40 protein-coding genes and 1 pseudogene (1 of these 41 running past the window's edge) are annotated in these 42967 nt (G+C 58.9%); 25 read left to right on the top strand and 16 right to left on the bottom strand.

Going from position 1 to position 42967, the window contains the following annotated elements; genetic code table 11:
- Positions 1-128 (top strand): annotated as a pseudogene (locus HBN79_RS20325) (IS5/IS1182 family transposase); the annotation flags it as partial.
- On the opposite strand, the gene HBN79_RS20320 reads toward HBN79_RS20325, so the two are convergent.
- Positions 75-698 carry a polyphenol oxidase family protein gene (locus HBN79_RS20320; RefSeq protein ID WP_169917106.1) on the bottom strand — a complete coding sequence of 208 codons (624 nt, stop codon included), beginning with the start codon at positions 696-698 and terminating at the stop codon, positions 75-77. The pseudogene HBN79_RS20325 and the gene HBN79_RS20320 sit on opposite strands and share 54 nt — an antisense overlap.
- 449 nt (positions 699-1147) lie before the next feature.
- On the opposite strand from HBN79_RS20320, the gene codB reads away from it, so the two are divergent.
- From codB to codA, 3 genes are read left to right on the top strand one after another with little or no spacing between them, the layout of a single operon-like run.
- The gene (gene codB / locus HBN79_RS20315) at positions 1148-2413 is read left to right on the top strand and encodes a cytosine permease (RefSeq protein WP_095032402.1); all 1266 of its coding nucleotides are present in this window, start codon (positions 1148-1150) and stop codon (positions 2411-2413) included.
- Positions 2410-3633 carry a PucR family transcriptional regulator gene (locus HBN79_RS20310; RefSeq protein ID WP_153400057.1) on the top strand — a complete coding sequence of 408 codons (1224 nt, stop codon included), beginning with the start codon at positions 2410-2412 and terminating at the stop codon, positions 3631-3633. Before codB ends, HBN79_RS20310 begins: the two co-directional genes overlap by 4 nt.
- Positions 3630-4865 carry a cytosine deaminase gene (gene codA, locus HBN79_RS20305; protein ID WP_095019237.1) on the top strand — a complete coding sequence of 412 codons (1236 nt, stop codon included), beginning with the start codon at positions 3630-3632 and terminating at the stop codon, positions 4863-4865. The genes HBN79_RS20310 and codA overlap by 4 nt, the downstream gene beginning before the upstream one ends.
- Positions 4866-5021: 156 nt before the next feature.
- Here codA and flgE read toward each other — a convergent pair whose 3' ends face one another.
- From flgE to HBN79_RS20275, 6 genes are all read right to left on the bottom strand, one after another.
- Positions 5022-6350, bottom strand: a complete 1329-nt coding sequence (flgE, locus tag HBN79_RS20300; RefSeq protein ID WP_095001821.1) for a flagellar hook protein FlgE — start codon at positions 6348-6350, stop codon at positions 5022-5024.
- Between the two features lie 29 nt (positions 6351-6379).
- Positions 6380-7105, bottom strand: coding sequence for a flagellar hook assembly protein FlgD (flgD, locus tag HBN79_RS20295; protein WP_095001822.1), 726 nt, complete (start codon positions 7103-7105; stop codon positions 6380-6382).
- A gap of 15 nt (positions 7106-7120) precedes the next feature.
- Positions 7121-7567 carry a flagellar basal body rod protein FlgC gene (gene flgC / locus HBN79_RS20290; RefSeq protein WP_095021373.1) on the bottom strand — a complete coding sequence of 149 codons (447 nt, stop codon included), beginning with the start codon at positions 7565-7567 and terminating at the stop codon, positions 7121-7123.
- 3 nt (positions 7568-7570) lie between these two features.
- Positions 7571-7978, bottom strand: coding sequence for a flagellar basal body rod protein FlgB (gene flgB / locus HBN79_RS20285; RefSeq protein WP_016782175.1), 408 nt, complete (start codon positions 7976-7978; stop codon positions 7571-7573).
- Positions 7979-8424: 446 nt separating this feature from the next.
- Positions 8425-9252, bottom strand: coding sequence for a protein-glutamate O-methyltransferase CheR (cheR, locus tag HBN79_RS20280; RefSeq protein ID WP_095001824.1), 828 nt, complete (start codon positions 9250-9252; stop codon positions 8425-8427).
- Between the two features lie 45 nt (positions 9253-9297).
- Positions 9298-10230, bottom strand: a complete 933-nt coding sequence (locus HBN79_RS20275; protein WP_095001825.1) for a chemotaxis protein CheV — start codon at positions 10228-10230, stop codon at positions 9298-9300.
- Between the two features lie 76 nt (positions 10231-10306).
- On the opposite strand from HBN79_RS20275, the gene flgA reads away from it, so the two are divergent.
- The 4 genes from flgA to HBN79_RS20255 all read left to right on the top strand — a co-directional run bounded on the left by flgA (position 10307) and on the right by HBN79_RS20255 (position 12909).
- Complete coding sequence (flgA, locus tag HBN79_RS20270) at positions 10307-11077, top strand: flagellar basal body P-ring formation chaperone FlgA (RefSeq protein ID WP_095001826.1); 771 nt, start codon at positions 10307-10309, stop codon at positions 11075-11077.
- A 151-nt stretch (positions 11078-11228) separates the two neighbouring features.
- Complete coding sequence (gene flgM / locus HBN79_RS20265; protein WP_095001827.1) at positions 11229-11555, top strand: flagellar biosynthesis anti-sigma factor FlgM; 327 nt, start codon at positions 11229-11231, stop codon at positions 11553-11555.
- A 49-nt stretch (positions 11556-11604) separates the two neighbouring features.
- Positions 11605-12072, top strand: a complete 468-nt coding sequence (locus tag HBN79_RS20260) for a flagellar protein FlgN (protein WP_095001828.1) — start codon at positions 11605-11607, stop codon at positions 12070-12072.
- Between the two features lie 96 nt (positions 12073-12168).
- Positions 12169-12909: a flagellar brake protein gene (locus HBN79_RS20255; protein ID WP_169917105.1), complete on the top strand. Its 741-nt coding sequence runs from the start codon at positions 12169-12171 to the stop codon at positions 12907-12909.
- A gap of 100 nt (positions 12910-13009) precedes the next feature.
- On the opposite strand, the gene HBN79_RS20250 is transcribed toward HBN79_RS20255, so the two are convergent.
- Positions 13010-14323 carry an MFS transporter gene (locus HBN79_RS20250; protein ID WP_095001830.1) on the bottom strand — a complete coding sequence of 438 codons (1314 nt, stop codon included), beginning with the start codon at positions 14321-14323 and terminating at the stop codon, positions 13010-13012.
- Positions 14324-14388: 65 nt separating this feature from the next.
- Positions 14389-15630 carry a glutamine synthetase family protein gene (locus HBN79_RS20245; RefSeq protein ID WP_165484567.1) on the bottom strand — a complete coding sequence of 414 codons (1242 nt, stop codon included), beginning with the start codon at positions 15628-15630 and terminating at the stop codon, positions 14389-14391.
- Between the two features lie 305 nt (positions 15631-15935).
- On the opposite strand from HBN79_RS20245, the gene HBN79_RS20240 reads away from it, so the two are divergent.
- Entirely contained in the window at positions 15936-17234 is a 1299-nt protein-coding gene (locus HBN79_RS20240; protein ID WP_095022997.1) for a histidine-type phosphatase, read from the top strand.
- Here HBN79_RS20240 and HBN79_RS20235 read toward each other — a convergent pair.
- Both HBN79_RS20235 and HBN79_RS20230 read right to left on the bottom strand, forming a co-directional pair.
- Positions 17227-18444, bottom strand: coding sequence for an EAL domain-containing response regulator (locus tag HBN79_RS20235; RefSeq protein ID WP_095001833.1), 1218 nt, complete (start codon positions 18442-18444; stop codon positions 17227-17229). The genes HBN79_RS20240 and HBN79_RS20235 overlap by 8 nt on opposite strands.
- A 120-nt stretch (positions 18445-18564) precedes the next feature.
- Positions 18565-19326: a FadR/GntR family transcriptional regulator gene (locus tag HBN79_RS20230; RefSeq protein ID WP_095001834.1), complete on the bottom strand. Its 762-nt coding sequence runs from the start codon at positions 19324-19326 to the stop codon at positions 18565-18567.
- Positions 19327-19564: 238 nt separating this feature from the next.
- On the opposite strand from HBN79_RS20230, the gene HBN79_RS20225 reads away from it, so the two are divergent.
- The 9 genes from HBN79_RS20225 to HBN79_RS20185 all read left to right on the top strand — a co-directional run bounded on the left by HBN79_RS20225 (position 19565) and on the right by HBN79_RS20185 (position 27638).
- Entirely contained in the window at positions 19565-20305 is a 741-nt protein-coding gene (locus HBN79_RS20225; protein ID WP_095019233.1) for an SDR family oxidoreductase, read from the top strand.
- Between the two features lie 153 nt (positions 20306-20458).
- A complete protein-coding gene (locus HBN79_RS20220) occupies positions 20459-21307 on the top strand; it encodes a fumarylacetoacetate hydrolase family protein (RefSeq protein ID WP_095019232.1) in 849 nt (282 codons plus the stop codon).
- 14 nt (positions 21308-21321) lie between these two features.
- The gene (locus HBN79_RS20215; protein ID WP_169917104.1) at positions 21322-22599 is read left to right on the top strand and encodes an L-fuconate dehydratase; all 1278 of its coding nucleotides are present in this window, start codon (positions 21322-21324) and stop codon (positions 22597-22599) included.
- Positions 22600-22623: 24 nt separating this feature from the next.
- Positions 22624-23469 carry an amidohydrolase family protein gene (locus HBN79_RS20210; protein WP_153400054.1) on the top strand — a complete coding sequence of 282 codons (846 nt, stop codon included), beginning with the start codon at positions 22624-22626 and terminating at the stop codon, positions 23467-23469.
- On the top strand, positions 23466-24242 hold the full coding sequence (locus HBN79_RS20205; RefSeq protein WP_095001839.1) for an SDR family oxidoreductase: 777 nt from the start codon (positions 23466-23468) through the stop codon (positions 24240-24242). The genes HBN79_RS20210 and HBN79_RS20205 overlap by 4 nt, the downstream gene beginning before the upstream one ends.
- Positions 24239-24580, top strand: a complete 342-nt coding sequence (locus HBN79_RS20200; protein ID WP_153400052.1) for an L-rhamnose mutarotase — start codon at positions 24239-24241, stop codon at positions 24578-24580. The genes HBN79_RS20205 and HBN79_RS20200 overlap by 4 nt, the downstream gene beginning before the upstream one ends.
- Before the next feature lie 148 nt (positions 24581-24728).
- Entirely contained in the window at positions 24729-25955 is a 1227-nt protein-coding gene (gene fucP, locus HBN79_RS20195) for an L-fucose:H+ symporter permease (protein WP_095001841.1), read from the top strand.
- Positions 25956-25991: 36 nt separating this feature from the next.
- Positions 25992-27302, top strand: a complete 1311-nt coding sequence (locus tag HBN79_RS20190) for an MFS transporter (protein ID WP_095001842.1) — start codon at positions 25992-25994, stop codon at positions 27300-27302.
- Positions 27303-27386: 84 nt separating this feature from the next.
- Complete coding sequence (locus tag HBN79_RS20185; RefSeq protein ID WP_095001843.1) at positions 27387-27638, top strand: hypothetical protein; 252 nt, start codon at positions 27387-27389, stop codon at positions 27636-27638.
- Between the two features lie 26 nt (positions 27639-27664).
- On the opposite strand, the gene HBN79_RS20180 is transcribed toward HBN79_RS20185, so the two are convergent.
- From HBN79_RS20180 to HBN79_RS20170, 3 genes are all read right to left on the bottom strand, one after another.
- Positions 27665-28123 carry a transposase gene (locus HBN79_RS20180; protein WP_169917103.1) on the bottom strand — a complete coding sequence of 153 codons (459 nt, stop codon included), beginning with the start codon at positions 28121-28123 and terminating at the stop codon, positions 27665-27667.
- A gap of 468 nt (positions 28124-28591) precedes the next feature.
- Positions 28592-29860 carry an MFS transporter gene (locus tag HBN79_RS20175; RefSeq protein ID WP_169917102.1) on the bottom strand — a complete coding sequence of 423 codons (1269 nt, stop codon included), beginning with the start codon at positions 29858-29860 and terminating at the stop codon, positions 28592-28594.
- Between the two features lie 116 nt (positions 29861-29976).
- A complete protein-coding gene (locus HBN79_RS20170; RefSeq protein WP_169917101.1) occupies positions 29977-30933 on the bottom strand; it encodes a LysR family transcriptional regulator in 957 nt (318 codons plus the stop codon).
- Between the two features lie 106 nt (positions 30934-31039).
- On the opposite strand from HBN79_RS20170, the gene HBN79_RS20165 reads away from it, so the two are divergent.
- From HBN79_RS20165 to HBN79_RS20135, 7 genes are all read left to right on the top strand, one after another.
- Complete coding sequence (locus HBN79_RS20165) at positions 31040-31780, top strand: SDR family oxidoreductase (protein ID WP_138738492.1); 741 nt, start codon at positions 31040-31042, stop codon at positions 31778-31780.
- Positions 31781-31918: 138 nt separating this feature from the next.
- On the top strand, positions 31919-32767 hold the full coding sequence (locus HBN79_RS20160; RefSeq protein WP_153400583.1) for an ureidoglycolate lyase: 849 nt from the start codon (positions 31919-31921) through the stop codon (positions 32765-32767).
- A 37-nt stretch (positions 32768-32804) separates the two neighbouring features.
- Positions 32805-33779 (top strand): D-erythronate dehydrogenase, encoded by a 975-nt coding sequence (gene denD / locus HBN79_RS20155; protein WP_169917100.1) that lies wholly within the window; start codon positions 32805-32807, stop codon positions 33777-33779.
- Between the two features lie 171 nt (positions 33780-33950).
- Positions 33951-35318 carry an MFS transporter gene (locus tag HBN79_RS20150; RefSeq protein ID WP_130872050.1) on the top strand — a complete coding sequence of 456 codons (1368 nt, stop codon included), beginning with the start codon at positions 33951-33953 and terminating at the stop codon, positions 35316-35318.
- Positions 35315-36199 (top strand): NAD(P)-dependent oxidoreductase, encoded by an 885-nt coding sequence (locus HBN79_RS20145; protein ID WP_169917099.1) that lies wholly within the window; start codon positions 35315-35317, stop codon positions 36197-36199. The genes HBN79_RS20150 and HBN79_RS20145 overlap by 4 nt, the downstream gene beginning before the upstream one ends.
- 21 nt (positions 36200-36220) lie before the next feature.
- Complete coding sequence (locus HBN79_RS20140) at positions 36221-38005, top strand: IlvD/Edd family dehydratase (RefSeq protein WP_095003372.1); 1785 nt, start codon at positions 36221-36223, stop codon at positions 38003-38005.
- A gap of 132 nt (positions 38006-38137) precedes the next feature.
- Positions 38138-39325 carry a fumarylacetoacetate hydrolase family protein gene (locus HBN79_RS20135; protein ID WP_153400363.1) on the top strand — a complete coding sequence of 396 codons (1188 nt, stop codon included), beginning with the start codon at positions 38138-38140 and terminating at the stop codon, positions 39323-39325.
- A gap of 586 nt (positions 39326-39911) precedes the next feature.
- Here the strand turns inward: HBN79_RS20135 and HBN79_RS20130 are convergent.
- Positions 39912-40574, bottom strand: a complete 663-nt coding sequence (locus tag HBN79_RS20130) for a hypothetical protein (protein WP_169917098.1) — start codon at positions 40572-40574, stop codon at positions 39912-39914.
- On the bottom strand, positions 40555-42967 hold the 3' portion of the coding sequence (locus HBN79_RS20125) for a hypothetical protein (protein WP_169917097.1). The gene runs 926 nt beyond the window's last position; the window shows 2413 of its 3339 coding nt (coding positions 927-3339); its start codon lies off the right edge, out of view; the stop codon is at positions 40555-40557. The genes HBN79_RS20130 and HBN79_RS20125 overlap by 20 nt, the downstream gene beginning before the upstream one ends.

The following is a 42967-nucleotide window of genomic DNA, read 5'->3' as shown; positions in this document are numbered from 1 at the left end:
TTGGCTGGCTGAAGGAGAACCGTCGCATCGTGACGCGCTTCGACAAGCTCGCAACAAGTTTTGCGGCGATGGTCTCATTGGCCTGCGCTATGCGGTGCTTGCGACAATACTTTACGTACAGAGCCTAGCAAATAAAGACAATAGAGCGTGAGATCAACCCAGGCCTCGTTATGGCTTACAGGTGCTCTACGAGAATTGACGTCAAGCCCTTGCTCTTTACGAGCAGTTGACCATGGCGCCTGACGGTTATGCCAAAGGTGCCCATGTGCATGTTCTATTTTTTCGACAAGATCCTTTCCAACTTCATAGCAACATGACTGTATGGCAGGGCCTATTGCGACCTGCAAGCTATCTAAACAAATACCTGCCTGTCGGAATGCAAGAATTGAATTTTCTATTACTCCTGCCGCCAATCCTTGCCAGCCTCCATGAATGGCTGCAACAAACCTGTCCTTTTCAGACCCTATAAGAATAGGCAGACAGTCTGCTGTCACGATCCCTATGGGCCGGGTTGTACGTGTGAAAATCGCATCCCCTGCGATGATGCCAGACTCATCTTCATCGCCTGCTTCAATGACCTTGGCACCATGCTCCTGAGCACAACAAAAAAGAGTCATGGGCTTGCGAATATCGTTGACCGTACAGAATGCATGCTCCAGCGTCGGTAGAGCATCCAGGTTGTCGGAAAAATAGGACATTTAAACCTCACCCAAAAGTAACAGCTGCTACCTGCTACATATTAAAACTCATTAACGAACTATCGCTACCACTGCCAACCAACTGGTTATATCCCATCAATTGACGTGACGATTACCACTGGTTCCACCATTAATGGCTTGAGCCAAAACCGGCGATCCACAAGGCGAAAGAACGGCAAAGAATAACGTCTGAATTCAACCGCGTATTGAAGAGTATCGAGGGGTAACAACCGCGAGCACAAACAGTGCGTCAGCGCCTCACAATGAATCACTCTGCACATTCAACTTCAGTAATAACCTACCAAAACATGCATATTGCACACCCTAAAGCATGAGGTCTGCCCGCTTTTCTCGTATTTCCCCGCCCTGGTAAAACAGGCCCGCTTATTGCTCTAGCCCCGAGGTGGCACCGATATCGGCGCACCCCATTCGAGGCGGAGAAATAGACCATGAGTTCACCCGGCGATTTTCCTTTGAGCGAAGCCCCGCGTTCAGCGCGCAAGGGGCTGTTGTCGATTTCGATGGTGCTGTTCAGCTTTACCTTCTTTACCGGCACCATGTTCGCCGGTGGCAAGCTGGGCATGGCCTTCAACTTTGTCGATATGCTGTGGATTGCGGCCATCGGCAATACCCTGCTGGCGCTGTATGCCGCCGCCCTGGCCCTGATCGCTTCGCGCAGCGGCCTGAACACGGTGCTGATGGGACGCTTCTGCTTTGGTGAGGCCGGTAGCCGCCTCTCGGACTTCCTGCTCGGTTTTGCCGAACTCGGCTGGTACGCCTGGGGCACGGCAACCGTGGCCATCGTGCTGGTGAAGATGCTCGGCCTGGCCGAAGGCTTCACCCTGCCCTTGATGGTGTTTTTCGGCATGGGCTTCAGCATCACGGCGATCATCGGCTACAAAGGCCTGGATGTGCTGTCGCGGGTTTCGGTGCCGCTGATGTTTGTCCTGCTGATCGTCTCCATGTATATCGCCACGCAGCATGTCGGCGGGTTTTCCGGGCTGGCAGCGGTGATCCCGCAGCAGACCATGACCGTCTCGGCAGCCATTACCATGGTCTTTGGCACCTTCGCCAGCGGTGCCACCCAGGCCACCAACTGGACGCGACTGTCGCGCAGCGGACGCATCGCCGTGACCGCCAGCGTGGTCAGTTTTCTGCTGGGCAATGGCCTGATGATCGTGGCCGGCGCCTGGTGCGCCATGGTTTATCAACAGGCCGACATCGTCGAAGTGATGATGCTGCAAGGCCTGTCGTTTGCCGCCGTAGTCATGCTGTGCCTGAACCTGTGGACGATCCAGGGCCCGACCATCTACAACGTGGCCGCTGCCACCTGCCATCTGGTGCGCAGCGAACGCCGACGCACCATGACCCTGCTCGCCGCCGCCGTGGGCGTGCTGCTGGCGATGGGCGGCATGTATGAAATGCTGATCCCGTTTCTGGTGCTGCTGGGTTCGGTCATCCCGCCCATTGGCGGCGTGATCATGGCCGACTTCTGGTTTCGCCATCGCGGCAAATACCCGGCCCTGGCCAGCGTCCAGTTACCTCGCTACAACCTGGCAGGGCTGACCGCCTATGCCGTGGGCGCCTTGCTGGCCTATTTGTCGCCATGGATTGCGCCTCTGGTAGGCATTGGCGCATCGGCCATCGTCTATATCGTGCTGCTGAAACTCAGCCGTCAACCGGCGGTGCTGCCCACCGTCCAGGAGCCCCTTTGAGCCTGACCGTTGAAGAGATCCTGGCCCTGCCCGGCCTCGAAGAGATGACCCTGCGGGCCGGCGCACGCAACCGCCAGCGCAGCGTGCGCTGGTCCTATGTGGCCGAGAACGAAGGCATCGCCGGCTGGGTCATGGGCGGTGAGCTGGTGTTTGTCACCGGGATCAACCACCCCCGTGACGAGGCCAACTTGCTGCGCCTGATCGACGAAGGCAGTGACTGTGCGATTGCCGGACTGGTGGTCCTGACCGGCGAGACCTTCATCCACAGCATTCCCCCATCGGTGATTGCACTGGCCGAAGCCCGCGGCGTGCCCCTGATCGAGCAACCGTACTTGCTGAGAATGGTCATCGTCACCCATTTGATTGGTACTGCACTGGTACAAATGGCCCAGACCAAACGCTCGCGCCACGACATTCTGGCGCAACTGCTCAGTGGCGATTACCCCAGCCTGGCCACCCTCCGCCAGCGCGCAACGCACTTGCAGCTGGCGCTGGACCAACCGTGCCGCCTGGTTGCGCTACGCTTGTCAGCAGTCAGTGTACTGTTTGCCAGTCACGCACCCGAGGAGGCAGAACGCCTGTTGCAACACACCCGCCAGACCGTACAGGATCACCTCGACGTGTGGAGCCGTGCCCTGCCCCGCGCGTTGCCGGTGATCGTGCAGGGTGATCTGTTCATCCTGTTGCTCGCTGAAGGCAACAACCTGCGCACAGAACTGGCGAGCCTGTATCGAGACTTGCAGGCCATCATCGGTAATCTGGCGCTGTTTATGGGGCTGGCAGGCAAGGTCGAGGATTGCGCCCATTATCACCGGGCCCTGAACGAGGCACGCCAGGCGCTGGATGTTGCAGAAAACCTGCGCCCGGCCACCGGCCTCTGCGATTTCAGCGAACTGGGCGTGTTGCGTCTGCTGCAGGCCGTGGGCGAACGCTCGGTGATCGAGGCTTTCGTACAGCAAACCCTGGGGCCGCTGATCGAACCCAACCGCAAGCAACCCCATACCTTGATCGATACCCTGGATGCCCTGCTCCAGGAGAACGGTAACGCACTCAAGGCCGCGCAACGCCTGAGCATCCATCGAAATACCATCAATCAACGCATGCAACGCATCGAGCAAAACAGCGCCCAGTCGCTCGATGATCCCCTATTCAGAATGAATGCTTCGGTGGCCCTGCTGGTGTGGCGCATGTCCGAAGCTCAACGACAGGAACGACCATGAAGATCATCAATGCCACACTGCGTAAAACCTCGGGTCTGCACACGGTCACCTGTGAAGGTGCGCTGATCAGTGCCATCACCCTGCAGGCAGGCAGCGTGCCGGCGCAAGCCGGCGATATCGACGCCCGCGGTCAGTTGCTGATTGCGCCTTTTGTAGAACCGCATATCCATCTGGACGCGGCCCTGACCGCCGGCCAGCCCGAGTGGAACCTCAGCGGCACCCTGTTCGAAGGCATCGAACGCTGGGCGCAGCGCAAGGAAACCATCACCCATGAAGACACCAAGCAGCGTGCCCACGCCACTGTCCGCATGCTGGCCGAACACGGCATCCAGCATGTGCGCACCCATGTCGACGTCACCGATCCAACCCTAGCTGCCTTGCGGGCGATGATTGAAGTGCGCGATGAAACCCGCCACCTGATCGACCTGCAAATCGTGGCATTCCCCCAGGAAGGCATCGAGTCCTATGCCGGTGGCCGTGAGCTGATGACCCTGGCCGTGGAGCTGGGCGCCGATGTGGTGGGTGGCATCCCGCACTTTGAAAACACCCGCGAGCAGGGAGTCAGTTCGATCAAGTTCCTGATGGATCTGGCCGAGCGCACGGGGTGCCTGGTGGACGTGCATTGCGACGAAACCGACGACCCCCACTCGCGTTTTCTTGAAGTGCTGGCCGAAGAGGCCCGGGTACGCGGCATGGGCAGCCGGGTGACCGCCAGTCACACCACAGCGATGGGTTCGTATGACAATGCCTACTGCTCCAAACTGTTCCGCTTGCTCAAGGCATCAAAGATCAACTTTGTCTCGTGCCCGACCGAAAGCATCCATTTGCAGGGTCGTTTTGATACCTTCCCGAAACGCCGTGGCGTGACCCGGGTGGCCGAAATCGACCGTGCCGGCATGAACGTGTGCTTTGGTCAGGACTCGATCAAGGACCCGTGGTATCCGCTGGGTAATGGCAATATTTTGCGGGTGCTGGATGCAGGGCTGCATATCTGCCACATGATGGGTTTTGAAGACCTGGCGCGCAGCCTGGACCTGGTCACCGACAACAGTGCACGGACGCTGAATCTGGGTGAGGGATACGGTATCGCAGTGGGCCGCCCGGCGAACCTGGTGGTGCTGGATGCCGACAGTGATTACGAAGCGGTGCGCCGCCAGGCCAAGGCGCGGGTATCGATCCGCGCTGGCAAGGTGCTGATGACGCGGGTACCGGAGCAGGTGGAGTTCAGCTGAGACCCGCGACGAACATGGTGGGAGCGGGCTTGCTCGCGATGGCATCAGCCCGGTTTGCCTGACATGCCGCAGCGTCTGCATCGCAGGCAAACCAGCTCCCGCAGGTTATATATTGCTCACGCACCCGATGCCCGCAGGATCATGATCGCAGCGCTATCACGTCATCTGAATGATGGTCTGCATGATGGTGCTTTGGGTCGAGATGGTTTTGGCGTTGGCCTGGTAGTTGCTCTGGGCCTTGATCAGGTCCACCAGCTCACTGGTCAGGTTAACGTTGGAGTCTTCCAGCGAGTTGGACTGGATGGCGCCCAGGCTGCCGACCTTCGGTGCGTCGTAGCCCGCCACGCCCGAGGCGTAGGTCTCTTTCCAGGCCGTGCCGCCCACTGGTTGCAGACCCTGCTCATTGGTAAAGCTGGCCAGGGAAATCTGGCCAATGGCACGGCTCTGGTTGTTGCTGAAGTTGGCGAACATCACACCCGAACCGTCGATGGTCAGGTTGTTGATCTGGCCGGTAGCGTAGCCGTCCTGGGTCGGCGGGTTGCGCGAGGTGTCGGTGTTGTACTGAGTGGTTTTGGCCATGTCGATGGCAATCCCGGTGTCCTTGGCTGCCGCACCGTTGGACGCCCACTTGCCATTGACCATGGCGCCCGGCATCCAGGTGCTGACGGTCAGGGTGTTGCTGACGATATCGGGTTCGCCGGCCACCGGGTTGGGCGTCGTCACACTGGTCAGCCCGCCGGCTGAGTCGAATTGCATGATCGAAGCCACCGGCGCCTTCGCGCCGTCTCCGCTCACTGCGCTGCCATCGGGGTTGCGACCGTCAATCAGGGTGTAGGCCTTCCAGGTATTGGCACCGGTCTTGACCATGTACTGGTCCATCGGGTGTGGATTGCCCTGGGTATCGTAGACCGTAGTACTGAAGCTTTTCGTATAGGATTCGGCTTTGCTCGGATCGAACGGGTTGGCGGTCTGATCAATCACCGCAGCGTTGGAGTTGAGGTTGATCGTCGAGTCCACCGAGCCCGTCGCCTTGGGCGCCAGGTTGGAAGTATCGATGCGCAGGTCGGTCAATACGCCATTAACGATATTGCCATTGGCATCCACGCCATAGCCCTGCAAGCGCGCAGTGCCATCAGAGCTGGTGACAAAGCCGTCTTTGTCGGCCTTGAACGTACCGGCGCGGGTATAGCTCAGGGAGCCGTTGTCACTGAGCACGAAAAAGCCGCTGCCCTGGATGCCCATATCCAGCAGGTTGCCGGTGTTGTTAACCGCACCTTGACCAAAGTTTTGCGAGACCGCTGCCAGGTTCACGCCACTGCCGATGGTCTTGCTGCCGGTACCCAGCTTGCTGGCCGAGTAGATATCGGCGAATTCCGCACGCGAGGCCTTGAAGCCGGTGGTCGCAGAGTTGGCGATGTTGTTGCCGGTCACGTCCAGCTGCTTGTTCGCCGCATAGAGGCCGCTAAGGCCGATATTGAATGACATGTTTCTCTCCTTGAGGCGTATGAGTCGGCTTACAAGCCAATGGTCTGGACTTTGGACATGCCAATGCTGCCCAGGCCTGCGAGGTTGAGCATGATTTCACCGCCGGTCTTGCTCAGAGTCACGCTGTTGACCGTGGCTGGCAGATAGGTGGTGAGCGCCGTGGTACCGGCGTCGGTTTTGCTGGATGCAGTGAAGGTGTAGGAGCCCTTTTCCAGCAGCACACCCTCGTCGTCCTTGCCATCCCAGGTGAACTCCGCGTTGCCGGCTTTCTGGGTACCCATGTCGATGGTGCGAACCACCTCACCGTCGGCATTGGTGATGGTGATAACGGGTTTGGAGTCAGCATCCTTGACCACCACGGTGCCGTTGAAAGGCTTGTCACTGGCCGGATCCACATAGGCTTCGCCGGTCTGCACGATCACCGAACGCCCCACCAGCGACGAGGCCTGCAACGCCTGCGAAGACTGGAAGTTGCCGGAGATCGAATTGACCGTATCGTTGAGCGTGGTGATGCCTTCCAGGCTGCTGAACTGCGCCAGTTGCGCAACGAACGCCGTGTTGTCCTGCGGGTCCAGAGGGTTCTGGTTTTTCAGCTGGGTAACCAGCAGTTGCAGGAACGCATCCTTGCCCAGCGCCGTGTTGCCGGATACCGCCTTGGAGGCCGCCGCCAGGCTGGTGTCAGTGGTCTTGGCCTGGGCGGAGTTGGCGAGTACCTGGTTAAGGGTCAAGCCGCTGGTGGAATCGGTCACACTCATTTGCGTCGCCCCTTATCACTGACCGAGGGTCAGGACCTTCTGCATCATGGTTTTGGCGGTATTCATCAGCTCGGCGTTGGTCTGGAACGAACGACTGGCGGAAATCATGTCGGCCATTTCTTCAACCACATTGACGTTGGGGTAATACACATAGCCCTTGGCGTCGGCAGAAGGATGGTTGGGCTCGTAGCGGGCCTGCAACTCGCTCTGGTCTTCAACCACACCCAACACCTGCACGCCCTGGCCGGCGGCGTCCTGGTTCTGGAACAGCGAGTCGCCGCCGCTGCTGCCTTGCGCACCTTGAAACATAGTGGCAAACACCGGGTGGCGGGCGCGGTAGGTCTGGTCGATGCTCGACGACACCGTATCGGCGTTGGCGATGTTGCTGGCCACGGTGTTCAGGCGCGTGGTCTGGGCGCTCATGCCGCTACCGGCAATATTGAAGACACTGGATAGAGACATGGATCACTCCCCGCGCAGGGCCGACATCAGCCCTTTGAATTTGCTGTTGAGCAGGGTGAAGCTGGCCTGGAAGTTGACCGCATTCTCTGCATAGTTCGACTGCTCAAGCTGAGCGTCCACGGTGTTCTGATCGATCGACGGCTGCATCGGCGTGCGGTACAGCAGCGACTCGTCGCCGCTGCTCAGGCCCTGGGCTTCGATATGGCGGGTGTTGGTCTTGTTCAACGCAAATGTGCCGTTCTGGTTTTTGTCGTTCTGGGCGGCGAGCACAGAGGCGAAATCCAGATCCCGAGCCTTGTAGTTCGGGGTATCGGCGTTGGCGATGTTGTTGGCCAGTACTTCAGCGCGCTGGGCACGAAAGCCCAGGGCCTGTTCATGGATACCAAGCGCTTTATCGAAGCTGATGCTCATCTCGAAAAACCTTTGTGGGCTGACCTGAGAGTGTGGTTCAGGTTTTACATGACAGGGATAGAGCAAACCCCGTGCCAGTTTTTACAGCCCCGTAACACAAGGGTTTGCCGGGAGGCGGGAGATGGCAATGGCAAAAAAGCGGCAATGCTTGACCGCTGACTGCCGGTTTTCTGCCGCTTTGCTTTGGATTCGTCGTAGCAGTTGCCGGAGGAACGAGGCTGCGTTCGGCGGCACAGCCGTCGTAAACCTGAGGACTCAATGTTACTGACACACCGCAGCCCCTGATTTTGCGACTGCTTCGCAGCCGAACGCAGCCTCGTTCCTTCGGCAGCTACAGGAACACTGCAACTGTGGGAGCGAGCCTGCTCGCGAAGGTCGTTCGCGAGCAGGCTCGCTCCCACAATAGGGCTTGACCTGCAACAGAGTATCTACGGGGTTTTCTCAGCCTATTTGGCTTGGTAAATGATCCCCGGGCTGCATTGCACCATCTGGTAATGGTCCGGCAACCCGTTTAGCGCTTCAGAAGCGCCCAGGAACAAATAACCGCCCGGCTTCAAGGTGCTGTGAATGCGCAGCAGGATGTCTTTTTTCACTTCGGCCGAGAAGTAGATCAGCACGTTGCGGCAAAATACGATGTCGAACTTGCCGAAGCTGGCGTAGCTGTCCAGCAGGTTGAACGGGCGAAACTCCACGCGGTTTTTGATCGGCGCCTTGATCACCCAACGCCCCGGTCCCTTGGGATCGAAATAACGTTGCAGGCGCTCCGGTGACAGGCCCCGGCCAATGGCCAGGTTGTCGTACTCGCCGGTGCGGCAGGTGTTGAGCATCTGCGCTGACAGATCGGTGGCAAAAATCTGCACGCCCGCTTTGAGCTGCCCAAGGTTGCTGCGCTCGAATTCGTCAATCGCCATCGACAGCGAGAACGGCTCCTGCCCCGAAGAGCAGGCCGCCGACCAGATACGCAGGCGCTGGCCGGGGCTGGCCTTGATTTGCTCCGGCAACACCTTGTTTTTCAGCACTTCAAAGGGATAGGTATCGCGAAACCACAGGGTTTCGTTGGTGGTCATGGCATCGACCACCTGCTCGCGCAACCCGCTGCGCGGCTGAGCCTGGATGCGTTGAATCAGCTCGCCCAACGACTTGATGCCCTGCTGCTCCATCAATTTGTTGAGGCGGCTGGAGACGAGGTACTGCTTGTTCTCACCCAGCAAAATGCCACAGGCTTTTTCCAGGAATACCCGGAACTGTTCAAAATCCAAATTAGCCGTCGACAAATGATCCTGCCTCTTAAATCGTTTTGACCGCCAAGGGCTGCGCCCCTAGCTGTGGTCTGCTGCTTTGATCCGGTCAACTACCCGGGTTGCCAGGTCATCAGGGCGGAACTTGGCCAAAAAGTCATCGGCACCGACTTTTTTGACCATCGCCTGATTGAATACCCCGGACAACGAAGTATGCAGAATGATGTGCAAGTTTTGCATCCGCGGGTCGTTGCGGATTTCAGCTGTCAGGGTGTAGCCGTCCATTTCCGGCATCTCGATATCCGAGATCATCATCAGAAACTCTTCAGACGGGTTCTTGCCCTCGTCCACCAGCTTGCGCAGGTAGTCGAGCGCCTGGCGCCCGTCGTTCAACGACACCACTTCAACACCCACCGATTGCAGGCAACGGGCAACCTGCTTGCGCGCCACCGACGAATCGTCAACGGTCAGCACCCGCAATGACAGCGCCTTGCTTTGGGTTTCAACATCCACCACGCCCTGGCTGATGGTTTCAGACGATGGCGAGACTTCTGCCAGCACCTTTTCCACGTCGATGATTTCGACCAGTTGCTCGTCCATACGGGTCACGGCCGTCAGGTAATGGTCGTGACCGGTGCCCTTGGGCGGCGGATGAATGTCTTCCCAGTTCATATTGACGATACGCTCCACTGAACGCACCAGAAAGCCCTGGGTCTTGGTGTTGTACTCGGTGATGATCACAAACGGGTTACTTTGATCCTTCAAGGCTCCCGCACCGGTGGCCATCGCCAGGTCGAGAATCGGTATGGTCGCGCCGCGAATGCTCGCCACACCGCATACCACGGGGTGGGACTTGGGGATCAGGGTCAGCTTGGGGCATTGCAGCACCTCGCGGACCTTGAACACATTGATCCCGTAAAGCTGTGGCCCATCCAGGCGAAACAGCAACAGCTCCAGGCGGTTTTGCCCCACCAGTTGAGTGCGCTGGTTAACCGCATCCATCACTCCGGCCATACTCAGCTCCTCTTAAAAACTTCAAGTTTCAACCCGCATATTCCGAAAACGGCACGGGGCTTGCTTTTTATCGGTCATGAACGCAAAAACGACAAAATCCTGCCACCGACCTTTCCTGCCGAGTCTGCGCCGCTGTGGTCTGAGCGCGCTGGCGGCGGGCACCTTGCTTGCACTCAGCACTTATAGCAGGGCTGACGCGTTTACATCGCCTGAACAGCTTATCGGCGTGACCCAGGGCTTTCTTGAATTCACGGTTGAAGACTACCTGGCCACCAGCCAGACCGAGGGTCGATATCAGATCCAGGTCAACAATCTTGACCCGCGCCTGCGCCTGGCCCAGTGCGACAAGGATTTGACAGCTTCCCTCGAAAGCCCGGCGCAACCCATGGGCCGGGTAATCGTGCGCGTACGCTGCGAAGGGCTGTCGCCGTGGACCATCTTTGTGCCGGCCCAGGTCAAACTGTTCCGCGACGTAGTCACCGTCAATCACCCGCTCAAGCGCGGCATGGTTATCGACTACCCCGACGTGACCCTGCGCGAGCGCGATGTCAGCCTGATCAGCCAGGGCTACCTGACCGCCACCGAGCTGGCCGTGGGGCAAAAATTGCTCAGGCCCATGGTCACCGACCAGGTGCTGACCCTCACCCACCTGGAGCAGGCCGCAGCCGTGCGCAAGGGCGATCATGTGGTGATCAGCGCCCGCAGCGGCACATTAAGTGTCAAGATGCCCGGCGAAGCCCTGTCAGACGGTGGCCTTAGCGAGCAAATACGGGTAAAAAACCTGAATTCCAAGCGTGTTATCCGCGCCAGGGTGACAGCACCCGGGCAAGTAGAAGTGGCATTATAGGAAAGTTGGCATCAGTCTCGCGACTTTCCTACACTGTCATTTGACGCAGATCAGTACAGCTCTGTGTGAAGCCATGATTAATCGAGCCTAAAGTTTTTCCGGGTATGGCCGAAAACATGGCAAGCGTCCAAATACCCCGAGGTTTAACGTTATGGTCATCGACTTCAGTCGTCTCAACAGCGCCCCGCCCCTGACCGGCAGTACACGCAGTAACGCCAGCCAGGAAACCGGCAGCGCCACGCAAGCGGCCCCGGCAATAAACCCTGAGCAAAACGGCGTCAGCGCCCCAAGCGGGGAATCTGTTCACCTCAGCCAAGAGGCTCAACAGTTGCAGAAGATCAGCGACTCGTTGCGTGACCAACCTGTAGTCGACAAAAATCGGGTGGCAGAGCTTAAACAAGCCATCGCGGACGGCAGCTACAAAGTCGACAGCGACCGGATCGCCAGCAAACTGCTTGACATGGAAGCCCAGCGCTAGGCCAACGGCCAGTGCCGCGCTTTTGGACGCTTAACTCCCAGAGCCCGCCATGCACGACGAAAATTTACTGCAACTGATCAACGATGACCTCGCTCCTGCCGAGCAATTGCTCGGCCTGTTACAGGACGAATCCATCGCCCTCAAAGGCCGCGACATGCAGGTGCTGGAAAACATTCTGGCGCGCAAACAGTCGCTGATCATTTTGCTTGAGCAACATGGCCGCAGACGCAGCGAAATTCTCGCCAGCCTTGGCCTGGCCACCAACCGCAGCGGCCTCGAAAGCCTGGCCAGCCATTCCAGCGTGGGAACACAACTGCTCGCCCAGAGCGATGCACTGAACCAGCTGCTAGCGAAATGCCAGGCCGCCAACCTGCTCAATGGTCAGTCGATCCAGACCCAGCAGGCGATCACCGCCAACCAGTTGCGCATCCTCCATGGCGGCGAAGCCCCGTCTCTGTATGACGCACGCGGCACCACCTCGATGCTCAACAAGCACCGCGCCTACAGCCAGGCTTGAGCCCGCGCAACCACCGCATGTAGCGAGACACACAACATGATGGCAGAATGCCCATCTTTTGCGTGTCGCTGTATTTTGTCTGGAGATTGATCAAACGTGTTCGACGCCCAAGATGCTCCGCAACCGCCAAAGGTGCTTACCACGCCGTTGGAAATTGCCTCCAACTTGCGGATGCTGCAAGAGAGCCATGACCCGCTGATCATTACTTTCCAGGACCGCACCCAGCGCTTCCAGAGCTATGTGGTGGATGTTAATCGCGAGAGCAACACTATGGCCCTGGACGAAATGATCCCCCGTGACGGTGAGCGCTTTCTTGAAGCGGGGGTGCCGTTCAAGGTTGAGGGCTTCCATGATGGCGTGCGTATCGCCTGGGAGTGCACCACGGCGCTGACCATTGATGACCGTCATGAGCACCGCTGTTATCGCGGCGCGATGCCCTACGAAGTGGTGTACCACCAGCGCCGCAATGCATTCCGTGCGGCCCTGCGGCTGGCCAATCTGGTCAATGTGCAAGTGGCGGGTGACAAGCTCAAGGCGCCGATCAAGGGCAAGTTGCTGGACGTTTCGGCAACCGGCTGCAAATTGCGTTTTGAGGGGGATATCAGCCAGGGCATGCAACTGGGTCAGGTGTATGAGCGCTTCAGCGCCGACCTGCCGTTTGGCCTGATGTCGACACCGGTGGAGTTGCGCTACCTGCATTTTGAAGAGCGGCTGAACATCACCTTTGCCGGGATGCGCTTTCACAACATCAGCGGCGCGGTGCAGCGCCAGGTCGAGCGGTTTGTCTATCAACTGCAGCGCGAGGCGCGCCAGTTTGATAAAGACGATGATTATTGAAACAGTGGTCGCTGGCTTGCCTGCGATGCACAGGGCGCGGTCTGGCTGAAAAACCGCGCTGAAGCCATCGCGAGCAAGCCCGCTCCCACAGGGGTATTGCCTATGTCTTGGACTCTGGTTCCGGTTCTGGCTCCTGCTCCTCCACCACCGGTTCCTGCACCATCTGTTCCTGCACCACCTGCTCATCCACCCGCGGGTCAAGGGCGGCGACCAGCGGCGAGCTGGACATGCTGTCGGGCATGGCCACGTGATGCAGCGGCGCATCATCGACCTGGTGCAGGTTGGTCACCGCATTCGGGCGAATCCGCCATACCAGGATCAACCCCGCCACGCTGAAAAACCCATAGAGCATCTGGCTGCCAAACAGTTTCATCAGCACCCCCGCCACCAACGGCCCCACGCTTGCGCCCACGCCATAAGTCACCAGCAGCATGGCCGTCAGCGACACACGACGCTCCGGCTCGATATGGTCGTTGGCAAAGGCCACGGCCAGCGGATAGATGCAAAATTGCAGCAAAGCCGCCAGGCAACCGGCAATAAACAGTACCTGCATGGGCACCGCCGGCAAGATCGCCAATGGCAACGCAGCCACCGCCAGCAAGCCGGCGAAAATACGGATCAGCAACGGCCGGTCATAACGGTCGGACAACCAGCCCAACGGCCACTGCACCAGCAAGCCGGCAAAAATGCAGCTACCCATATACAAGCCAACCAGTTCGGTAGACAGCCCTTGCTGCGATGCGTAGAGCGGTGCCAGACCGTAAAACGAGCCCACCAGCAAACCCGCGCCCATCACCGCAATCAACGACTGCGGCACACGCTTGATAAAAAATTTCGGGTCCATCGGCGCCGGGTGCAAAGGCGCCGGGTGAATACGCCGGGTCATGGCTACAGGCACCAGGCACAAGGCAAAACACAAGGCCACCACCATCAACAACTCGAGACCGAGCTGCGGGTGAACCGCCAGGATCAATTGCCCAAGCACCAGGCCCAGATAGGAGGCGATCATGTAGAGGCTGAACACCACGCCGCGCTGCCTGGCCTCGGCCTGCTCGTTAAGCCAGCTTTCGATGACCATGTACTGGCACATCATGCCCAGACCGACAATCACCCGCAGCAACAGCCAGATCGGCAGCCAGTCCGTGAGCCCGTGGCACAGCACCGCCGCACCGACAATACCGGCGCACGTGGCGTAGGCACGAATATGCCCGACCCTGGCAATCAGCCGGTGGCCGATCTTGCCACCCAGCACCAGGCCAAAATAGTTGGCCGCCATCAGCGCGCCGATCCACAGGCCGTCGACATTGTCCGCTGCCAGGCGCAGCGCCAGATAAGTACTCAACAGGCCGGAGCCGATCAACATCATCAGCGAGGCAAAATACAACGCTCTAAAGGACTTCCAGATCTGGTGCATTGGCTTTCCCTACGGCTCCTTGTGTCTGCCACCGGGAACAGGCCCGGCGCCACAGATTTAAACGGTCAAGCCTGAGCCGCAAGAACGCGACGTTCCCAGGGCGTGATTTCGTCATGGAAGCTGGTCAGTTCCAGCGTCTTGGACGCAACGTAACCTTCGATGAACTCAGTGCCGAACAGTTCAATCGCCATTTCACTACGGGCAAGGCGTGCCAGTGCCGCGTGCAAGGTGCAGGGCAATGTCAGCGCCTCGGGCACCTGGAACTCACCCTGGATCGCAGCACTCGGTTCAAGCCCACGCTCGATGCCATATAACCCTGCCGCGAGGCTGGCGGCAATTGCCAGGTACGGGTTGGCGTCCGCCCCCGGCAAACGGTTTTCAACCCGCCGCGCCGCAGGTGAGCTGGCCGGAATGCGTAAACCCGCACTCCGGTTGTCATGGGACCAGCACGCGTTGTTCGGCGACGCATAGGGGTGGAACAAGCGCTGATAGGAATTTACGTTCGGCGCAAACAACGCGGTAAAGTCCGCCATGCCCGCCTGCTGCCCGCCGATAAAATGGCGGAAGGTGGCTGTCGGCTGCCCCGCTTCGTCGCTGAACACGTTTCGCCCGCTGGCCGCCTCGACCACGCTCTGGTGAATATGCATCGAACTGCCGGCCGTGTGCGCCAGCGGCTTGGCCATGCACACCACGTTAAGGCCATGCTTGAGGGCAACTTCCTTGAGCAGGTGCTTGAACAGAAAAGTCTGGTCGGCCAACAGCATCGGATCACCGTGCAGCAGGTTGATCTCGAACTGGCTGACGCCCATCTCGTGCATAAAGGTGTCACGGGGCAAGCCCAGTGCCGCCATGCACAGGTACACCTCATTGAAAAAAGGCCGCAAGCCGTTGTTGGAGCTGATGCTGAACGCCGAAAATCCGTCTTCACGGCGCCCGTCCAGGCCCACGGGCGGGCGGAACGGCTGGGCCGGATCGGGGTTGTGCGCAAACACAAAAAACTCCAGCTCGGTCGCTACCACCGGCGCCAGCCCCCGCGCCGCGTAGCGGGCGATCACCGCCTTCAACTGGCCACGGGTCGACAGCCGCGAGCTTTCACCGCTGAGCTCATCGGCATCGCAAATGGCCAGGGCACGGGATGGCTGGCTCCAGGGCAGGCGATGAAGCTGGGTGAGGTCTGGCACCAGGGCAAGATCACCGTCCTCGCCGCCATAAAAGCGCGACTCAGGGTAGCCACCCATGATGCATTGCAACAGCACGCCACGGGCCATCTGCAAGCGCCGCCCTTCTATAAACCCCGCAGCAGTCATCACCTTGCCACGGGGCACGCCATTGAGGTCGGGGGTGACGCATTCAATCTCATCAATACCCGCCAATCGCTGTGCGAGCAAACCCTGGCCATCGCTATTCATGCCACTATCCTTGTTGTTAAGCAGGCCGCGCTGGGCAATGGCTACAAAATACGCACTGCCTGTTCGGAATTTCAAGCGAGCACCGCACAAATCTCGCGAAAACAGTGAACCTTCCTTCGGCAGCTGCTACGGAGCTCGGCATTTGTCTTATTTGCCGACTAGACTCTTCGCCCACTGTGTCAGGAAGACCCAAAGGAAGATCGATGAAGACGCTGCCCCCGCTTTATACCGGCCTGTTGCTGGCCAGCCTGTTCAGCCCCGCAGCCTTGGCCCAGATACCCAGCAGCGATGGCTATGTGCTGGATAAAGTCGTGCAGGTCAGCCGCCACGGAGTGCGCCCGCCTACCGAATCCAATGAAAAACTGCTGACCTCGGTCACCCAGCGCAAATGGCCAACCTGGCTGGTGCCCTTCGGTAACCTGACCGGCCACGGCTATACCGGCGCGGTGGAAATGGGCCGCTACCGTGGTGAAGTGCTGCGGGCCGCCGGGCTGATCCCCCGGGGCTGCCCGGATGCCAGCCAGTTGCTGGTACACGCCAGCCCCCTGCAACGCACCAAGGCCACGGCCCAGGCCTTGCTCGATGGCATGTTCCCCGGCTGCGGCCTGCAACCAGGCTATGTCCACGGCAAGCAGGATGCCCTGTTCCAGGCCAATGAAATGCCCTTTGCCGCGCTCGATCCGGCCAAGGCCAAAGCCGAAATTCTCAAGGCTCTGGGCGGCAGCGTCGAAGCCGCACAGGCACGCTACAAACCCTTTGAAGAAAAACTCAGGGAGGTCGTCTGCCTGCCTGCCACCGATTGCCCGTATGGCAAACAGGACTGGACACTGGAACAAAACGCCAAGGGCCGTTTCGCGATAAAGGGCCTGAGCGCAGGTGCCAATATGGGCGAAGTGTTCCGTCTGGAATATAGCCAGGGCCTGCCACTGGACAAGGTCGCCTTCGGCAACGGCCGCACCGCCGCCGAGGTATCCAGCCTGATGGTGCTGACCAAGGCCAAGTACGACTACCTCAACGACATCCCCTATATCGCCAGCCGCGGCGCTTCCGAGCTGATGAACCAGATTGCCCTGGAACTCAAGCAGGGCACCCCGCTGGAGCAGAAAGACGCGCCGGATAGCCCGCCCGATGTACCGCTGATGCTGCTGGTGGCTCACGACACCAATATCTCTTACCTGCGCACCATGCTCGGCTTCGGCTGGAAGCAGGGAGATTACATCGCCAACAACATCCCGCCCGTGGGTACGTTGCAGTTCGAACGTTACAAGGAAGTCAAAACCGGCGAGTACTTTTTGCGCATCGCCTTTGAGGCCCAGTCAATGGACCAGATTCGTAACCTGACCCAACTGACCGCCACGCAAAAACCCCTCAGGAGCGATTTCCAAAGCGCCGGGGACTGCCGCAAAACCAGCGCAGGCCTGCTCTGCCCGCTCAAGGATGCGATGGTCAAAGTCGAGCAGAACATCGACCCCACCGCGCTAACGCCCTATACCTTCAACTAGCGGTGGTTAAGGCAGGGCTTGCTTCACGTTGCTGCAACCAGCACAGCAAATCCTGCCCGCTCATGGGCCGCGCAAACCAGTAACCCTGCCCTTCAACACAGCCCATGGCCAGCAAACGCAGGGACTGTGCCTCGGTTTCAATCCCTTCAATAACCACCGACATACCCAAGGCTTTACCCAGGGCCAGGGTGCTGGCGATCACGGCGGCGCAACGCGGTTCATGCTCCAGGTTGCCCACAAATTCACCGTCCAGCTTGATTTCGTTGAATGGCAACTGGCACAGCCGCTGCAATGACGAAAAACCGGCACCAAAATCGTCAATTGATAACCGGCAGCCCATCATGCGCAGGCGCACCAGATTCTCCAGGCTGGCGACCGGAGCTTGCAGCAAACCGGTTTCAGTCAATTCGAAGGTCAACCTGGAGCCCGGCGTGACATGACGGGTCAGAACCCCCTTGAGGGTATAAGTCAGCTGACTGTTAGCCAGTTGCGACGCTTGCAGGTTGAACGCCATGTTCAAGGGATAACCCCGGCTCCGTGCTTGCTCTTGCAGGCTCAACGCCTGATCGAGTTGGGCAAACAGCAACTCGTCCATCAAGCCGCAGCGCTCCAGCACCGGGATAAATACCGCCGGCGGTAGCACGCCCTTATCGGGGTGCAGCCAACGGCAAAGCACTTCGACACCGGTCACATCGCCGGTTTGCAGATTGAACTTGGGTTGATACCAGGCCTGCAATTGCTGCAGGGCCAGAGCCTGACGTACTTCGTCCTCGCAAGCCAGTGACAGCGTGCTGCCCGGTACAGGTTCGAGCGTGCAGATAGTGCTTTGATACTTGAGTAACAGAGGTTGCAGCACAGCGGCATACAACGGTTTGCCGGCATCGCCAAGCAACTCGAGCCCCAACAGGGCAATGAGCTGATGCGCGGCACAACGCAAATCGGCCGACAGCGCACTGCTGACAATAATCGACCGGACTTGCCCCGTCCTGCCCACGCGACGCAAAAACGCCAGGCCGTCCATGCCATCCATCTGCAAATCGCACACGGCGATATCAACCGGCCCCACTTGCTGAAGAACCGTCAACGCCTGGCTGCCGTCACTGGCCTCAAACACGTCATGGCAACCCAGGGAGCGAAACATGCTTACCGCAACGGCACGCTGGAAACTGTCATCTTCCAGGATCAGGACACGCAGGGGATTTCCAGGCATTAAGATGAACCATCGAGAAACGGTGTAGGTTAATTATCTCGAATGCTGAAAGATTTTTACCTAGGAAAAGTCCCAATAAATGTAGGACTAATGCCAACCCTCCCGACCGGCGATTGAATGTCAGCGCGCGCTGCGACTGAATATACGGATCACTTCATCCAGGTGCTCGGCCATTGCCTGCCGTGCGGCGGGCGCATCGTGCTGCTCGAGCGCCAGCAGGATACGGCGGTGCTCATCTTCCGAGCGATGGGTCATATCCTGTGGGGTGTAGTGGTTTTGCAGGCGCTGGAACATGCTGCCGTAACGATGGCCCAATAGATGCTGGATCATCAGGGCATAGGCCGGGTTGTCCGAGGCCTGGGCAATGCGGATATGGAACAGACGATCGCCGGGGTGGGTGTGGGACCCTTCGCGGTTGTCCTGAACGTTGCGTTCAAAAGCTTCGCGGATACCCGCCAACTCCTCGTCACTGGCATTGATCGCCGCCAGCGCCGCCGCTTCGGGCTCAATCAGGCGACGGGCCTGCAACAGCGCGAACGGTGGAATTTCGGCATTGAAGTCGATTTCAAGGTTCAGCTCGGGGTCCAGTTCTTTCCACTGGTTGCGCGTAGCCTGGGCCATAACCGGTTCATCTGACACCGCCTGCACCGGCGGCTCACAGACCAGTACCCCGTTACCGACGCGTACATCCACCAGCCCTATCACTTCAAGCGCAATCATCGCCTCACGTACCGAGGCACGACTTACACCCAGCAACTTGGCCAGTTCACGCTCGGCTGGCAAACGGCTGCCCGGCGGAAATTCACCGCTGTCGATCAAGGCGCGTAGCTGATCAGCGATTTGCCGATAAAGCCGTTGGTTATCAATAACTTGAAATGGCATCAGGAAATAAGCTCTGGTTTGGACAGCATTCGACAAGCACTTGGAGCTGAAAAAGACGCTTGTTGAAGCTTGAGGTGCATGCTACAAAAGGCCCAATGGCCTGACCATTGGATGGATATCGTAAAGCGATCATAGCAAACCTTATCCTTGTACTTGTGTCGTTTTGCCATTTGCTACGCCCCCAATGGCCTGACCATTGGGCCAACTATAAAAACAATGACATCGTAACGGAGCACCCATGGATCTTTCCGGCAAACGTGTGCTGATCACTGCCGCTGCGCAGGGGATTGGCCAGGCCACCGTCCAGGCATACCTCGCCGCCGGTGCCGAAGTCTTCGCCGCCGATATCAATGCCGGCGCCCTCGACGCCCTTGAGGGCGCGCACAAACATGTTCTGGACGTCACCGATGCTGCTGCCATCGAGCGCCTGGCCAAACAGCTGGGCCCACTGGATGTGCTGTTCAACTGCGCGGGCGTGGTGCACAGCGGCACTATCCTGGAATGCGAAGAAAAGGACTGGAACTTCGCCCTGGACCTCAACGTGACAGCCATGTACCGCATGATCCGCGCTTTTTTGCCGGGCATGCTGGGCAGCGGCGGAGGCTCGATCATCAACATGGCCTCGGTCGCCTCCAGCGTCAAAGGCGTGCCCAACCGTTTTGCCTACTGCGCCAGCAAAGGCGCGGTGATTGGCCTGACCCGTTCTGTAGCGGCTGACTTTGTGAGCCAGAACATCCGCTGCAACGCCATCTGCCCCGGCACCGTCGACTCCCCTTCCCTGCGCCAGCGTATTCGCGAACAGGCCGAGCGCGAAGGCCGCAGCGTGGACGAGGTGTATGCCGCCTTTGCCGCGCGCCAGCCCATGGGCCGCATTGGCACCGCCGAGGAAATCGCCCAGTTGGCGCTGTACCTGGGCTCAAGTGCCAGCGGCTTTACCACCGGCACGGCACAAATCATTGATGGCGGCTGGAGTAACTAGCCGCAAGCTTTTGACCTTGTGGGAGCGGGCTTGCTCGCGATTGGATCGCTGCGCTGTATCAGGCAAATCGCGCTGATGCCATCGCCAGCAAGCCCGCTCCCGCAACAAGCCTGCTCCCACTGGGCCCTGCCCCTCCCCCAAAAAGGATTGTTTATGAAACTGCTGCGTTACGGTGAAAAAGGCCAGGAGCGTCCCGCCCTGCTCGACAACGACGGCCAACTGCGCGATTTGTCGGCAGTGGTCGCGGATATCGCAGGCCAGACCCTGAGCCCCGAAAGCATTGCCCGCCTGCAAGATATCGACCCGTCCACCCTGCCACTGGTTGAGGGCTCCCCCCGTATCGGCGCCTGCGTCGGCCAGGTCGGAAAATTTATCTGCATCGGCCTGAACTACGCCGACCATGCTGCCGAAACCGGTGCCGCAATCCCCGCCGAACCGGTGGTGTTCAGCAAATGGACCAGCGCCATCGTCGGCCCCAACGACAACGTCGAAATCCCGCGCAATTCGCGCAAAACCGACTGGGAAGTCGAGCTGGGTGTGGTGATCGGTAAAGGCGGTCGCTATATCAGCGAAAACCAGGCCATGGAACACGTGGCCGGTTACTGCGTGATCAACGACATCTCCGAGCGCGAGTTCCAGCTGGAGCTGGGCGGTACCTGGGACAAAGGCAAAGGCTGCGACACTTTCGGCCCGCTGGGCCCGTGGCTGGTGACCCGCGACGAAATCGCCGATCCGCACCAGCTCGACCTGTGGCTGGAAGTGGATGGCCACCGCTACCAGAACGGCAACACCCGCACGATGATCTTCCAGATCCCGAAAATCATCAGCTACCTCAGCCAGTTCATGAGCCTGCAACCGGGGGATGTGATTTCCACCGGCACCCCGCCAGGCGTCGGCCTGGGTATCAAACCCGAGCCTGTCTACCTGCGTGCCGGCCAGACCATGCGCCTGGGCATCAGCGGGCTGGGCGAACAACAGCAACGCACCGTGAACGCCGACTGACAGGGAGCCATACCATGACCACAATTACTGCCGTACGGGTTGAAGACATCCGCTTCCCCACCTCGCAATCCCTCGACGGTTCTGACGCGATGAACCCGGACCCTGACTACTCGGCGGCCTATGTCATCCTCGAAACCGACACCCCCGGCCTTGAAGGCCATGGCCTGACCTTCACCATCGGCCGCGGCAACGAAATCTGCTGTGCCTCGATCAAGGCCCTGGCCAGCCTGCTGGTGGGTTTGAAGCTGGAGTGGATCGCCGAAGACATGGGCCGTTTCTGGCACCACGTGACCAGCGACAGCCAGTTGCGCTGGATCGGCCCGGACAAGGGCGCCATCCACCTGGCCACCGGTGCGGTGGTCAACGCCGCCTGGGACCTGTGGGCCAAGGCCGAAGGCAAGCCGGTGTGGCGTCTGGTGGCAGACATGAGCCCCGAAGAACTGGTGCGCTGTATCGACTTTCGTTATATCACCGACTGCATCACCCCGGCAGAAGCTCTGACCCTGCTGCGCGAGCGCGCCAATGGCAAGGCCGAGCGACTGGCCTTGCTCGAGGCTGAGGGCTACCCCTGCTACACCACCTCCGCCGGCTGGCTGGGCTATGCCGACGACAAGCTGCGCAGACTGTGTCAGGAAGCGGTGGATGCGGGCTTCTCTCACGTCAAATTGAAAGTCGGCCACGACCTGCAGGACGATATCCGCCGCGTGCGCATCGCCCGGGAAGTACTGGGCCCGGATCGCAAGCTGATGATCGACGCCAATCAGGTATGGGAAGTGGACGCGGCCATCGACTGGGTGCGCGAACTGTCATTCGCCAACCCGTGGTTTATCGAAGAGCCAACCAGCCCGGACGACGTCGAAGGTCATCGAAAAATCCGCCTGGGTGTCAGCCCGGTCAAGGTAGCGACCGGCGAAATGTGCCAGAACCGTATCGTGTTCAAGCAACTGATCATGCGTGAAGCCATTGACGTGGTGCAGATCGACGCCTGCCGCCTGGGCGGGGTCAATGAAGTGCTGGCCGTGATGCTGATGGCCGCCAAGTACAACCTGCCGGTATGTCCGCACGCAGGCGGCGTTGGTCTGTGCGAGTACGTGCAGCACCTGTCGATGATCGACTACCTGTGCATCGCCGGGACTCACGAAGGCCGGGTGGTGGAATTTGTCGACCATCTGCACGAGCACTTCGAAGACCCCTGCGTGATCCGCAACGCGGCCTATATGCCACCACAGGCTCCGGGCTTCTCGATCCAGATGAAGGCCACCTCCCGCGAGCAGTACCGCTACCGGGGCTAAGCAAACGGACGGAGTACAACAATAATGTCGTCCCCACACTCACTACGACTGGATGCACACCAGCACTTCTGGCGCTATGACGCCGCGGCCTATCCGTGGATAGGTCGCGACATGAGCGGTTTGCGCCAGGACTTTACCCCCGATGATCTGCGGCCCTTGCTCGATGCTGGCGGATTCGACGGTTGCATCGCCGTGCAGGCCCGCGCCTGTGCCAGTGAAACCGATCAACTGTTGCAACTGGCGCAGCGCTACCCGTGGATTCGCGCCGTGGTGGGCTGGGTCGACCTGTGTGCCCGCGACCTTGAGCAATCGCTTGAACGCTGGGCGCAAGCGCCGGTTTTGCGTGGCTTTCGTCATCAGTTGCAGGACGAACCCTCGCTCGCCCAGTTTATCCAAAATCCGGGGTTCAGCCGTGGCTTGCATACCTTGCAACGCCAGGGACTGGTCTACGAAGTGCTGGTCAAGGCCCGGGATCTGCGCACGTTTACCGAACTGTGCCAGCAGCATGACCAGCACCATCTGGTACTCGACCACCTGGGCAAACCCGATATCCAGGCCGGGGACTTGAAAACCTGGGCCAGCCAACTGGCACCGTTGGCGGCCCTGCCCCACGTCAGCTGCAAGTTGTCAGGGCTGATCACCGAAGCCCATTGGCAGGACTGGTCCAGCGCACAACTGACGCCCTATTTGCACATGGCACTGGAACTGTTTGGCCCCGAGCGCCTGATGTTCGGTTCCGACTGGCCGGTGTGCCTGTTGGCCAGCGACTACGAGGCCACTCACACCCTGGTCGCCAGCGTGTCAGAGCACGCGGCCATCTGGGGTGGTACGGCGTGCCGCGTCTACAACATAGAGGGAGTGACGCAATGAATCTGCATCTGCAAGACAAGGTGTTTATCGTGACCGGCGGCGGCTCGGGGATCGGCGCAGCCATCACCCTGGGGCTGGCTGACGAAGGTGCGATCCCGGTGATTTTCGGCCACAGCCCGCTGTCCGATGAGCTGGCCCGGCAATTGGATCAGCGCGGGGCGCAGAGCCTGTTTGTGCAGGTCGAACTGCGCGACGAAGACGCCTGCCGCGCGGCAGTCGCCAGCGTGCTGCAACGCTTCGGCCGCATCGACGGGCTGGTCAATAACGCCGGGGTCAACGATGGCGTTGGCCTTGAAGCCGGGCGCTCGGCCTTTGTCGAGTCACTGGAAAAAAACCTCATCCATTATTATCTCATGACCCATCTGTGCGTCGATGCGCTCAAGGCCAGCCGCGGTGCCATCGTCAATATCAGCTCCAAGACGGCCCTCACCGGGCAAGGCGGGACCAGCGGCTACACCGCCGCCAAGGGCGCGCAACTGTCGTTGACCCGCGAATGGGCCACTTCATTGCTGGCTGACGGGATCCGGGTCAATGCGGTGATCCCGGCCGAAGTCATGACCCCCTTGTACGAGCGCTGGATCGACACCTTCGCCGACCCGCAAGCCAAGCTGGCGAGCATTGTTGAAAAAATTCCCCTGGGCCGGCGCATGACCACGGCCGCAGAAATCGCCGACAGCGTGCTGTTTTTGCTCTCCCCGCGCGCCTCCCACACCACCGGGCAATGGCTGGTGGTGGACGGTGGCTACACCCACCTGGACCGGGCGCTGACATGAACCGCCAATGCCTGGCGCTGGACCTTAAGGACGACCCGGCGCTGATTGCCGAGTATGAGCGCTTGCACCAGAACATCTGGCCGCAGATCAGCGCCCATTTGCGCGGGTATGGCGTGCTCGACATGCAGATATGGCGCCTGGGCACGCGGCTGTTCATGGTCATGGACACAGCCCCCGAGTTCAGTGCCGAAGCTTTTGCCCTGGCTGGCGCCAGCGACCCCAAGGTGCAGGAATGGGAAGCGCTGATGTGGCGTTTTCAGCAGCCTACACCCTGGACAAAGCCCGGTGAAAAATGGGCGCCAATGGCACAGATTTTTAGCCTGAAAGATTCTCCCTGACCCTGTGGGAGCGAGCCTGCTCGCGATGGCATCACCGCGGTGGTCAGGCAAACCGAGCCGCCTGCATCGCGAGCAGGCTCGCTCCCACAGGGTGTAGATCCACGCAAACCACAACGCCGAACTCACAACAATAAAAAGGAGATGCGTCATGTCACTCAAGCACCCGAACGTCGCAGCGCCGTCCTTTACCCGGGCGGTCACGTCCTATCGCCGGGCACTGATCCTGGTCACCTGCCTGTTCTTTCTCTGGGGCCTGTCCTATGGCTTGCTCGATGTGCTCAACAAGCACTTCCAGGAAACCCTGCACGTCAGCAAGGCGCAGTCGGGCCTGCTGCAAAGCGCCTACTTTGGCGCGTATTTTCTGATAGCCCTGCCCGCCGGTTTGCTGATGGACAGGTACGGCTACAAGGCCGGCATCCTGCTGGGCCTGTGCCTCTACGCCACTGGCGCCCTGCTGTTTATGCCCGCCGCTGCGGCGCAGAGTTTTCAGTTTTTCCTGTTCGCGCTGTTTGTGATTGCCTGCGGCCTGGGCTGCCTGGAAACCGCCGCCAACCCCTACGCCACGGTGCTGGGTGAACCCGCCGGTGCCGAGCGCCGCCTGAACCTGGCGCAGTCGTTCAACGGCCTGGGGCAGTTTTTCGGCCCCTTGATTGGCGGCGCACTGTTCTTCAGCGGTGCCAACAGCACCGACACCACACAATCGCTGCAAATGACCTATCTGGTGATTGCCGCACTGGTGTTGCTGGTGGCCATCCTTATCGCCCGCACTGCGCTGCCCGACCTGCGCGAGCAGGAAGTGCAAGTTGCGCAGCACGACCACAAAGGCCTGTGGCAACACCGCGAATTCGTCACGGGGGTTATCACCCAGTTCTTTTATGTGGGAGCACAAGTTGGCGTGGGGGCGTTTTTTATCAACTACGTCACCGAGCACTGGGCGCAGATGAGCAGCCAGCAAGCCGCGTATCTGCTTTCGGTGGCCATGCTCAGCTTTATGTTCGGACGCTTTTTCAGCACCTGGCTGATGGGCAGGGTCAATGCCCAGCGCCTGCTGCTGATCTATGCGCTGATCAACGTGGCGCTGTGTGCGGTGGTGGTGCTGGGGTTTGAAGGTGTATCGGTGGTCGCGCTGGTGGCGACGTTCTTCTTTATGTCGATCATGTTCCCCACCCTGTTTGCCATGGGCGTGAAAAACCTCGGCCCACATACCAAGCGCGGCAGCTCGTTCATGATCATGGCCATTGTTGGCGGCGCGCTGCTGCCCTATGTGATGGGTCTGGTGGCCGACCACTCCTCCACGGCCGTGGCCTATCTGTTGCCAATGGGCTGTTTTGTAATCGTCGCTGCCTATGCCCGTGCTGCCCTGAAAAAAATCTGATTGCTGTACTCCACAAAAACAATAACGGAGCACCCCATGACCAACCCCGCACTGCAACAGGCGCTGAGCAAGATCCGCTGGCGCATCCTGCCCTTTGTCGCCCTGATGTTCGCCATGGCGATCATCGATCGTTCCAATATCGGCTTTGCCAAACACGCCCTGCAGGCGGACACCGGCCTGAGCAACGCGGCATTTGCCCTGGGTGCGGGGATTTTCTTTATCGGCTATGCCGTGTTCGAAGTACCGAGCAACCTGATGCTGCACAAGATCGGCGCACGCATCTGGCTGAGCCGGATCATGGTGACCTGGGGCCTGGTCTCAGCGGCGATGATGTTTGCCCACGACGAAACCAGCTTCTATATCCTGCGGTTTCTGCTGGGCGTAGCCGAAGCCGGGCTATCGCCGGGGGTGGTGTTGTACCTGACCTACTGGTTCCCGCAGAACCAGCGTGGCTCGGCCTATGGCATTTACTATTTTGGCGTGCCGGTGTCGTTGATGGTGGGCGGCCCGGTATCGGGCTGGTTGCTGGAAAGCGCGCAGTTCGGCCTTACCGGCTGGCAATGGATGTTTGTCACCGAAGGCCTGGCGGCCTCGATCATCGGCGTATTCGCGTTCTTCTACCTGACCGACAAACCCCGGGATGCCAAGTGGCTGAACACCGAAGAAAAGGCCGCGATCGAACACGAGCTGGAAAAAGAGCAACTGCAAAAAGCCAACAAAGGCCCGTCGTCGTGGCGTGCAGCAATGTTCAACCCGGTGGTGCTGTACTTCACCCTGATCTACTTCACCATTCAGGTCAGCGTGTATGGCGTGCTGTTCTACCTGCCAACGCGGATCGCCGAGTTGCTGGGTACCGGCATTGGCCTTAAGGTCGGCGCCCTGACCTCCATTCCGTGGATTGCCACCGTATGCATGCTGTACCTGGTGACACGCCATGCTGACCGCAAGGGCCAACAAACCCGCTATGCCGCATTGATGCTGGCAATGGCCGCAGTGGGCATGATCGGCTCGACCTTGAGTGGCAACCTGGTGCTGGTGATTATGGCGTTCTGCGTGGCTGCCGCCGGTTTTATCACCGTGCAACCGTTGTTCTGGACACTGCCTACCCGCTTTCTGGGTGGTGCAGCGGCGGCCAGCGGGATTGCCGTGATCGGTGCCCTGGGCAACCTGGGCGGTTTTCTTGCACCCACGGTCAAAACCTGGGCCGAGGGCTACTTCAACAACCCGCACGCGGGCATGTACTTTCTGGCCGGCACGGCGCTGCTGGGCGCATTGATGCTGATTCGCTCAGCGAGGGCGAGCGGCAATCCGGGCAAACTCCCGGCCCCGGCAGCCACACCACACTGAGGGGCACTGCGGGTATTAACACGGGTCACATGTGAGCTACATTGGGTAACAAACAACAGCCCGTAAACTCACAAAGGGTGACCCGTGAATACCAATCAAAAACTGCGCACCTTCGACCTGATCCGTGAAGCGGTACTGCCCGAGTACCGCGACCGCGTAAACGAATACCTGAGCCTCTACGAAGAGACGCTGCACAGCGCAAACACTCCGACTGCCGACATCCAGGCCAGTGCCCAACAGCTGCGCGGCTACCTGCGCGGCCTCAACACCACCCGGGTGCTGGGCATGGCTGACTGGGAAGAACTGGACCGGCGCATTACCGAGTCGTGGTTGTAACGGTAAACACCTATCCCCCTGTGGGATCAAACCCAGATTGCGTACCACAAGGGGTAGTCCCCCACCCGCTGGACCAGCCCGGCGCGCAGCGGGTTGGCAATCACATAACGGGCCATCTGCTTGATATCTTCATCACGCCGCAAGGCATGGTCGTGGTAGCCCTGCTGCCAACGGCAGCCTGTTTGCCCAGTGGACTGGTTGATTGCGCGGGTGCTCAACGATTTTGTGCGACACATCAACTCATCCAGCGAGCCTTTATCAAGGCTGATCAGCCAATGAAAGTGATCCGGCATCACCACCCATGCCAGCGAAGTGGCCAGCCCCTGCTCTTGTGCCCGCTTGAACTGTTCGACCACCCGTCGGCCTACACGCCAGTTCAGGAAAATCGGTTGGCGTTCAAGCGTATTGGCGGTCAGAAGATAAATGCGATTTTGCTCGCTGTAACGACCACGGCGCAGGCGGTGGGAGGCAGAAAAAGAAGGCATGGCCTGACTCTATGAGTTGATGAATTTCAAAGGCTAGTCAGTAGCGGGCCAGCCACAACGGGCATCGTTTGACGGGATATGTCGTGGGACTTTTTTGTGATCACCGCAAACCTGTGGGAGTTGGATTGCCTGCGATGCAAACAACGCGGTCTGGCTGGAGCACTCCGGGGATGCCATCGCGAGCAAGCCCGCTCCCACAGAGGTACGCGGCTGACCCCGGATTTTGTGAGCACCGCAAAACCTGTGGGAGCTGGCTTGCCTGCGATGCACACAACGCGGTTTGGCTGGCGCACCCCGGGGATGCCATCGCGAGCAAGCCCGCTCCCACAGAGGTACGCGGCTGACCCCGGATTTTGTGAGCACCGCAAAACCTGTGGGAGCTGGCTTGCCTGCGATGCACACAACGCGGTCTGGCTGGCGCACCCCGGGGATGCCATCGCGAGCAAGCCCGCCCCCATAAGGGCTCAGTCAGGCGGGAGCAAGGGTGGCCAAGGGCGCTTCCGGTGCCTGCGGCTCCTTGAGCAACGCAAAGTAGGCAAAGGCCGAACACGCCGCCACCACCGCACTGATCACAAATGCCGAGGAAAACGAACCGCTCTGCTGCACGCTGAATCCAGTCAGGATCGGCGCTATGGAACCTGCCAGGTAACCGCCAAAGTTCTGGATCGAGCCAAACGAAGCCACACGCTCCGACGGCACAATGGTGTTGACGATCATCCACGCCGTGGCACTGGAGATGTTGATAAAGAACATGGTCAGGCACAGCAGGATCACGCACGCCACCACGTTGGTGGTAAAGGCCACAATCAGGGTAAACAGCGCCCCGCCCAGCAGCCCCAGAATCACCATCAGCTTGCGGCTGGCCAATACCCGCATGCCTCGCGCCACCAGTCGATCACAGCATTTACCGGCCACAATGGTGCCCAACGCGCCAAACAAATAAGCCAGCGATACCACCCAGGCCGTGCGATACAGATCCAGACCGTGCTCACGCTCAAAATAACCGGGCAACCAGGTGAGATTGAGCCAGATCATGTAAATCACACCTATAAACCCGAGGAACGCCCCCCAGGTGTTGCGATCCCTGAACAACGAGGTCCAGCGCACTTTCGCCGCCTTGACCTGTTGCACCGGCACCGGTTCCGCACGACCTGTCTCGGCCATGTATTGCGCCTTCCTCTTGTAGAACTTGAACCAGCACAGTGCCAATACCAGTCCCATGACGCCGGTAAGGATAAACATCCCGCGCCAGCCCAGATGCACCATGAAAACAGTCAACAACGGCGGGGCCAGGCACGGGCCGATACAGGTCGAAGACCACACCCAGCCGGTCGCCGTGCCGCGCTCCTGGGTATCGAACCACTCCGACAATGCCTTGGCCGCCGAAGGAAACACCGGCGCCTCACCTATCCCCAGCAACACCCGCAAGCCGACCAGATGGCCATAGCTGCTGAACAGGCCGAAGGCCGCCTGCGCAACCGACCACACCACCAGCGATCCACCCAGTGCCAGCTTGCTGCCCAACTTGTCGATCAAGGCACCAAGAGGCAGTTGTGAAAAGGCGTAGGCAATGGAGAACGCCGAGAGCATCACCCCCATTTGCATCGGGCTGATGGCCAGGTCTTTCTGGATGGTGGTGTTGGCGATGGATAAGGCGCTGCGGTCAAGGTAGTTGACCACGCCAATCAGGAACAGGAAGAAGATCGTCAGCGTCTTGTAGCTTTTTATTGTTCTCATACGCGCCTCTCATGAGCGGTTGCGCCCCTACCCGACAGGTGGGGCGACGCTCACTTTAGAGGGCGGTTTGGCCTGTGCCCAATTACATCATTCCATCAGTTAATAACCGCGCGTTATCAAGGTGTCTGGCGAGCACCGCGCAGGGCATCGGGACCACTTAACAAGGCGTCGATAAAGGCTTTTGCCGACCACTGCGGGACATCGTTGCGCCGGGTAATCACCCCGTAGTCAGCCAGCACCAGCGGAAACGGCAAGGCCAGGCGGGTCAGGCGCCCGGCCTGGATTTCCGGTTCGACCATCGACTCGGCCAGCATCGCCACCGACGGCGTGGTTTGCAGCAGTTGCATGGTGGTCTGCAAGGACACGGTTTCGACGGTGTTTTCCGGGGTCTGCATGCCTGCTTCGACGAAGGCTTTTTCCACCCGCGCGCGCATCGGCGTGCCCGTCGGGTAAATCACCCACGGCCAACTGCCCAAATCCGCCAGTGGCACTTCACTGGCCCCGGCCAGCGGGTGCTGGCTGCCCGTAACCAGGCACAATGGCTCCGGCGCCAGCGCCTGGAATTCAAACAACTCACGATGACGATCGAGGGTAAAACGGGCCACCACCAGGTCCAGTTCCTTGTGTTCGAGCAAGGTCAGCATATTGGCACTGGTGCCCTCAAGCACTTGCACGGTGAGCAACGGCCAGTCCTGCTTGACCCGCACAATGGCAGCAGGCACGGCCAGGGCTGTGGCCGCATAAATGGTGCCGACCTTGATCAGGCCATGCCCACCCTTGCGCAGATGGTTGATCTGGCTGACAAACTGACCGGTGTCGTTCAACGCGATCTGGGCAAAACGGGCCACATGGCTGCCCAGATCGGTAAGGGTCATGCTGCGCGGCAAACGGGCAAATACTTCGAAGCCAAGCTGGTGCTCGATTTCGCGCAACATCTTGCTCACAGCTGGCTGGCTGATGCTCATTTCCTGCGCAGTCGCATGCATGTTTTGCGTGCGCGCCAGGGTGTCGATCAGCACCAAATGGCGAAACCGCAGCCAGTTGCACAACTGGTTAAATCCGACATCCGCCATCCGATAACCCCCGGTTATTAAGACCTGAGAATATCTCATTGGCGATTATCGCAAAGCAATATTAGTGTGCAGCTGTTGGGCCAAATAATAACAACGGACTTTCGTCATGAACCTAGCCAACAAACGTGTGCTGATAACTGCTGCGGCGCAAGGCATAGGCCGCGCTTCGGTACTGGCCTTTCGCGATGCGGGCGCGCAGGTCATCGCCACCGACCTGCATGTCGAAGCCCTGCAAGATATCCCCGGTATTCAAGTCCTGCCCCTGGACGTGACCCAAGCTTGCGCCATCGATGCCATCTGCCAGCAACTGGGCGCTATCGACGTGCTGTTCAACTGCGCCGGCTATGTGCACAGCGGTGCCCTGCTGGAGTGCGACGAGCAGGCCTGGCAATTTTCTTTCGACCTCAATGTCACCGCCATGTACCGCATGATCCGCGGCTTCCTCCCCGGCATGCTGGAAAACGGCGGCGGCTCGATCATCAACATGGCTTCGGTGGCCTCCAGCGTCAAAGGCGTGCCCAACCGCTTTGCCTACACCGCCAGCAAGGCTGCGGTGATCGGCCTGAGCAAATCGGTCGCCGCCGACTACGTGCGCCAGGGCATTCGCTGCAACGCCATTTGCCCCGGCACGGTGGACTCCCCTTCGCTACGCCAGCGCATCGCCGAACAGGCCCTTGAGCAAGGGCGCTCCGAAGCTGAGGTCTATCAGGCCTTTGTTGACCGCCAGCCCATGGGCCGCATCGGCAGCGCTGAAGAAATCGCACAACTGGCGCTGTACCTGGCCAGCGATGCCAGCAGCTATACCACCGGCACCGTCCAGGTGATCGATGGCGGGATGAGTAATTAAGCATTTTGTGGGAAACCCTGTGGGAGCGAGCCTGCTCGCGATGCAGGCACCTCGGTGTTTAAGTGGCACCGCATTGATGCATTCGCGAGCAGGCTCGCTCCCACACTAGATTTATTTCCATGCACCAAAGGAGCTTTTATGAAACTGCTGCGCTACGGCGATAAAGGTCAGGAAAAACCCGGCCTGCTCGATGCCCAAGGCAATATCCGCGATTTGTCGGCGCATATCGCCGACGTTGCAGGCGCTGCGCTGTCAGCCGCAAGCCTGGAAACACTGAGCAAAATCGACCCCGCCAGTTTGCCCCTCGTCAGCGGTACGCCACGTATCGGCGCCTGCGTCGGCCAGGTCGGCAAGTTTATCTGCATCGGCCTGAACTACGCCGACCACGCTGCCGAGTCGGGCCTGGCGGTGCCGTCGGAACCGGTGGTATTCAGCAAATGGACCAGCGCCATCTGCGGTCCCAACGACAACGTGGAAATCCCCCGCGACTCGACCAAAACCGACTGGGAAGTCGAGCTGGGCGTGGTGATCGGCAAGGGTGGACGCAATATCGATGAACATAACGCCCTGGAGCACGTGGCCGGATACTGCGTGATCAACGATGTGTCGGAGCGCGAATGGCAGATCGAACGTGGCGGCACCTGGGACAAGGGCAAGGGCTTTGACACCTTTGGCCCCCTCGGACCATGGCTGGTGACCCGCGATGAGATCAGCGACCCGCACCAGCTCGACCTTTGGCTTGAAGTCGACGGACAGCGCTACCAGAACGGCAACACCCGCACCATGGTCTTTCAGATCCCGGCCCTGATTGCTTACCTGAGCCGCTGCATGTCGCTGCAACCGGGCGACGTGATTTCCACCGGCACACCGCCGGGTGTGGGCCTGGGGATCAAACCAACCCCGGTGTACCTGCGCGCAGGCCAGGTCATGCACCTGGGCATCAGCGGCCTTGGCGAACAGCGCCAGCTCACCGTACAGGCCGACTGACTTCACGCTCACACAACTATAAGAAAGGGTTTTACACATGCGCATTCTGATTACTGGCGGCACCGGCTTTATCGGCAAACAACTGGCCCAGCGCCTGCTCGACATGAACAGCCTGACCTTTGAAGGCCAGGCGCCTCGCACCATTGAGCGCATCGTGTTGTTCGACGCCTTTGCCGGCGAAGATGTGCCGAGCGACCCGCGTATCGAACTGGTGACCGGCGATATAGCCGACCCCGATGTCATCGCCCGCGTCACCGATGGCGTGGATCTGGTATGGCATCTGGCAGCCGTGGTCAGCTCGGCGGCCGAAGCGGATTTCGACCTGGGCATGCAGGTCAACCTGCACGGCCTGATGCTGCTGCTCGAAACCCTGCGCAAGCAAGGCAACGCGCCGCGCTTCGTCTACGCCAGCGGTTTTGCAGTATTCGGCGGCGCCCTGCCGCCAGTAGTCGATGACAACACCGTGCTTACCCCGCAATCGTCCTACGGCATGCAAAAAGCCGTAGGCGAATTGCTGGTCGCCGACTATGCGCGCAAAGGCTTTGTCGACGGCCGGGTGCTGCGCCTGCCAACCGTGGCTGTACGCCCCGGCAAGCCGAACAAGGCGGCCTCGACCTTCTTCAGTTCGATCATCCGCGAGCCACTGGTGGGCCTGCCTGCCGTATGCCCGGTACGCCCGGATACCCAGGTTTACCTCACCTCGCCGCGGCGCATTATTGAGTCGATGCTGCTGGGCATGACCCTGTCACCAGAAACCCTGGGCAACCAGCGCATTATCCCGCTGCCGGGCGTGACCACCACCGTGGCCGACATGGTCGCGGCGCTGCAACGGGTGGCCGGTGATGACGTGGCCAAACTGATTCGCTGGGAGCCCGACGCGACTATCCAGCGTATCGTCGAAAGCTGGCCGAGCAAGGTAGAAGCCCCCCGCGCCCGTGCCCTGGGCTTTACCGCCGACGCGGACTTCGATGCCATCGTGCGCGCACATATCGAGGATACGGCCGAGAAATAACCCACCACCCCCTTGTGGGAGCGGGCTTGCTCGCGATCAAGGCGACGCGGTGCAACTGAAGCCCCGCAGCGATCCCATCGCGAGCAAGCCCGCTCCCACAAAAAGCCCTGTCTCACCCAAATGCTGCAACGCTCACGCTACTCACAACAATAAAAACTGAGGTCGTGCCACATGACTACTCCACTCACCGATGTCTCGGACATCGAACAACAGACAATCAAGCGCGTGACCAGGCGCATGATTCCTTTTCTTGTACTGCTGTTTGTGGTCGCCTTTCTGGACCGCAACAACGTCGGTTTCGCCGCACTGCGCATGAACGAAGATATCGGCATCAGCCAGACCATTTATGGCCTGGGCGCAGGTATTTTCTTCCTCGGCTATTTCATGTTCGAAGTGCCGAGCAACATTTTGCTGCACCGCTACGGCGCCCGTGTATGGATCGCGCGGATCATGGTGACCTGGGGCATCATCGCCGGCGCCATGGGCTTCCTGCAGACACCCATCCACTTCATTTCCCTGCGCGTGCTGCTGGGTATTGCCGAAGCCGGGTTCTTCCCTGGCGTGATCTATCTGCTGTCGCTGTGGTTCCCGAGCCGCTATCGCGCACGCATGATCGCCTCGTTTTATCTGGGCGTACCCATCGCGCAAATCATCGGCGCACCGCTGTCGGTGGGCCTGATGGAGATGGGCGATGCCTGGGGCTTTGTCGGCTGGCGCCTGATGTACATCGTCGAAGCCGTACCGGCGGTGATCCTCGGTGTGGTGTGCTACTTCTACCTCACCGACCACCCGGCCGATGCCCACTGGCTGACCGACAAACAGCGCACCTGGCTGATCAACACCCTGGCCCAGGAAGAGCGCAACAAACCGCTGGTGGTGGGAGTACAACCGTCCAAGGGCCAGATGATCCGCAAGGCCCTGTGCAACCGCCAGGTATGGCTGCTGGCACTGGTGTATTTCGGCATCACCTCGGGCTCCAACGCGATGAACTTCTTCATGCCAACGGTTCTGGCATCGTTCCGCGGTACCTTCGGCCTGGAAATCGGCCTGATGCAGAACGGCCTGATCACCGCCATTCCCTATGCCGTTGCTGCTGTGGCGATGATCTGGTGGAGCCGGCGCTCTGACCGCCTGCAAGAACGTCACTGGCATGCCGGCGGGGCCGCCATGCTCGCGGCAGTGTCGATTGCCGTGGCGCTGTGGCTCAACCAGCCGTGGATCATCGTTATCGGTTTTATCTTGCTGGCGATGGGCGTGTACAGCGCGATCAACGTGTTCTGGGCAGTCCCCGGGCAAGTGTTGACCGGTGTCGGCGCAGCCGTGGGTATTGGCCTGATCAACTCCATCGGTAACCTCAGCGGTTTTATCGGCCCTTACCTGACCGGCTACCTGTTCACCGTGACCGGCAGCTACACCCCGGGGTTTCTGGTGATCGCCGCACTGGTTGGCCTGGGTGGCCTGGGCATGGTGCTGATGCCGCGCAATAAAGAATCGCAAATTGGCGCCGCACTGGCCCCTGCCACTGGAGGAAAAGCATGAACCTGCCAAGCGTAGCCTTTATCGGTACCGGGATCATGGGCCTGCCCATGGCCCGCAACCTGCTGCACGCCGGCTTCCCGGTGCGGGCCTGGAACCGCTCCCCGGGCAAGTTGCAGGCGCTGGCAACACTGGGGGCGGCGGTTGCGCCGACCCCGGCAGGCGCGGCAGACGGTGCTCAGGTGCTGATCTGCATGCTCAGCGATGGCCCAACCTGTGACGAGGTGCTGTTTGGTGAAAACGGTGCCGCCCTGGCACTGGCACCGGGGGCACTGGTGATCGTGATGAGTTCGATCCCGGTCGACACCGCCGTTGAACAGGCGCGGTTGTGTGCCGAACGCCGCCTGCGCTACCTCGACGCCCCGGTGTCGGGGGGCGAGCGCGGGGCGCGAGAAGCCAGCCTGGCAATCATGGTTGGCGGCGAAACGGCCGCCTTTGAGCAGGGCCGCGAAGTACTGGCCGCCATGGGCCGCCCGGTGCACGTCGGCCCGGCGGGCACCGGCGAGTTGTCCAAGCTGGTCAACCAGTTGATCGTCGCCAGCACCATCGCCACCGTCGCCGAAGGCCTGCTGCTGGCCGAGCGCGGTGGCGCCGACCCGGCGAAAGTCCACGAGGCGCTGATGGGCGGTTTTGTCGACTCGCCGATCTGGCGCCAGCACGGCCAACGCATGCTGAACAACGATTTCACTCCCGGTGGCCCGGCCAAATGGCAGCTCAAGGACACCCGCACCGCCCTCGCCCAGGCGCAGAAGCTGGGCCTGGACCTGCCGGTCGGCCGCCTGGTGGACAGCCTGTTTGCCGCCATGGTCGAGGCCGGTGACGGCGAACTCGACCACGCCGGACTGATCCGCCAGTTGCGCCGCAACAACCCATTGCCTGAATAAAATAATCAGCCGGAGCCTGCCATGACCGATTCAACCCCACGCCGCCTGCGCAGCCAGCTGTGGTTCGACGACCCAAGCCACGCCGACCTGACCGCACTGTATGTGGAACGCTACATGAACCAGGGCCTGACCCGCGCTGAACTGCAATCGGGGCGGCCTATTATCGGCATCGCCCAGACCGGCAGTGACCTGACGCCCTGCAACCGCCATCACATCGAACTGGCCAAGCGGGTCAAGGACGGCATTCGCGATGCAGGTGGCATCCCGATGGAGTTTCCGGTACACCCGATTGCCGAGCAGTCGCGCCGCCCCACCGCGGCCCTCGACCGCAACCTCGCCTACCTGGGCCTGGTCGAGGTGCTGCATGGTTACCCGCTGGACGGCGTAGTGCTGACCACCGGTTGCGACAAAACCACCCCGGCCTGCCTGATGGCAGCGGCCACCACCGACCTGCCTTCCATCGTGCTGTCCGGCGGGCCGATGCTCGACGGCTGGCACAAAGGCCAGCGCATTGGTTCGGGCACCGTACTGTGGCATGCGCGCAATCTGCTCAGCGCCGGCGAAATCGATTACGAAGGCTTCATGACCCTGACCACCGCATCATCGCCGTCCGTGGGTCACTGCAACACCATGGGCACTGCGCTGTCGATGAACGCCCTGGCCGAGGCACTGGGTATGTCCCTGCCCGGCTGCGCGAGCATCCCGGCACCGTACCGCGAGCGCGGGCAAATGGCCTATGCCACCGGCATGCGCATCGTCGACCTGGTGCGCGAAGACGTACGCCCCTCCCAGATCATGACCCACGCAGCCTTCGAAAACGCCATTGCCGTGGCCTCGGCGCTGGGCGCATCCACCAACTGCCCGCCACATCTGATTGCCATCGCCCGCCACAGCGGTATCGAGCTGTCACTGGAAGACTGGCAGCGCGTCGGCGAAGACGTGCCCTTGCTGGTCAACTGCATGCCCGCCGGCGAGTACCTGGGTGAAAGCTTCCACCGCGCAGGCGGTGTACCGGCGGTGATGCATGAACTGGACAAGGTCGGCCGCCTGCACCGCGACTGCCTCACGGTCAGTGGCCGCAGCATGGGTGACGTGGTTGCCGACTGCGTCACCGGCGACCGTGACGTGATCCGCTCCTACGAAGACCCGCTGATGCACCGAGCCGGTTTTATCGTACTCAGCGGCAACTTCTTCGACAGTGCCATCATGAAAATGTCAGTGGTGGGCGAAGCCTTTCGCAAGACCTACCTCAGCGACCCGTTGCAACCCAACAGCTTCGAAGCGCGGGCCATTGTGTTCGAGGGCCCGGAAGACTACACGGCGCGGATCAACGACCCTTCGCTGGACATCGACGAGCGCTGCATTCTGGTGATTCGAGGCTGCGGCACCGTGGGCTTCCCCGGCAGCGGCGAGGTCGTGAACATGGCGCCACCTTCCAACCTGATCAAGGCCGGGATCGACTCCCTGCCCTGCATGGGTGATGGCCGCCAAAGCGGCACTTCGGCCAGCCCGTCAATTCTCAACATGTCCCCGGAATCTGCGGTGGGTGGCGGTCTGTCGTTACTGCGCACCGGCGATCGCCTGCGCGTCGACCTCAACGCGCGCAGCGTCAACCTGCTGGTGGACGAAAGCGTGCTCAACGAACGCCGCCAGGAACCGCTGCCACCGCTGGCCCCGTCACAAACTCCGTGGCAGGAGCTGTACCGCCAACTGGTCGGCCAGCTCTCCACCGGCGGCTGCCTCGAACCGGCCACCCTGTACTGGCGCGTGATCCCGGAAAACGGCCCGCCCCGTCACTCCCACTAGACACGACAAACACATTACCTGTGGGAGCGGGCTTGCTCGCGAAGCAGACACTGCAGATGGTCAGCCAACCCGTGGTGACTTGATCGCGACCAAGCTCGCTCCCACCAAGCACTCTTTTCAAGGATCACGTATATGCAAACGCTGCAATTGACCATAGAAAACACCCTGCCCGATGACTGGCAGCGCGCCACCCTGGTCGGTCGCGTGTGGTTGCCCGGCGAACGTGGCGGCCCGGCCGTGGTGGTGATTCGTGACGGTGAAGTAATCGACTGCACGGCCCACTTCCCCACCCTGAGCCTGCTGCTCGATAGCGACAACCCGCTGCAAGCCGTGCGTGAAATCCGCGGCACCGTATTGGGCACGATCCAGGCCTTGCTGGCCAACAGCGGCGAGCAGCACGACATGGCCAAACCCTACCTGCTGGCCCCGGCAGACCTGCAAGTGATCAAGGCGGCGGGTGTCACCTTTGCTGCCAGCATGATCGAACGGGTGATCGAGGAAAAAGCCGGAGGCGATGCCCACCGTGCCGAAGAGGTTCGTGCCCTGGTGCACGAAGTGATTGGTAATAACCTGCGCGACCTGCGCCCCGGCTCGCCAGAAGCCATGCGCCTCAAACAAGTGCTGATCGAACAGAACATGTGGTCGCAGTACCTGGAAGTGGGCATCGGCCCCGACGCCGAAATTTTCACCAAGGCACCGATCCTCGCTGCGGTGGGCAGCGGCAGCGCCATTGGCATCCACCCCGGTTCAAGCTGGAACAACCCGGAGCCGGAAGTGGTGCTGGCGGTAGACAGCCAGGGCCGAATCCACGGCGCGACCCTGGGCAACGACGTCAACCTGCGCGACTTCGAAGGTCGCAGCGCGTTACTGCTGAGCAAGGCCAAGGACAACAACGCCTCCTGTGCACTGGGGCCCTTTATTCGCCTGTTTGACGAACACTTCAACCTCGACGACGTGCGCCATTGTGAAGTGACCTTGCGTGTTGAAGGTGTCGATGGCTACGTGCTGAACGGTAAAAGCTCAATGAACCAGATCAGCCGCGATCCGGCGGACCTGGCCGAACAGACGCTCAACGCCAACCACCAGTACCCGGACGGTTTTGTCCTGTTCCTGGGTACCCTGTTCGCTCCTACCGAAGACCGCGACCAGCCGGGCCAGGGGTTTACCCATAAGGCCGATGATGTTGTAAGCATCTCGTCACCGACACTGGGAGCGTTGCACAACCGCGTGACCGGCAGCGACCAGGCGCCACAATGGGCGTTCGGGGTCAGTGCACTGATGAAGAACCTGGCGGGCCGCGGGCTGCTCGGCCAGGCCTGACTGGCTGATTGAAAGCCACAAAAAAGGCCCCGCCTGTTCAACAGTGCGGGGCCTTTGCGTATCTGGTGTCCCAGGCGGGGTTCGAACTCTTATCTGGGTGAACCAACCTAGAATCAGAAAACTGAATTAATACTTATCGATAATAATCAATGGGATAAGCTGACGCAAGGTGCATATTTGTAATAAGTGCCCAGACTCCTGTACCGGCAGCGCAAGCCGAGCCGTTGAGGCTGATTAAAGACAACTTATGAAAGGTAAATAAGGAAAATCAAGGCCTTGTCATCCTGAACAAGATGGCCCTTGGCCATGGCCACGCGAGTTTAGCTATCCGGTGAGGTCGAACCTGATTCAGCATTTGGGGTGTAAATGACCACATCGAAATCGCTCAAGCCAAATTGCAGGTATAAGAAGGTCAACGAGGACATGAGACAGGAGTGGCGGGTATCTCCTGCATCCACTCCTATGAGCAGCGAGGTTATGAGCGACAGTTCGGTGCGTTCTCGCCATCTGATTTTTGAGTATTGAGGAAAAAAGTCACTGTCACGTTCCGCCAGCAAAGGAAGCTACACCTAGGGCCAGATCACCGCTAGCGCTTCAAGCGCCGACCAGCGATGACTCCCTGCTTCCAACATAGATAACCATAAAAATCTGCACTATCTACAAGCTTTGATCCTATAGAGTTGTTTACTATGAGCCCCCCTTCTTCCACCGCGATAAAAGATTCGAATTCATTGATCAAGCTATTAATGGTGCGATAGGCCGATTCCAATTCGTCAACAAGCGTTGCGGCGGCGTCTCCCACTCCTGCCTGGTCAACCTCGGCGTCGGCTTTAAGCATTCTGAGCTCATTCTCTAAATATCTATTGAAATTGGTGACATCTAACAACTTAATCTTGAGCTTACGCTCTCTTACCAAAGCCTGCTGCTGCGCCGCTTCAATTAAGTTTGTGTGCTTTATCATCCATTCATCTAGCAGCAATCGATACCTTTCAGTTTTAAGCAGGTTTGAATACGACACAGCTTTAATGGGCTTAACTTCGGATAGATTAGCTCCCGAAACTAACTGGGCGAAGGCAAGTCGCCTGTGATGAGTCATGGTCTTCGCACACTGTTTAGCCAAATGAGTGACGCACTCCGGAGACGCGCTTACCTCTACACATTCTTCTAACGCGGCGATCAACAAACGCATCGTTTGCTCTACGCTAGCCTGCTGAAAACTCTCGAAAGTATTATTTTTTGAGTAATTCATCTAGCACCTTCACTTCTGGCATTGAAGCTCTACCACTCACCAGGTACTTACCCCATTCATCAGAAGTCATATTGACGAGTTCAATCAATCGTTTCATATCAACCGCGCCCACTTCCATCAGCTGTCGAATGGTAGCCATTAAATGAATTTGAGGCTGCGGGTCACTTGGAAGCATAATCGCTTCATAAAGATCTCCTTTTTCGGCCAGAATCAAGCGTACACACCGATTCATCTTGTCAGTGAAACCGGGAGATAAGAATTGCGGAAAATCGTAGACTTGCTCGACCCGCAACAAAAACTTACTTACGGAATCTGAAGAAACGACAGTTGATTTGTCGCAGGCATGAGAGTAATTATCATTTGGCCTCACAGACAAGTAACTGGGAGCGACATCCTTCTCCGCACCCTGTACCAACATTACGTCCAGCGACCGTTCAATTATATACCAGCCCATTAGATCCTCCGCCGCCCTGTTGAGTTTGGATTGGAGAAACTCAGCGTCTGACGTATTAATTTTATCTACAGTCCGAGCGTGTCTAATTTTAAGTTGCAATTCTGCCAGCTCTTCCGCCAACTGATGTCTTTTAGCGGAAACCGCATAAATAAAGTGCGTGGCAAAAATTGCTTCCGGACAAATTGAGCATCTTGCGTAACCGCCAAGCAATGCAACCATTTTCTCTGGACAATCGAATCCATACGGACACAAATGTGTTGAGCATGTCATAACCGTAGCGGGAATATCTGAGGCAATAACTTCTGAACCAGCTCCCCCCTTCTTGCCTCTCTCTTTAATATATAATTTGGTAAGGCCATACTTAATGATAAAATCAGGTAGTGTGTTTGACTTTATCGACGCAACCAATTCCTGAACAAAATCATTTCCAGACAGCTTCAAATTTTTAATAATTGCCGTTTTAGGCTGATCCTTGTGATTGAATGCACCAGCCATTCTCTGAATCAAAGAGTGCTCCCCCCGGTTGTAATAGGAAACAGCCCCAGCTGTCTGACCAGTAGATTTTGCGACTAGCTCAGCACTTTCATATTTAAGAAGGTCTGTCAAATGAGAGGCGCGTGCACCATGCGCCGTTACTTTGATCCTAAAAGAGACTGGCGAGAATGGAGCATCATCGGAAGAGATGCGCTCTAGCGCAACGCCTACCTCACGAGGGCGGGGCATTGCCATCCACTCATCCCAATCATAGAAGTTCTTTGGATGAACTGCCGGCGGTATCGGAATTAAAGCGATTAATTGAGGCCGCTCACCGTAAAATCCGTGCACCCACTTTTGAAAACTCAGTGCTTGAAAGCGATGGATACGTTCATACTGTCCATCTGATATTGGATTACCTGAATCAGGATCATGAGCAAAAAGACAATCAATTTCTCCCCACTTGCTTAAGGCCCTACCTTCGTAAAATACTGGTCGATCAAAAGCTGACACACCATTCTTGACCATCTGTTTACGCCAGGCATTCTGGGCATCTAACGAGGTGATGACTATATTCCGGCAAATAACAGTGAACGGCTGCTCGTAAATTTTATCAGTATTAACATATAAAACATCCACCCCATAGACTTCGTCGACATTCCGCCGCGCAAAATGGTCATATGTTTTACAATCAAGCCATTGTAAATTCTGCCCCCTCATCCCACCTTGCGCAAGAACAAATGGAAATATAAATGATGCAGGATTGAAGTAGTTTTTTCCGTTGTGAATAACAAACAACAAACAGCGAGAGTCTATTTCAATTATTGGTATGGCACATTTATCTACGTACACAAAGGGAACATAGCCCAACTTAGAAAGATTTAAACAGTCCTTGTTGTACCTTGCTGCTTCGATCGAACGCACATACAAATTTATATCTTGATCAATGTGTTGCGCCAAACTCATCAGTGACAAAAGAAATTCCGAATTCAGAGTGAGCAGTTCGTCCTCATGTATATTTTTCACCGAACGCTTTTTTTTCTTCGCTTTCTCTTGAAAAAACACAGGCTGCACAACTCTATCGCAGCCAAATCTATTACTGGCACCAATAATTATCCACTCAAAGAAAGCTCTAAGCTTGCTAGTTACAGGCTTCGCAACCGAAAATCCTAAAAAATTTGAAAACTCTAAAAAGGTCAGTGGTCTTTCTGATCCAGCTTCAGCCCGTGCCTTGTAGAATATGCGACCTTCAAAGTTATTCGGGGTAGCAGGATACACCAACTCGGTATATGGATTATCTCGAAACCAAGTTGACAAATACATAAAAATGTAGAAATTCAGCCTGCCAAACATCGAGCCCCAAGCGTCTACAGCTTCATACCCATGCTGGTCTAGAAAATCAGCTTCGAGTTCTAGCCATAAATTAATATGGTTAGTGCAATGAATATTATTTCTCCGCAGCAAC

It is taken from the genome of Pseudomonas sp. WS 5051, from assembly GCF_012985715.1.
In the GTDB taxonomy this organism is placed as follows: Bacteria; Pseudomonadota; Gammaproteobacteria; order Pseudomonadales; family Pseudomonadaceae; genus Aquipseudomonas; species Aquipseudomonas bubulae.
This window is presented reverse-complemented; position numbering and strand designations above follow the sequence as displayed.

Bases quoted from the DNA above. Each gene is read 5' to 3' on its own strand.
- HBN79_RS20165 (WP_138738492.1), top strand. From the start codon at position 31,040: ATGAACCTAGCCAACAAACGTGTGCTGATAACTGCTGCGGCGCAAGGC.
- HBN79_RS20205 (WP_095001839.1), top strand. From the start codon at position 23,466: ATGAATCTGCATCTGCAAGACAAGGTGTTTATCGTGACCGGCGGCGGC.
- HBN79_RS20175 (WP_169917102.1), bottom strand. From the start codon at position 29,860: ATGAGAACAATAAAAAGCTACAAGACGCTGACGATCTTCTTCCTGTTC.
- HBN79_RS20160 (WP_153400583.1), top strand. From the start codon at position 31,919: ATGAAACTGCTGCGCTACGGCGATAAAGGTCAGGAAAAACCCGGCCTG.
- codB (WP_095032402.1), top strand. From the start codon at position 1,148: ATGAGTTCACCCGGCGATTTTCCTTTGAGCGAAGCCCCGCGTTCAGCG.
- HBN79_RS20140 (WP_095003372.1), top strand. From the start codon at position 36,221: ATGACCGATTCAACCCCACGCCGCCTGCGCAGCCAGCTGTGGTTCGAC.
- HBN79_RS20135 (WP_153400363.1), top strand. From the start codon at position 38,138: ATGCAAACGCTGCAATTGACCATAGAAAACACCCTGCCCGATGACTGG.
- HBN79_RS20150 (WP_130872050.1), top strand. From the start codon at position 33,951: ATGACTACTCCACTCACCGATGTCTCGGACATCGAACAACAGACAATC.
- HBN79_RS20275 (WP_095001825.1), bottom strand. From the start codon at position 10,230: ATGGCCGGAGTGATGGATGCGGTTAACCAGCGCACTCAACTGGTGGGG.
- HBN79_RS20225 (WP_095019233.1), top strand. From the start codon at position 19,565: ATGGATCTTTCCGGCAAACGTGTGCTGATCACTGCCGCTGCGCAGGGG.
- flgE (WP_095001821.1), bottom strand. From the start codon at position 6,350: ATGTCATTCAATATCGGCCTTAGCGGCCTCTATGCGGCGAACAAGCAG.
- HBN79_RS20210 (WP_153400054.1), top strand. From the start codon at position 22,624: ATGTCGTCCCCACACTCACTACGACTGGATGCACACCAGCACTTCTGG.
- HBN79_RS20245 (WP_165484567.1), bottom strand. From the start codon at position 15,630: ATGACTGCTGCGGGGTTTATAGAAGGGCGGCGCTTGCAGATGGCCCGT.
- flgM (WP_095001827.1), top strand. From the start codon at position 11,229: ATGGTCATCGACTTCAGTCGTCTCAACAGCGCCCCGCCCCTGACCGGC.
- HBN79_RS20235 (WP_095001833.1), bottom strand. From the start codon at position 18,444: ATGCCTGGAAATCCCCTGCGTGTCCTGATCCTGGAAGATGACAGTTTC.
- HBN79_RS20130 (WP_169917098.1), bottom strand. From the start codon at position 40,574: ATGAATTACTCAAAAAATAATACTTTCGAGAGTTTTCAGCAGGCTAGC.
- HBN79_RS20145 (WP_169917099.1), top strand. From the start codon at position 35,315: ATGAACCTGCCAAGCGTAGCCTTTATCGGTACCGGGATCATGGGCCTG.
- HBN79_RS20220 (WP_095019232.1), top strand. From the start codon at position 20,459: ATGAAACTGCTGCGTTACGGTGAAAAAGGCCAGGAGCGTCCCGCCCTG.
- flgA (WP_095001826.1), top strand. From the start codon at position 10,307: ATGAACGCAAAAACGACAAAATCCTGCCACCGACCTTTCCTGCCGAGT.
- HBN79_RS20260 (WP_095001828.1), top strand. From the start codon at position 11,605: ATGCACGACGAAAATTTACTGCAACTGATCAACGATGACCTCGCTCCT.
- HBN79_RS20180 (WP_169917103.1), bottom strand. From the start codon at position 28,123: ATGCCTTCTTTTTCTGCCTCCCACCGCCTGCGCCGTGGTCGTTACAGC.
- HBN79_RS20320 (WP_169917106.1), bottom strand. From the start codon at position 698: ATGTCCTATTTTTCCGACAACCTGGATGCTCTACCGACGCTGGAGCAT.
- flgB (WP_016782175.1), bottom strand. From the start codon at position 7,978: ATGAGCATCAGCTTCGATAAAGCGCTTGGTATCCATGAACAGGCCCTG.
- HBN79_RS20215 (WP_169917104.1), top strand. From the start codon at position 21,322: ATGACCACAATTACTGCCGTACGGGTTGAAGACATCCGCTTCCCCACC.
- flgC (WP_095021373.1), bottom strand. From the start codon at position 7,567: ATGTCTCTATCCAGTGTCTTCAATATTGCCGGTAGCGGCATGAGCGCC.
- HBN79_RS20240 (WP_095022997.1), top strand. From the start codon at position 15,936: ATGAAGACGCTGCCCCCGCTTTATACCGGCCTGTTGCTGGCCAGCCTG.
- denD (WP_169917100.1), top strand. From the start codon at position 32,805: ATGCGCATTCTGATTACTGGCGGCACCGGCTTTATCGGCAAACAACTG.
- HBN79_RS20170 (WP_169917101.1), bottom strand. From the start codon at position 30,933: ATGGCGGATGTCGGATTTAACCAGTTGTGCAACTGGCTGCGGTTTCGC.
- HBN79_RS20190 (WP_095001842.1), top strand. From the start codon at position 25,992: ATGACCAACCCCGCACTGCAACAGGCGCTGAGCAAGATCCGCTGGCGC.
- fucP (WP_095001841.1), top strand. From the start codon at position 24,729: ATGTCACTCAAGCACCCGAACGTCGCAGCGCCGTCCTTTACCCGGGCG.
- HBN79_RS20230 (WP_095001834.1), bottom strand. From the start codon at position 19,326: ATGCCATTTCAAGTTATTGATAACCAACGGCTTTATCGGCAAATCGCT.
- codA (WP_095019237.1), top strand. From the start codon at position 3,630: ATGAAGATCATCAATGCCACACTGCGTAAAACCTCGGGTCTGCACACG.
- flgD (WP_095001822.1), bottom strand. From the start codon at position 7,105: ATGAGTGTGACCGATTCCACCAGCGGCTTGACCCTTAACCAGGTACTC.
- HBN79_RS20200 (WP_153400052.1), top strand. From the start codon at position 24,239: ATGAACCGCCAATGCCTGGCGCTGGACCTTAAGGACGACCCGGCGCTG.
- HBN79_RS20250 (WP_095001830.1), bottom strand. From the start codon at position 14,323: ATGCACCAGATCTGGAAGTCCTTTAGAGCGTTGTATTTTGCCTCGCTG.